Annotated in this window: 58 protein-coding genes and 1 pseudogene (1 of these 59 running past the window's edge); 27 read left to right on the top strand and 32 right to left on the bottom strand. The window is 42.1% G+C overall.

Going from position 1 to position 57671, the window contains the following annotated elements:
- Nucleotides 1-398, top strand: partial view of a YeiH family protein gene (locus QY97_RS10300; protein WP_052725939.1) — the end only. The gene continues 688 nt to the left of window position 1, outside the view; the window shows 398 of its 1086 coding nt (coding positions 689-1086); its start codon lies beyond the left edge, outside the window; it ends in the stop codon at nt 396-398.
- A gap of 167 nt (nt 399-565) precedes the next feature.
- On the top strand, nt 566-1264 hold the full coding sequence (locus tag QY97_RS10295) for a FadR/GntR family transcriptional regulator (RefSeq protein WP_039235882.1): 699 nt from the start codon (nt 566-568) through the stop codon (nt 1262-1264).
- Nucleotides 1265-1332: 68 nt separating this feature from the next.
- Here QY97_RS10295 and QY97_RS10290 read toward each other — a convergent pair whose 3' ends face one another.
- The 6 genes from QY97_RS10290 to QY97_RS19930 form a co-directional block, all read right to left on the bottom strand.
- Nucleotides 1333-2397 carry an Ldh family oxidoreductase gene (locus tag QY97_RS10290; RefSeq protein WP_039235880.1) on the bottom strand — a complete coding sequence of 355 codons (1065 nt, stop codon included), beginning with the start codon at nt 2395-2397 and terminating at the stop codon, nt 1333-1335.
- A gap of 80 nt (nt 2398-2477) precedes the next feature.
- Nucleotides 2478-3635, bottom strand: coding sequence for a UxaA family hydrolase (locus QY97_RS10285; protein ID WP_039235878.1), 1158 nt, complete (start codon nt 3633-3635; stop codon nt 2478-2480).
- Nucleotides 3636-3637: 2 nt separating this feature from the next.
- Nucleotides 3638-3976 carry a UxaA family hydrolase gene (locus QY97_RS10280; RefSeq protein WP_046128719.1) on the bottom strand — a complete coding sequence of 113 codons (339 nt, stop codon included), beginning with the start codon at nt 3974-3976 and terminating at the stop codon, nt 3638-3640.
- Nucleotides 3977-4113: 137 nt separating this feature from the next.
- Nucleotides 4114-5175, bottom strand: a complete 1062-nt coding sequence (locus QY97_RS10275; protein ID WP_315849924.1) for a hydroxyacid dehydrogenase — start codon at nt 5173-5175, stop codon at nt 4114-4116.
- A 354-nt stretch (nt 5176-5529) separates the two neighbouring features.
- A complete protein-coding gene (locus QY97_RS19935; protein ID WP_099098553.1) occupies nt 5530-5643 on the bottom strand; it encodes a YjcZ family sporulation protein in 114 nt (37 codons plus the stop codon).
- A gap of 328 nt (nt 5644-5971) precedes the next feature.
- Nucleotides 5972-6082 carry a YjcZ family sporulation protein gene (locus tag QY97_RS19930; protein ID WP_082090250.1) on the bottom strand — a complete coding sequence of 37 codons (111 nt, stop codon included), beginning with the start codon at nt 6080-6082 and terminating at the stop codon, nt 5972-5974.
- A gap of 460 nt (nt 6083-6542) precedes the next feature.
- Between QY97_RS19930 and QY97_RS10265 the strand changes: the two genes are divergently transcribed.
- Complete coding sequence (locus QY97_RS10265) at nt 6543-7340, top strand: CPBP family intramembrane glutamic endopeptidase (protein ID WP_039235873.1); 798 nt, start codon at nt 6543-6545, stop codon at nt 7338-7340.
- Between the two features lie 174 nt (nt 7341-7514).
- Here QY97_RS10265 and QY97_RS10260 read toward each other — a convergent pair whose 3' ends face one another.
- Genes QY97_RS10260 through QY97_RS10250 form a run of 3 tightly spaced genes read right to left on the bottom strand, consistent with a single transcriptional unit; the run spans nt 7515 to nt 11471 of the window.
- A complete protein-coding gene (locus QY97_RS10260; protein ID WP_039235870.1) occupies nt 7515-8615 on the bottom strand; it encodes a GerAB/ArcD/ProY family transporter in 1101 nt (366 codons plus the stop codon).
- Nucleotides 8616-8635: 20 nt separating this feature from the next.
- On the bottom strand, nt 8636-9853 hold the full coding sequence (locus QY97_RS10255) for a Ger(x)C family spore germination protein (protein ID WP_039235867.1): 1218 nt from the start codon (nt 9851-9853) through the stop codon (nt 8636-8638).
- The gene (locus QY97_RS10250) at nt 9846-11471 is read right to left on the bottom strand and encodes a spore germination protein (protein WP_039235865.1); all 1626 of its coding nucleotides are present in this window, start codon (nt 11469-11471) and stop codon (nt 9846-9848) included. The genes QY97_RS10255 and QY97_RS10250 overlap by 8 nt, the downstream gene beginning before the upstream one ends.
- 122 nt (nt 11472-11593) lie before the next feature.
- Here QY97_RS10250 and QY97_RS10245 point away from each other — a divergent pair, with 122 nt between their 5' ends.
- Nucleotides 11594-11836 carry a hypothetical protein gene (locus QY97_RS10245; RefSeq protein ID WP_039235862.1) on the top strand — a complete coding sequence of 81 codons (243 nt, stop codon included), beginning with the start codon at nt 11594-11596 and terminating at the stop codon, nt 11834-11836.
- Nucleotides 11837-11899: 63 nt separating this feature from the next.
- On the opposite strand, the gene QY97_RS10240 is transcribed toward QY97_RS10245, so the two are convergent.
- The 6 genes and pseudogenes from QY97_RS10240 to QY97_RS20830 all read right to left on the bottom strand — a co-directional run.
- A complete protein-coding gene (locus QY97_RS10240; protein ID WP_039235860.1) occupies nt 11900-12772 on the bottom strand; it encodes a YitT family protein in 873 nt (290 codons plus the stop codon).
- Nucleotides 12773-12998: 226 nt separating this feature from the next.
- Nucleotides 12999-13178: a hypothetical protein gene (locus tag QY97_RS10235; protein ID WP_039235857.1), complete on the bottom strand. Its 180-nt coding sequence runs from the start codon at nt 13176-13178 to the stop codon at nt 12999-13001.
- 51 nt (nt 13179-13229) lie between these two features.
- Nucleotides 13230-13973 (bottom strand): amidohydrolase family protein, encoded by a 744-nt coding sequence (locus QY97_RS10230; protein ID WP_039235854.1) that lies wholly within the window; start codon nt 13971-13973, stop codon nt 13230-13232.
- Nucleotides 13970-14641: an oxidoreductase gene (locus QY97_RS10225; protein ID WP_039235851.1), complete on the bottom strand. Its 672-nt coding sequence runs from the start codon at nt 14639-14641 to the stop codon at nt 13970-13972. The genes QY97_RS10230 and QY97_RS10225 overlap by 4 nt, the downstream gene beginning before the upstream one ends.
- A gap of 204 nt (nt 14642-14845) precedes the next feature.
- On the bottom strand, nt 14846-15094 hold the full coding sequence (locus QY97_RS10220; RefSeq protein ID WP_039235848.1) for a PepSY domain-containing protein: 249 nt from the start codon (nt 15092-15094) through the stop codon (nt 14846-14848).
- Between the two features lie 1033 nt (nt 15095-16127).
- Nucleotides 16128-16226: pseudogene (locus tag QY97_RS20830) on the bottom strand (YjcZ family sporulation protein); the annotation flags it as partial.
- 258 nt (nt 16227-16484) lie between these two features.
- On the opposite strand from QY97_RS20830, the gene QY97_RS10215 reads away from it, so the two are divergent.
- A complete protein-coding gene (locus QY97_RS10215) occupies nt 16485-17282 on the top strand; it encodes a ParA family protein (protein WP_039235936.1) in 798 nt (265 codons plus the stop codon).
- Complete coding sequence (locus tag QY97_RS10210) at nt 17266-17547, top strand: hypothetical protein (protein ID WP_039235845.1); 282 nt, start codon at nt 17266-17268, stop codon at nt 17545-17547. The genes QY97_RS10215 and QY97_RS10210 overlap by 17 nt, the downstream gene beginning before the upstream one ends.
- 298 nt (nt 17548-17845) lie before the next feature.
- Here the strand turns inward: QY97_RS10210 and QY97_RS10205 are convergent, their stop codons facing one another.
- Entirely contained in the window at nt 17846-19231 is a 1386-nt protein-coding gene (locus tag QY97_RS10205; RefSeq protein WP_082090248.1) for a sigma-54 interaction domain-containing protein, read from the bottom strand.
- A 202-nt stretch (nt 19232-19433) separates the two neighbouring features.
- Here QY97_RS10205 and QY97_RS10200 point away from each other — a divergent pair, with 202 nt between their 5' ends.
- Nucleotides 19434-20417, top strand: a complete 984-nt coding sequence (locus tag QY97_RS10200; protein ID WP_039235842.1) for a proline racemase family protein — start codon at nt 19434-19436, stop codon at nt 20415-20417.
- A gap of 177 nt (nt 20418-20594) precedes the next feature.
- Entirely contained in the window at nt 20595-21956 is a 1362-nt protein-coding gene (gene brnQ / locus QY97_RS10195; RefSeq protein ID WP_039235839.1) for a branched-chain amino acid transport system II carrier protein, read from the top strand.
- 616 nt (nt 21957-22572) lie between these two features.
- Here brnQ and QY97_RS10190 read toward each other — a convergent pair.
- Nucleotides 22573-24354 carry a helix-turn-helix domain-containing protein gene (locus QY97_RS10190; protein ID WP_039235836.1) on the bottom strand — a complete coding sequence of 594 codons (1782 nt, stop codon included), beginning with the start codon at nt 24352-24354 and terminating at the stop codon, nt 22573-22575.
- Between the two features lie 918 nt (nt 24355-25272).
- Here QY97_RS10190 and QY97_RS10185 point away from each other — a divergent pair.
- Both QY97_RS10185 and QY97_RS20435 read left to right on the top strand, forming a co-directional pair.
- Complete coding sequence (locus tag QY97_RS10185; protein ID WP_039235834.1) at nt 25273-26430, top strand: hypothetical protein; 1158 nt, start codon at nt 25273-25275, stop codon at nt 26428-26430.
- A gap of 681 nt (nt 26431-27111) precedes the next feature.
- On the top strand, nt 27112-27270 hold the full coding sequence (locus tag QY97_RS20435) for a hypothetical protein (RefSeq protein WP_157761891.1): 159 nt from the start codon (nt 27112-27114) through the stop codon (nt 27268-27270).
- Nucleotides 27271-27470: 200 nt separating this feature from the next.
- Here QY97_RS20435 and QY97_RS10180 read toward each other — a convergent pair whose 3' ends face one another.
- Nucleotides 27471-28640 (bottom strand): endonuclease, encoded by a 1170-nt coding sequence (locus tag QY97_RS10180; RefSeq protein WP_039235831.1) that lies wholly within the window; start codon nt 28638-28640, stop codon nt 27471-27473.
- Nucleotides 28641-28999: 359 nt separating this feature from the next.
- Here QY97_RS10180 and QY97_RS20660 point away from each other — a divergent pair, with 359 nt between their 5' ends.
- Nucleotides 29000-29137, top strand: coding sequence for a hypothetical protein (locus QY97_RS20660; protein WP_166701687.1), 138 nt, complete (start codon nt 29000-29002; stop codon nt 29135-29137).
- A gap of 246 nt (nt 29138-29383) precedes the next feature.
- Here the strand turns inward: QY97_RS20660 and QY97_RS10175 are convergent, their stop codons facing one another.
- The 5 genes from QY97_RS10175 to QY97_RS10155 all read right to left on the bottom strand — a co-directional run bounded on the left by QY97_RS10175 (nt 29384) and on the right by QY97_RS10155 (nt 33491).
- The gene (locus QY97_RS10175; RefSeq protein WP_039235829.1) at nt 29384-30568 is read right to left on the bottom strand and encodes an FAD-dependent monooxygenase; all 1185 of its coding nucleotides are present in this window, start codon (nt 30566-30568) and stop codon (nt 29384-29386) included.
- 71 nt (nt 30569-30639) lie between these two features.
- The gene (locus QY97_RS10170; RefSeq protein WP_039235828.1) at nt 30640-31752 is read right to left on the bottom strand and encodes a cupin domain-containing protein; all 1113 of its coding nucleotides are present in this window, start codon (nt 31750-31752) and stop codon (nt 30640-30642) included.
- A 21-nt stretch (nt 31753-31773) separates the two neighbouring features.
- Nucleotides 31774-32271, bottom strand: coding sequence for a DinB family protein (locus QY97_RS10165; RefSeq protein WP_039235827.1), 498 nt, complete (start codon nt 32269-32271; stop codon nt 31774-31776).
- On the bottom strand, nt 32268-33212 hold the full coding sequence (locus QY97_RS10160) for a fumarylacetoacetate hydrolase family protein (RefSeq protein ID WP_039235826.1): 945 nt from the start codon (nt 33210-33212) through the stop codon (nt 32268-32270). Before QY97_RS10160 ends, QY97_RS10165 begins: the two co-directional genes overlap by 4 nt.
- A 24-nt stretch (nt 33213-33236) precedes the next feature.
- On the bottom strand, nt 33237-33491 hold the full coding sequence (locus QY97_RS10155; RefSeq protein ID WP_039235825.1) for a YciI family protein: 255 nt from the start codon (nt 33489-33491) through the stop codon (nt 33237-33239).
- Between the two features lie 260 nt (nt 33492-33751).
- Here QY97_RS10155 and QY97_RS10150 point away from each other — a divergent pair, with 260 nt between their 5' ends.
- From QY97_RS10150 to QY97_RS10115, 10 genes are all read left to right on the top strand, one after another.
- Nucleotides 33752-34459 (top strand): response regulator transcription factor, encoded by a 708-nt coding sequence (locus QY97_RS10150; protein ID WP_039235822.1) that lies wholly within the window; start codon nt 33752-33754, stop codon nt 34457-34459.
- Nucleotides 34456-35457 (top strand): sensor histidine kinase, encoded by a 1002-nt coding sequence (locus QY97_RS10145; protein WP_039235819.1) that lies wholly within the window; start codon nt 34456-34458, stop codon nt 35455-35457. Before QY97_RS10150 ends, QY97_RS10145 begins: the two co-directional genes overlap by 4 nt.
- A 91-nt stretch (nt 35458-35548) precedes the next feature.
- The gene (locus tag QY97_RS10140) at nt 35549-36313 is read left to right on the top strand and encodes an ABC transporter ATP-binding protein (RefSeq protein WP_039235816.1); all 765 of its coding nucleotides are present in this window, start codon (nt 35549-35551) and stop codon (nt 36311-36313) included.
- Nucleotides 36288-38153 (top strand): FtsX-like permease family protein, encoded by a 1866-nt coding sequence (locus QY97_RS10135; RefSeq protein ID WP_039235813.1) that lies wholly within the window; start codon nt 36288-36290, stop codon nt 38151-38153. Before QY97_RS10140 ends, QY97_RS10135 begins: the two co-directional genes overlap by 26 nt.
- Nucleotides 38154-38271: 118 nt before the next feature.
- Nucleotides 38272-38358, top strand: a complete 87-nt coding sequence (locus QY97_RS21140; protein ID WP_408606262.1) for a hypothetical protein — start codon at nt 38272-38274, stop codon at nt 38356-38358.
- 128 nt (nt 38359-38486) lie between these two features.
- Entirely contained in the window at nt 38487-38657 is a 171-nt protein-coding gene (locus QY97_RS21135) for a hypothetical protein (protein WP_099098552.1), read from the top strand.
- A gap of 174 nt (nt 38658-38831) precedes the next feature.
- A complete protein-coding gene (locus QY97_RS10130) occupies nt 38832-39152 on the top strand; it encodes a PepSY domain-containing protein (protein ID WP_052717138.1) in 321 nt (106 codons plus the stop codon).
- 257 nt (nt 39153-39409) lie between these two features.
- Complete coding sequence (locus QY97_RS10125; RefSeq protein WP_039235810.1) at nt 39410-40507, top strand: LytTR family transcriptional regulator DNA-binding domain-containing protein; 1098 nt, start codon at nt 39410-39412, stop codon at nt 40505-40507.
- A 162-nt stretch (nt 40508-40669) separates the two neighbouring features.
- Nucleotides 40670-41515 (top strand): ABC transporter ATP-binding protein, encoded by an 846-nt coding sequence (locus QY97_RS10120; protein ID WP_039235807.1) that lies wholly within the window; start codon nt 40670-40672, stop codon nt 41513-41515.
- Complete coding sequence (locus QY97_RS10115) at nt 41515-42222, top strand: ABC transporter permease (RefSeq protein ID WP_039235805.1); 708 nt, start codon at nt 41515-41517, stop codon at nt 42220-42222. Before QY97_RS10120 ends, QY97_RS10115 begins: the two co-directional genes overlap by 1 nt.
- Nucleotides 42223-42270: 48 nt before the next feature.
- Here QY97_RS10115 and QY97_RS10110 read toward each other — a convergent pair whose 3' ends face one another.
- A complete protein-coding gene (locus QY97_RS10110) occupies nt 42271-42915 on the bottom strand; it encodes a hypothetical protein (protein WP_052728956.1) in 645 nt (214 codons plus the stop codon).
- 235 nt (nt 42916-43150) lie between these two features.
- Between QY97_RS10110 and QY97_RS10105 the strand changes: the two genes are divergently transcribed.
- The 5 genes from QY97_RS10105 (at nt 43151) to QY97_RS10085 (ending at nt 46480) form a co-directional block, all read left to right on the top strand.
- Nucleotides 43151-43564 (top strand): PH domain-containing protein, encoded by a 414-nt coding sequence (locus QY97_RS10105; protein WP_039235799.1) that lies wholly within the window; start codon nt 43151-43153, stop codon nt 43562-43564.
- Nucleotides 43565-43742: 178 nt separating this feature from the next.
- On the top strand, nt 43743-44108 hold the full coding sequence (locus QY97_RS10100; RefSeq protein ID WP_039235796.1) for a four-helix bundle copper-binding protein: 366 nt from the start codon (nt 43743-43745) through the stop codon (nt 44106-44108).
- Between the two features lie 296 nt (nt 44109-44404).
- Nucleotides 44405-44836 carry a copper resistance CopC family protein gene (locus tag QY97_RS10095; RefSeq protein WP_052725937.1) on the top strand — a complete coding sequence of 144 codons (432 nt, stop codon included), beginning with the start codon at nt 44405-44407 and terminating at the stop codon, nt 44834-44836.
- A complete protein-coding gene (locus QY97_RS10090) occupies nt 44814-45041 on the top strand; it encodes a hypothetical protein (RefSeq protein ID WP_039235793.1) in 228 nt (75 codons plus the stop codon). Before QY97_RS10095 ends, QY97_RS10090 begins: the two co-directional genes overlap by 23 nt.
- Nucleotides 45042-45739: 698 nt before the next feature.
- Complete coding sequence (locus QY97_RS10085; RefSeq protein ID WP_039235792.1) at nt 45740-46480, top strand: phosphatase PAP2 family protein; 741 nt, start codon at nt 45740-45742, stop codon at nt 46478-46480.
- A gap of 371 nt (nt 46481-46851) precedes the next feature.
- Here the strand turns inward: QY97_RS10085 and QY97_RS10080 are convergent.
- Nucleotides 46852-48002, bottom strand: a protein-coding gene (locus QY97_RS10080; protein ID WP_232506272.1) for an IS3 family transposase whose coding sequence is annotated in 2 segments (ribosomal slippage) — nt 46852-47753 and nt 47753-48002 — 1152 coding nt in all. Because the reading frame shifts where the segments join, the coding sequence is not laid out codon by codon here.
- An 826-nt stretch (nt 48003-48828) separates the two neighbouring features.
- Nucleotides 48829-49005, bottom strand: coding sequence for a hypothetical protein (locus QY97_RS20655; protein WP_166701715.1), 177 nt, complete (start codon nt 49003-49005; stop codon nt 48829-48831).
- A 197-nt stretch (nt 49006-49202) separates the two neighbouring features.
- Here QY97_RS20655 and QY97_RS20650 point away from each other — a divergent pair, with 197 nt between their 5' ends.
- Nucleotides 49203-49973 carry a hypothetical protein gene (locus QY97_RS20650; protein ID WP_198402934.1) on the top strand — a complete coding sequence of 257 codons (771 nt, stop codon included), beginning with the start codon at nt 49203-49205 and terminating at the stop codon, nt 49971-49973.
- Between the two features lie 183 nt (nt 49974-50156).
- On the opposite strand, the gene QY97_RS10065 is transcribed toward QY97_RS20650, so the two are convergent.
- The 6 genes from QY97_RS10065 to QY97_RS10040 all read right to left on the bottom strand — a co-directional run bounded on the left by QY97_RS10065 (nt 50157) and on the right by QY97_RS10040 (nt 57204).
- A complete protein-coding gene (locus QY97_RS10065) occupies nt 50157-51152 on the bottom strand; it encodes an LLM class flavin-dependent oxidoreductase (RefSeq protein WP_039231586.1) in 996 nt (331 codons plus the stop codon).
- Between the two features lie 241 nt (nt 51153-51393).
- A complete protein-coding gene (locus QY97_RS10060; RefSeq protein WP_039231588.1) occupies nt 51394-52368 on the bottom strand; it encodes a tripartite tricarboxylate transporter substrate binding protein in 975 nt (324 codons plus the stop codon).
- Nucleotides 52369-52381: 13 nt separating this feature from the next.
- Nucleotides 52382-53059, bottom strand: coding sequence for a response regulator (locus QY97_RS10055; RefSeq protein WP_039231589.1), 678 nt, complete (start codon nt 53057-53059; stop codon nt 52382-52384).
- A gap of 1 nt (nt 53060) precedes the next feature.
- Nucleotides 53061-54662 carry an ATP-binding protein gene (locus QY97_RS10050; protein WP_039231593.1) on the bottom strand — a complete coding sequence of 534 codons (1602 nt, stop codon included), beginning with the start codon at nt 54660-54662 and terminating at the stop codon, nt 53061-53063.
- 119 nt (nt 54663-54781) lie between these two features.
- Nucleotides 54782-56095: a CitMHS family transporter gene (locus tag QY97_RS10045; protein ID WP_039231596.1), complete on the bottom strand. Its 1314-nt coding sequence runs from the start codon at nt 56093-56095 to the stop codon at nt 54782-54784.
- A gap of 182 nt (nt 56096-56277) precedes the next feature.
- Nucleotides 56278-57204, bottom strand: coding sequence for an AEC family transporter (locus QY97_RS10040; protein ID WP_039231599.1), 927 nt, complete (start codon nt 57202-57204; stop codon nt 56278-56280).
- Between the last annotated feature and the right edge of the window lie 467 nt (nt 57205-57671).

Raw genomic sequence — 57671 nt, 5'->3', positions numbered from 1 at the left:
GTATTGAGAGCGGTGATACGGCACTCCTAGTAAAATTAGGGCGTGTAGCCCTTTTAATCCCTGTTGCTGTTATTCTTGGGGTTCTATACAAACCTTCCTCTCACCAAAAAAACTTCAACAATAAAAATTTTAAGAAAAGGCTAAGCGAGCTGCCAGTCCCATGGTTTATTTTCGGTTTCTTAGCGATGTGCCTCATAAACACTATAGGCTTTTTGCCAAACATGATTACCCAGATGTTTATTGCTTTGAGTGTCTTCTTATTATCTATGGCCATGGCAGGATTAGGGCTCAGTGTGAACTTCTCGGATTTCAAGAAATTGAGCAATAGAGTCATACTTACAGGTGTTACAGGGGCTCTCGCTTTAGTCTTTTTAGGCTGGCTAATAACACAGTTTTAGTAAGGGCGATAAGTAAGTTTCTAAATTTCGGCCTAATTCTGCAATATTCATTATTAATTGCTAAGCCTCATGACTCATGATTTAATTAAGCTAAGGTTGAGCCACTGAAAAGGTTACTAATCATTTTTCGCTATTTAAAGAGATTAGAAAATAGGGGGTGAACTTGTATGCAGTTTAATAGAAAAGGTGTCTCAGAACAGGTTGCAGACAATATCAAGCAAAAGATACAAGCGGGTGCATACAAAGTAGGAGAGAAAATACCTGGTGAAAGGGAAATGGCCATGGAGCTCTCTGTCAGCCGAAATACTGTCAGAGAGGCTTATAAAATACTGGAAGCTTATGGCTACTTAACCGTTAAGCACGGGACAGGTGTATTTATTGCCTCTCCGGAAGAGCAGATACAAAAGATGACAGAGGCTTTTTTTGTTTCCTCAGACCATATTAAAGACTTCTTTGCTGTTCGAAAGATTTTAGAAGAATGGACTGTTAAATGGGTGATCGAGAACTCTGACCATGCACAGTTCGATGAACTAGCCAATATTATTGAAAAATCGAAAGAAGTGGCACAAGGAAACTGCAACTTCACTCAGCTTGCAGAACTTGACCATGAATTTCATATGACTCTCGCTAATCAATCTCAAAATACGGTATTGATAAGAATTATGAATTTTTTAATTGACTTGCTTTCGGAAGTCCGCATGCAAACGGCACAAATTCCAGGAAGGGCTGCACAATCGGTTCAAGAACATGCCAAAATTTTAGAGGCTATCAAGCAAAGGGATGTTTTATTGGCTCAGCGGTACATGCGAGAACATTTAGAAAGTGTTGAAAGCTCAATCACTGAAAACAAACTAACAAATAAATAAAAGAATGAAGGCCGTCTGCTAAGAACAGTTTGCAAAACCACTCTCAACAGACGGCCTTAATTCTTGCATCATCTTTTTAATATTTGCTCCCTAGGAAATTCGACATTTAGTTCCTCTCCCATTTTGATCAATTCTTGTACCACATTTTCGGACAACTGAACGCCTTCTTCCAGCCGTGCCAGCTCATCTTTCTTCCTTCTCTCCCCAGGATAGCGTATTTCATTTACTCCGGGTACTTTAGGTACCGTCTTCATTTCCTTTAATAAGCCTTGTATGGAGTGATAAAAAACTTCTAAATTCATGAATTTCTTAATATCCATTAAAATAAAAAAGTGCCCCACATTTGCTTTTTCTGTTTCTTCCTCATTATATATATTTTTAACATGTGGGCCGAACGAAGCACCTGAAAGCACACCGGTTAATAACTCTACTGCTAACGCTAGGGCAGATCCCTTAGCACCGCCTAATGGTAAAACAGAGCCTTCTAATGCCGCATGTGGATCATTAGTTGGACGTCCTTCTCTATCAATTGCCCACCCATCTGGTATTTGCTGGCCTTGCTTGGCTGCTAAAATAATCTTTCCCCGTGCAACTACACTGGTAGATAAATCTATAATGACAGGGGTGTTATCTCCAGTCGGAAACCCAAAAGCAATCGGGTTCGTGCCAAAGAATGCACTTTTTCCTCCCCAAGGTGCAATCCCAGAAGGAGAATTCGTAAATCCTATACACACAAGGTCTTGTTCGCATGCCAGTTGGCAAAAGTAGGATGCCGCCCCAAAGTGATTACTGTTCCTAATGGCAATGGCAGCTACACCTGAGTGTTTAGCTATTTCTATTCCTTTTACAATAGAGTAATAACTAACAATGTGGCCAAGTCCATTATCCCCATCTACTATAAGTACAGAATCACTTTTTTGGTCCAATTGGATATTCGGGATAACGTTTATGCGTTTATCCATAAACCGCTTTATATAGACAGGCAACCGGCTAATCCCGTGGCTATCTGTGCCCTCCAAATTTGCTTTAATTAATGATTCAGACACTATTTTCGCATTCTCCTTAGGCATCCCTACCTTCTCTAATACTCCCCGGCAAAAGCTCTTCAAATCTGTCTCTGTATAGCTATACACTCTGCACGCTCCTTTGAATAACATTAGTTTTCCGTAGTAAAAAGATTCTCCCTACACAAGAATGAGTAGGGAGAATTCTCTTAAGCACTTCGATATAGTTTTGTCATGACAAATTCGCGGTGACCTAACGCTTCTGCGCTTGTTAAACGCCCATTTACCGTCCGTCCAATCATTTCCATCAGCTTGTCTCCCGCCTCTTCAAGAGTGATTTGGCGAGAAAGTAATCCCTGTACATCTACATCAATATGTTCACTCATCGTTCCTGCAGTGAGCGGGTTAGCCGTGATCTTCACTACTGGCTCTATCGGATTCCCAATAATGTTTCCTTGCCCTGTTGGGAATAAATGAAGCACTGCTCCGCCTGCTGCCATTAATGTAATACATTCGGCGGCTGCAGAAGAAGTGTCCATGAAATAAAGGCCATTTCCATTCTCGGGTTTTTCAGCTGGGTCCAACACACCTATGACTTCTTTCGTTCCTGTTTTGGCTATGTTACCCAGCGCTTTTTCTTCTATCGTTGATAACCCGCCTGCAATATTACCTTGCGTAGGCTGTGAGCCAAGGAGATCTACTCCTTTTGATTCGATCTCACCCACGTAGTTGTTATAAACGGCCATGAACTTTTCTTTCAACTCAGGTGTGGCCATTCTCTCACGAATGAGATGTTCCCCGCCTGTAAGCTCTGATGTCTCTCCAAAGAAGACAGTTGCCCCTGCTTCAACTAAGCGATCCACAGCTTGTGAAACAGTCGGACATGAACCTAAGCCTGTTGTTGTATCTGACTCTCCACATTTAATACTGACTGTTAACTCACTGAGCTCGATAGGTTCTCTCTGAAGCTCAGTAGCCCATTGTACATATTCTTTTGCTTTCCAAGAAGCTTTACGAATTGTTTCTAAGTCTCCATTTCCTTCAATAGAGAAATAAGAAACCGGCTTTCCAGTCTCAGCAATACCTTCAGCAATCTTCTTAGACCAGTTTTCTTCAATCCCAATGACAACAACAGCTGCCACGTTAGGGTTTGAACCGGTACCAATCATTGTTCTAAAGTGAAGGTCTAAATCTGGTCCATACTGCAGTCTCCCATAAGCGTGAGGAAGTGCTAGCGTGCCTTGCACTTGTTTTGCTACCGCTTCACAGGCTGCGTTTGAAATATCATCCACTGGTAAAATGATTACATGGTTTCTAATACCTACTTTTCCATTTTCTCTGCGGTATCCAAAAAGTTTTTGTTCCATCCTTACCACCTCGCCGTTTTAATATTGTGAGTATGAACATAATCTCCGACTTCCCATGCTTCTGTTGTTACGCCTACTTTCACTCCATATTTCAGTACTGGTGCCCCTTCTTCTAAGTTAACCAGTGAGATTTTATGTCCTAGCGGGATCTCTCCTCGTGAAACTACTTCAATTTCCGTATTATCGTCCATATAGATGCCTACAACTCGTTCTCCCTTCTCAATTGGAGAGGTTGCTACTCCGACATGGTCCCCCTTGTGGTGAATTAAAAACTTGTGTGTACTGACCTTCGTTGTTTCACCGGACTTTGTAAGGACATCAGTCTGTCTGGCATTACTCATAATAAAGCCCCCTATCATTGTATGGTTGAGTGACCCAACCAATTTGTTATATTCTTATATAACCACTAAATTAATCGACTGTCAATAACTTTTATTAAATATTCTGAATAATTCATCAATATTAATATCACTAATCTTTAAACCGTACATAAAGAAACGCCACCATTTAAAGACTTAGCGACTTCCTGCGCTACCAACAAAGAGGTCCTAACCTGCGACTCCTCTGTCAGTCCCGCTATGTGAGGCGTAAGTGTAATATTTTCGCAGCCCAATAACTGATTGTCTGGAGCTATCGGCTCTTGCTCTAAAACATCTAAAAATGCTCCAGCGATTTCACCTGCTTGCACAGCCTCTAATAAAGCTTCTTCATCAATAATCCCTCCCCTTGAAGAATTAATAATATAAGATCCAGGTTTCATCAATTGTAGTTCTACCTTTGATATTAAGTGCCGGGTATCGTTTGTTAAGGGAACATGCAAGGAGATGTAATCAGACGCCTTTAACAGGTCTTTCAAATCCGTTTTCAGGCCGACCCTTATTTCTGATACTACGTAGTCATAATCTGTTACAAACGGATCATATCCGATCACCTGCATGCCAAATGCCGAAGCTCTGCTGGCAACACGCCGGGATATTTCCCCTAAACCAACTAACCCTAGAGTCCTTCCATAAAGTTCCCCACCAGTAAATTTTGCTCTGTCCCAATTGCCATTGCGGATATCTAAGTTAGCCAAATGAAGGGGTCTTTTTGTACTTAGTAAGGCCGTCATGACATACTCAGCTACTGAAGTAGCGTTTGCATGACGTGCAAAGATTACCTTTACTCCTTTTTCTTTAGCTTCTTGAAGTGAAATATTATCCAGTCCCACCCCTAGCCTTCCAATAACTTTCAGCTTTGTACCTCTGTCTAGCAGCTCCTGATCTACTCTAGTTTGATTTCTTACAATGATAGCGTCATACTCTGCTGCTCTTTCCAATAGTTCTTCTCGCTTATTCCATAAGTTTTGATCGTAGTATACTTTAAAACCGTGGGATTGCAGTTCTTGAATACCTTCTTTCCACATAATTTCAGTGATTAATATCTTCATAAGCTCATCTCCTCCACTAATTACTTTGTAATCAGAATTGTACATTCTTTTAAAAAGCCTCTTCACATCGTTATAAACCGTTACACTTTTCTTATCTTCAAGCTTGGTCATGTGACCCAACCAATTTATACAACAATGATAAATTATTCAAATTATTCAGTCAAATTTAACATATATTCTGTTTATATTGAATTATTGAAAATGGCCGACAGTAATCTTTTTATCTTCTTTTCTTTTAATAAATATTTATTTGTAATGAGGCACAAAAAAGCACGCTTGAAAACAAGCGTGCAAGATAGGGGAGTATCACATGACTGTTATGTCTATCATTCTGTCCACCTAGAGCATGATCTATACGTAGGGATACAGAATGTTAAAATAAAAAGCTATCCAAAAAAGCTTTTTCGGATAGCTTGACCGATCATCTCTTTAGGTACAGAGGGGAGTACCAGGAGGATGATTCTATTAATATTTATCGTGACCGCCTACATAGTGGGCACCAATAATGATTAACAAAATAAACAGCACAACTAGGAGTGCAAAGCCGCTTCCGCCGCCGTAACTATATCCGCAGCCCATCCTTGTCACCTCCTTATTAAAGCTAAGGGAAGTTTGATGCTGTAGGTTATGTATGGACATACCTTTTCGACTAAACACTTGTCCCGTCTTTTTTTACCTTTTGCCGTTTGCCGTTTCGCACAAGAAATATTTTATTCTTTATTTCTTCTTTTATTTATTTATTTTTAAAAATATTTACTCACTAATCAATAGAATCAAACAGCTTGAAGATAAGGTATATCTCCCTTTTATGAAAAATAAAAAGGCTATCGAGGGAGAATCTCAATAGCCTTGGCGGATGATGATGCGCGGTATAAAGAGGAGGTTCAGAGAGGCAGCTGAGTTCCTATTAGTACTTACCGGAACCAGCATAGCAAGCACCGATGATGATCAACAAGATAAACAGCACGACAAGCAGCGCAAAGCCGCTCCCGGATCCGTATCCACAACCGTAACCCATATCATTCACCTCCTCGCGAAAACTCCAAAATAGTCCTGGCGCTATAATGTATGTATGGAGAAGCATGCTTGGCTAGACAATTGTCCCGTATTTATATTTTTTTAACTTTATTTCTTCTTTACTTTTTTTCTTTATTAATTTTAAAAAATATTTATTCTTTTTTAAGGTCAAAAAAACCACGCTTGAGACCAAGCGTGAAAGATAGGGAATTATGGGAATGTTTATGCTACTGCATGTATTATTCTTTCCAGCAGGCCGTCATTTTATGCATCAGGTTCTTACCTTTTTATAGTACGCTCTTACTATGATGGAAAAAGTGCTTTTCAATGAAGGCCAGCTTTCTATATGTTTAAGCCAATTCGTATTATAACTTAATAGTTATGATACGAATGGAAGAGAACTTGAATAAAACGCTCATTTCTAATTTAGCATTAAAGCAGTTGAGTGAAGGGGAGAATGTATGAATACCACCTTGCTTCAAAATATCATTTCTCTATGTGCATTTGCGGTCCTTATTGTTTCAATACAATTAGACAATTATTTACTTATCGGTTTATGGATGCTTATTTCTGTCTTCTTATTTGCTGCGTTTGATCGATCGGCAAAATCGTTTGTTGTTACTAACCTGTTATTCGGAGTCGGCTTCTTTGCTTATTTATATGTAACCGACCATTGGATAGCTTCTTTTCATTCGAAGGAATGGCATGTATTTCTTAACAGGCTATCACTGATTTTTATCCTCATCCCGTTACTCGTTTCTTCTTTTCTTTTCAAAGTCCCTTATAGATCATATTTCAAAAAGACGCAATGGAAGGAGCGAATCTACTTTCCATTTATTTGGTCAGGCTTTCATTGGACAACAGTTCGAACCTTTCTCTTTATAGCATTAGCAATTAACATTGTCGCCTTCTTACCAATAATGGCCCTGAATGGCTGGACATTCATTAAAGAAGTATGGGTCTTGGCACTTATCTTCTCCATCACAAATGGAATACTTGAAGAGATCATTTGGAGAGGCGCTCTTTTAGGTCAATTTTCGGCTCAGCTAGGTGAGAAATGGGGGGTGATCGTAACGAGCCTAGGATTTGGACTGCAGCATTACCACCTTGGGATGCCTTGGCTGCTGTGCATCGCTCTTTCTTTAGGAGGGGTGTTCTATGGGGGCGTTACTGTTAAATCTAAAAGCATTCTTCCTTCAACGATCTGGCACATCGCTTTAAATGTTCTTATGGTTCTTAGCGGCTTGCTGTTAAATTGATATTCAGAAGAGATAGTACAGGGCATTCGCCCATTCATCGATCTGTTATCTGAAACTCAACGGTGATTCAAACAGTCGGCGGCAAAAGCTAAGATGGCATCTCCTGTACTTAAAGATCCCGAAAAAGCTGATCCCTCCCGACAAGGAATCAGCTTTTCGTGTGTTGCCCCTCTGCTACTGTCCCTGTTTCCTTTTTGTTTTCAAGAACGCCAGGGTGAGAAGAAAAAGAGGAATAACTATCTGAAACGGAATGTGAAGAAACACCGGGACGAGCTGTAAGCCCTCCTGAAGATGCTCAGCAAAATTACTGGCGATGGTCACAGATAATATTAATATAACCAGTCCAATAGGATAAGCTAGGCGGGACGGGTTTTCGATTTGAAACAAGTTGGCCGTCCCTGTGACTACAGCGTATAACAAAATGCTGATTTTAAAAAAACCTGCAACCACTAACGTGAGCATAAAGAAAATGTCCAGCCGCTCCAAAAACTCTGCCACTTGAATCATTTGTATCGTCGTAAGGAGAGGAAATTGCGAACGGCTGGTTAGGCTGACTCCAAGAACACTGATATTTATAGCCATGACCGACGCAAGAATCACCCCGCTTAGTCCGATTGCAAGTAATCCTATCTTCCTGGCTTTAAAGGGATGATTTAAATAAGGTAGAAGCATTGCGAAGACGACCGTTTCCCCAAATGGAAAATACAAAGTTTCCGTCAGTGTCACCTTTAAGACGGAGGAGATTCTCTCTTCCAGCACAGGTTTCAAATTGCTTGGGTCGATTAAACCCGAAACCAGCACTAGAATAAATCCGGCGACGGCGACAACAACGATCAGCACAAACAACAATTCTCCTGACCTTGCCAGCACCTCCACCCCTTTATGGACCGTGTAGACAACCACGATGACCAGCAAAGCGTTAATGATAAATAAAGGCGTGTCAGGGTAGGCGAAAGTGACCAGCATCACGCCAAAATCGCGCATAATCCTTGCTGCAATATAAGCGAAATACAGTAAATAGAAAAAGGCAAGGATCCGCCCAAGCGTTTTACCAATTATTTTTTGTACATACTCTGTGGGCAGTATATCAGGATAAAAACGAAAGAGACGGTCATACATAAGAAATATTCCCCCTCCTCCTATCATTCCAAGGAGAATGGCGAGCCAGGCATCCTGTTTAGCGCCAATCGCAAGAGGGAGAATTAAAGCACTTCCTAATTCAAACAGCAGCACAAGAACAAAGAGCTGATAGGCGCTAATTTTCGCCTTCTCCATGGCCGGATCACTTCCTTTGTTTAACGATTTTCTTCTGTTTGAGAAAGGAACGATTTGTTTCGCAAGCCGGACCGCCGCACAAAGGCATCTACCTTGACCTCTACTTGTAATTCTGGAAAATGGCGATCGTCCCATTCTGCCTTCAATGTTTCCCACGCGTCTGGGTCTAAACGCCGGACTGCTTCTCCAAAACCGAAAACATCAGATTTGTATTCCTTCGCTTCTTGAACAGCCTGTTCTATCTCTTTCTTTATTTCTTCTTCCGCTCCCTTTTCGATCTCTAAAAATACATGCGGATCTGTTAAATCAATGGGTACGATCACTTCACCAATGTCCCCTTCAGCCCGCACCTCAACCGTGATGATCGGCTGGCCATCCTGCATTCTGGCGGAGATATTCGTTTTTTGACGCATCACTTGATAAGAGATTGCCCCTTTTTCTTCCTTCCAATTGATGGTTACATTGGTTCTTTTGATTCTATCCAGAATCCATACACTGCCCTTAGCAGCTTCTCCATGTATCCAGCCAATAAGCTTTCCTTCTTTAAAAACCGCAAGTCCGTTAGTCTGAATGGTTGCTGCGGGAGCCGTTTGCTGAATGCTTTCCATTTTCTTTGCCTCGTCATGATCTCCAATTAAGTGAAAACCGGTGATAAGCGGCTCTTTTCCAGAGGAAGTAAGGGCATTAATAACCTCTTTAATATTGACATTCAGGTGCTCTCCCCAGCTTTCTTCTGTAAACTTTAATGTTTTAATGATTTTGCTCGAAGGAATTTTATCAATGGGCGTCAATGCCTTCATAATATCGCCAGCCTTTACGCCATGGGCAATGATTACAGTTGTAGTGACCCGGAATTCAGGATCACGGTCCATGGCATCAAGAATTTTGGTAATCCCTTCTTCTCGCGCCAGCTGCTCATCAATGACCACTAAATTGGTATGTGCATAATACAGCCTTCTTGATACTTTAGTTGATAATTCCCTGCTGGCCTCTATAATATTATCGCCAGTGGCAGAATACACGCTGACAGGGGGGCCCTGGCCGCTGCCCCCGCCCTGCTGTCCCTCCGCCACGTTTCCCGGGTTAACAACCTGAATTGTGCCAACATACTTGCCTTCTTCATTCTTTTCAATGCCCAAGCCGGCGACAAGCGCAAGATCCGTCAGCTCTTTTTTGCTCCAGCAGCCTGAAAGCAGCACAGCTCCCAGCAGGAAAATAAAGAAGAGACGTTTATTCATTTGAATCACCTTTTTCATTCGAACGGCTGACCATTTCACGATTCATAGGCGGCCGCGGTTTCTGACGGCTCCCTTCTCGGACCGTATTTTCCCCGCTGATCAATCGAGGGCGCTGCCAGAAGGCCCACCATGGTGCTCTTATAATGGTGTCGCTATTATTGACGAGCGTGAACGGGGCAAGCGGTGACATGTAAGGAACCCCGAATGAACGCAGGCTGCAAAGGTGGACGGTAAGCATAATAATTCCCAGGATAATCCCGTAAAAGCCGAATGTAGCAGCGGCTACCATAAATAAAAAGCGAATGAGCCGGGCGGAAATCGCAACGGAATAAGAGGGAGTAGCAAAGCTGGCAATCGCTGTAATGGAAACTATAATGACCATAGCGGGCGAAACAATTCCCGCCTGGACGGCTGCTTGTCCGATGACAATGGCACCGACAATCGAAATGGCCGAGCCTACCGCCCTTGGCATTCGAATCCCCGCTTCCCTTAAAATTTCGAAGGTGATTTCCATCAGGAGCGCTTCAATGAAGGATGGAAAAGGCACTGCTTCTCTCTGGGCAGCGACCGTAATGAGCAGCTGGGTCGGAATCATCTCCTGGTGGAAGGTGGTCGCTGCAACATAGGCCGCGGGGGCGATAAGAGAGATAAAGAAGATAAGAATCCGCAAAAAGCGGAGGGCTGTCGCAAGATCAAAGCGGGTATAATAATCTTCCACCGATTGAAAAAACTGGATAAAAACAGCCGGGGCAAGCAATACAAACGGAGTCCCGTCGACAAAAATGGCCACTCTGCCCTCCATAAGGTTCCCAGCCACGGCATCTGGCCTTTCCGTGTGATAGAGGGTTGGGAAGGTCGTGAAGGTTTGATCCTCAATTAATTGTTCCACGTACCCCGACTCAAGAATGCTGTCTACATTAATCTGTTTGAGTCGTCTGCGAACCTCCTTGACAACCTTCTCATTTGCCACGTCGTTTATATACATAATGGCCACCTCTGTTTTCGTCGTTTGGCCAATCTTCATGGGCTCAACCCACAAACTCGGATTTCTAATACGTCTGCGCACAAGAGAAATATTCGTTCGGATGTCCTCTGTGAAGCCGTCTCTCGGACCGCGTACGACTACCTGGCTGCTTGGCTCTTCAATGGCCCGCTTTTCTCCGCCTCTCGTATCGATGATTAGCACTTCTGCCGTTCCATCAATGAAAATCAGCGCTTCACCTGCCATTAAGGAGGAAAATAATTGATCCCACTCACGCCCCGTTACTACGTCGCCAAAGGGCACCGCCTTTTTCTTTAAGAGGCCTAATGGTTCTTGCTGGGTGACTTTTTCCTGTAAATTCTGATTTTTCATGAGGGACTCGATTAAAAAGTCTTTAATCGATTGGTCATCTACCATCCCCTCTATGTAAACAATCGCCGTTCGAACGCTGTCATTCAATCCCATGCTTAACTCGCGGATAATGACATCCGGACTGTTCCCTGTTTTCTCTTTAATGATCTCAAGATTTATAGATAAGGAAGCATCGATTGTATTTAGCCAGTCGATTTCAGGGTGACGTTTATCATTAAGGCCATTTGCCTTTTTCTTTTGTCTTTTCTTAAAAAAGCCAAGCATTTTCCTGTACCTTCCAATGTTTTTATTATCAGTTTTATCCAATTGGAAATGTGTTCATACACGACAGATTTTCTCATACAGATGTTCTGTAAAGGGAAGGATAAGCTAAAAGGAGGGTAAGAATGAAGATCCTCGGTATTACAGCACTCATCCTATTGCCTTTAATGGCTTTTTCTTTTTGGATGGATTACCTGCAAGGATTCAACCTGCAAACCTCTATTCAGAACATCACTAGTGCGTTTCGTGTAATGGATATAATGGAAATGGTCGTTATGAGTGCTTTTCTTCTCATCTTGCTGATCCAATTATTGTACTCCTGGTACCAAGAAAAGAAAGGAAATTCGAAGGTTCGTAAAGCTCATTAGACAGGCGGCTCTTACACAAAAAAGCCGATTTCCTGTTCAAGGAAGTCGGCCTTTTCTTTTTAGTTAATGGATATTACGTTTCTTAAAGCTGCCGCCCCGAACCTCTGCGACGTCATAGACCGTCACAAAGGCGCTGTCATCAATTTCGTGGATAATTTCTTTCATTTTACTGTCTTCCAGACGATTAATCACGCAAGTAATTTCTTTAAATTGTTCATGAGAATAACTGCCCTGCACAAGATTATAAGTGGCACTGCGGCCTAAGCGATCACGGATGGTTTCTACCATGAGCTCGGGCTCACTAGTAATAATTTTAAACGTTTTCGAGCCGCTTAATCCTTCTTCTACAATATGAATTACTTTAGAAGCGATGAAATAAGCGATGGCGGACAAGATCGCCCCTTTGAGGCCAAAGACAGTGGAGACAACAATGAAGACGAATAAGTTTAAAAATAAGATCAAATCACTTGTCCCGAACGGCAATTTGCGCGAAAGCAGCACAGCCAGCATATCAATGCCATCTAGCGCCCCGCCATTCCGCAAGGCTAATCCCATCCCGAAACCGATAATAATGCCGCCAACCACCGTCACTAACAGCGTATCTCCTTCAATAATGGTGGGCACATGGTGCATAAGCATCGTACCAGCAGCCAGAGAAGCAATCCCGATTACCGAATAAATCGCAAAGCTTTTGCCAATTTGCTTGTATCCTAAGAAGACGAACGGAATATTCAATATAGCAATCAGAAGACCGAGAGGCAGGCCAACCCATTGCGAACCAACGATGCTCAGACCTGTCACACCCCCGTCTGACACGTTATTCGGGATTAATACAGATTCGAGCCCGTAGGCCGTAATAAAGCCTCCAATGATCACTAGTACTATTCGTAACAGCCTCATCAGCCGTTTAGGTTTTTGTTTATTGGTTGTGCTCATTTTTCGTTTCCTCATTTCGAACAGTTTTTCTCTTTGACGCATGTTCCGACTATGTACATCCCTATGTTTTGCCCATTCTCTCCCCCTTTTCAGCTCCCCCTATATTCATGCCACATGTTTAGGCGACATCCTGCGTGTGACAGGAGTGCAAGGTCCTAGTTTACCGCCCATTCCTAAAAGGGCAAAAAAAGCGACTCTTCGCTATCGAAGAATCGCCCTCGCCCATTCAAGAACTATTCTTTCTTAATTCTACCATATAACCAATAAATCCCGCAAAACCGCCAACAGCAAGTACGGCAGGAACGAAAGATGAATCTGCAACCGGGTTCAACAAACGATACACACCGAATGAAAACAACATAAGACTGCTGATAAGCCCGATGATGATTCGGATGTTCCTCTTCACCTCCAACGCCTCCTGTCTGTATATTGGTTTACCGCAAGCGGACAATATAGCTTATTTTATGTACCATTCGAGGGTATTTTTATATAAGACTTTCTCCGCCTGCGTCTCTTCCAGTGTGTTCATGATCATATCTACATCAGATAGTTGGAACGGCCTCTCCGCTCTTGTCGACGGCAAATCAGTCCCAAACATCAAAGCATCCGGGTTAACTGCGTAGATCGACCGGATCGCTTTGGCAGGATCAAAGTCGAGGCGTCCAAAGCCTGTCGCTTTCACCCTCACCCCTTGTGCTGCTAAGGATAGTACGTTCTTTAAGCCGGCCTTGGACAGGCCAAGGTGATCGATCGATACTGCCGGCAGCTTTTCCACTGTTGCGGTGATTTCAGGCAGCTGTTTGGAATCAATGTACAGCTCTGTGTGCCAGTTGACGAGCTCATGGACCCGTTTGGCAAAGTACTCCATTTCGTTGATGATCTCTAGTCCTCCCCGGTTAATATTAAACCGCAGGGCTCTTACTCCTGACTCATTTAGCTTAATAATGTCTTCATCTGAGGTGTCGGGGGGCAGCTGCGTCACTCCCACAAAGTTTTCACCGAGTGTCTTGATCGCGTCGATTAAATATGACTGGTCAAAGCCCTGAAAGGAACCTGACACAATGACTCCGCCTGCTACTTTTAGCTGATCTATGCTCTTTAAATAATCGGCACAGGAAAAATAATCCGGAAGATAGCCCTGATTCGGGATCAATGGAAACCGCTGATCGATAATATGCAAGTGTGCGTCAAAAATCTTCATGCCTTTTCCCTCCCACTTTTCTGAGCTATTTCGTCCGATTCATACACGTGCACACCAGAGCAATCACCCTGGGCTGTTAGACACATGGCTCGTGCAACCGCAGTTGCCTCGATAGGCCGATACTTCCGCAAGGGTCCAGAAAAAAGCGGCAATAACTTGCTGGATAGGGCACCGCCAAACCGCTCACCCAGCCGAAACTCCTCCCGGTCACCAAGAAGAAGAGACGGCCGAAAAATATGCAAGGCGGGAAGACCCAGCTCCCCAAGTGCCTCTTCGACCTCCCCCTTGACCCGTGAATAGAACATACGGGATAACGCATTCGCCCCCATTGACGAGATGATTAAAAACTGTTTTGCCCCTTGTTCCTTCGTCATCCGTCCCAGGGTGAGCGGATACACATAGTCTACCTGGCGGAACGCTTCCTGAGTGCCTGCTTTTTTAATCGTTGTACCTAGCGCACAGAACACATCCGCTCCCGCCAGGTCTAACTCGGTTTTCTCCAGCTCATCAAAATGGAGGATCTTCTCCTGCAGCTTTGAGTGTGTAAGTCCCGTAGACCGCCGTACAATCAGTATAACTTCCGTATATGCGGGTTCCTTTAACAGCAACCGGACAAGCTCTCTCCCGACCAAACCGGTCGCCCCTGCTACAACCGCCTTTCGCTTCATTGCTAACGCCCCTTTTCGCTCTTGATAACCAAAAGCATAACAGGAGCAGAGCGATCCATCCAATAATTTTTGTATAAATGTAGGGGAGCGATTCTCGTTTAACTAACTGACCTGACACTTTTAATACGATAGTTTCATGAATGAAAACAAATAAAGCGATGCCTTGTTAAAGCACCGCTCCTCTACCTCAAAGAACAGACCGTGTTAATCATAATCGTTTTCTTGTTCTACCTTTAAAATTTGCCCTGACTTTGCAAGAATCTCAACCTCGATTATTCTGTTATCTGACGTTAGAATAAAAACTTCATAAACCAATACACCGTTTTCTAAATCCATATCTATATGTTGAATTTGCCCAGGCACACGATTAAGGGCAATTTCTTGAGCCTGCTGCTTAGTAATTCTTTGTCTATACATTTGCCTTGGATTTCCGTGGTAATAATTTTCGTACATTCAAATTCCACCTCTCTAAATGCATTCACTCATTTATCAATATGTGTTAAACAAATGGAAGGTGCGAGGTGAAAACCAGCTTCTTTAAACATCGGCGGGTAATGGCCTCAAATTATTATGATAAGGTATTAAAGAAGAAGGATAGATAAAGATGAACAGTGAATAATCTATAGATGAATACAGTAAGAGAAGGACCTTGCGCTGAAATAAAAAACAATAAAATCATTAAAAATTTCTCACAAATATTCTTGTGCAGTCTTCTTTTTTCAAGATAAATGGATTCTAAAGGCAAGCTTTATTGATTGAAAATAAAAAAAGAAGCAACCAGCTTCTGATCGCTTCCTTCTTCTATTCAGCAGCTCACGAAGCCAGCTGCTTATGTATGCTTGGGATAAATCTGTGAAGTAATTTCTTTCATCTTTCTCCATACCGGCCCCGCCTACGCCAAGTATGATGATGACCACGCATGTCATCCAACCTGTCTTTATTATATATGGAAACGCTTTCAATTTTCAAATACTTTCGTCATACAAGTTTCGACAAACATATTGCTGCCGGGGTAGTGAATTAGTTGTTTTTTCGTTCTTTTCTTTTTTTCTTGTTTTATTTTTTTCCTTATAAGAATAAAGATTTTATTACTCTTTTCTTTAGTTAAAGAAATGTTCCTCTATATTCAATGACCAATAAGGCTCCGCTATTGCAGTCTTACTATTAGAACTCTCCTAATTGCTCGGGCCGGCTCTACCGCTCCGTAATTTAATTCATAACATTAGCTAAAACAATAAATTTTAAAGAAAAATTTATTAGATGAAAAAAATAAAAGAAGAAATATTGTTTTCATCATCACAAAAAGGAGGCCCGGGCTTCTCCCAGACCTCCTTCTTATAATGGACGCTCCTTGAACCTTATCCTGCGCATTCCTTGCAGAAATAGCAGAGAGTCGTTTATCTATATCACGAGTTTAGCACCAATGACCTTTGCCATGGCCGTACCCGCCGCCATAGCCGCCACCACCGAAGCCACCGCCGCACACATAAGCAGCTCCTACGATGATGAGCAGGATGAAGAGTACTACGATCAGCGCAAAGCCTGATCCGTATCCACCGCCGCATTCGTATCCTTTTTCACTCATGAGTTGCACCACCTTTATATTGTGATTTTACATTGTATAGAAATGAAGCCGAAATGGGGTGGGCATTCGTCACGACCTTTCCATTTTTTATAATCTTTTTTTAGATTCAGGAAGGAAGCAACCTTCAAAAGGCTTTTCCATCCTTCACTAAATTCTCTAAAAGAATGCAAAAAACATGCAGGTTTATCCAAGCTTGTTGTAGAATAAAGAAGCGAAGAAAAGAAGAAAACAATGTTCGAAGAAAGGAAGGCGCGAATATTGGCAATTACAATTACGATGGGCATCCAAAAAGGGGGATGCGGTAAGTCAACGACGACAGGCATTCTTTCATACTTATTGCAGGAAGATGGCTACCGTGTATTGGCGGTTGATATGGATAGCCAAGGAAACTTAACGGAGCTGTTGAGCGGTCAGCCCGCAAATGACTTCATGGGAAAATCTGTATTGGAAGCCATGCAGCACGGCAGCGTAAGAAGTTACACGGTCCCGATTAGCGAAAATTTGGACCTGCTGCCGGCTAACAACTTTCTAGCTACACTGCCGCGTTGGATTTATACGGGCAAGACATATCAAGGGGAAAGCATTCCAGCCGGGGGAAACCCTGTAGGCATACTCGACCGGGCATTGGAGGAAGTGCGGAATGATTATGATTTCATCGTCATTGATACACCGCCATCCTTATCTGAACAAACCACAAATGCCCTATGTGCCAGTGAATATGTGGTCGTGATGTTTGAATGCTCGAATTGGAGCTATTCTGCGATTCCGAATTTCATGGATTCCGTTTCAAGTGCGAATGAGTTAGGAAGCCGCGATACTCAGGTCCTTGGTATTTTAAGAACCATGAACGATGTACGGCGCAGTGATGCAAAAGCATTTAACGAGCTGATTGCAGAAGACTATCCGGAGGAAGTGTTCGATACTATCATCACACGGAAAGCTCCGATCGGCCGGCTGTCTCTCTATGGGTTTAATGAAAATGCTGAATTGAAACACGCGTTAGAGCAATACAGAAATTTTTATAAGGAGCTGATTGAACGTGTCAAAGGTCAATGACATCAAGAACAGAAAACGCCAGCAAAAGACGATCTCGCCGACACAGGCCCTGGCTCAATCTTTTGAGGAAAACAATATTACTTCTAACGAAGAAAAGAAGAAAACCACTAATGAAGAAAACAAACCAAAAAGAAGACGTGTCTCCTTCGACCTTCGGGCAGATCTGCATAAAGAGTTAAAGATGCAGGCGACTATTCAGGAGAAGAAAATTTATATGCTGATTGAAGAAGCATTGGAGAAGTATTTGGAGGAAGTAAAAAAATGAGCTTTTGCAAGAAAAGCCTTGAGGAACTCTAACAATTTTCATCATTAGTTATATAGCATGAAAGAGCCGCCCCCTTCGTCTAAACTTAAGGATCGGCTCTTTCAATTTTTAATAACAGGAGAAGAAACCTCCGCTTTGCGCAAAGAAAATTATGGAGTACTTAGAGCTAGCCAAGAGAAACTTCATCTGCCTCTCGTGGGTGATGGGGCAGCGGTAACAGCTGAAAGACTGAATAAAAACCCGGACGCTGAACCTCAAAAAGCCCAGACCCATTGCGGCCTAGGCTCATAATGCATATTTACATTTTTATATCATATGCTTTTATCTTGTTGTATAAGGTAACGCGGGAGATTCCTAGTTTTTTAGCTGCGGCGCTTTTATTCCCATAAGTTTCAGTAAGAGCCTCCTCGATTCTTTCCTTTTCTAACAGGGCTTTCTCTTGGAGAAGCCCTTCACTCTCTGCTTCGTTCGGGAGCTCCCTTTTTATGTCCGCCGGAAAAATAGGAGCGATGTCTCCAGCAGTTATAGTTGCCTTATCAGTGAATATAATCATTCTTTCAACGACATTTTTGAGTTCTCTAATATTCCCAGGCCATTGATAGTCCATGAACATTTGCAGAGCACTCTCTGAAAGAGCTGGTTCTTCTTTCTGATATTTTATAGCGTATTCTTCTATAAAGCTCTTGACTAAGATCGGAATGTCTTCAATCCGCTCTCGTAGTGAAGGGATTTTCAATGTCACTACGTTTAGCCGATAATATAAATCCTCACGAAACGTTCCTTGTTCAACCATTTCCTTTAGGTCACTGTTAGTGGCTGCAACAACCCGAATATCCACCTTTATAGATTTACTTCCACCGACTCGGTATACCTCTCTTTCTTGCAATACCCTTAGCAATTTCACTTGCATATCAAGAGGCAGCATGCCGATTTCATCTAAAAACAACGTTCCCCCGTCTGCCATCTCTACTTTTCCTGCTTTTCCATCCTTATACGCACCTGTAAAGGAACCTTTTTCGTAGCCGAAAAACTCACTTTCAAATAGCGCTTCAGGAATAGCCCCGCAGTTAATCGGGATGAAAGGTTGATCCTTTCTTAAACTAGCTTCATGAATACCTTGTGAAAACAGCTCTTTACCAACACCGCTTTCTCCCTGAATCAAAACTGTCGCATCCGTTTTAGCCACCTTCAAGGCCAATTCTTTCGTTTGCCGTATAGCTATACTATTTCCTTTAATCTCGGATAAAGGGCCGACTTGTCCTTGCAAGTTGTATTGCTGCTTTAATTTCTGCAACTGCGTTGTTGTCAGCGTCAGCTTCTCATTCAATTTCACCACATTTGTAATGTCCTGGTCTATAGAGATGGCCCCGATCAACTTCCCTTCCTCATCAAAAATAGGAGCTGAACTGATCAGTACATGTTTATCTGGACGAGGCTGATGATAAGCATTGAAAACTGGCTTTTTCGTTTCTAGTATTTCTAATACCTTTAAATCTTCTTTTTTAAAGAAGTCACTAATCCTCTTATTTTTAATTTCTTTCAGCGGGATACTATAGATTACCTCGGCCTGCTTGCTCCAATACTCCACTTCTCCGGATGAATTGACTATAGTGACCGCGTCTGGGCTCATTTCAATTAATGTTCTTAAATAATGCTTTGAATGTTCAAGTGGGATATTGCTCATTATGCAGACCTCCTGGTGTAAAGTTGTAAAGCACTTGTTCATTCTTAGTTTACAGTTTTGTAAACTTATTAAACAATTCTATTTTACTTAATAACAAAAATAATAGCAATCCACTGAATATAGGCAATTATCAAGTTGGCACGATAATTGCTTATATGACTATATAAACGTTTATACGTATTTTGTGGGAGGTTGCGAACAGATGGTAGAACTAAGAGACTTCATTGAGACAATCGATGCACACGCAATGGGAGAGGCCGCTAGAATCGTAGTTGGAGGTACTCCAAAGATTCAAGGCCGGACCATGATGGAGAAGAAACAGTACGTGCAGGCTGAGATGGATAACATCCGCAAGCTTCTTATGCATGAACCGAGAGGGCATTTAAACATGTTTGGGGCCATTTTAACTGAACCCTGCCAGCCAGAGTGCGATCTTGGCGTATTGTTTATGGACAGTGGCGGTTACCTGAATATGTGCGGTCACGGAACCATTGCTTCTATTACAGTAGCTATTAATACCGGACTTATTGCAAAAAAAGATAAAGTTTTGCTGGACACGCCTTCTGGAGTAGTTGAATGTTATGTCACATATGAGAATTCGAAGGTAAAAGAAGTTTCCTTTATAAATGTACCTGCCTTCCTATTTGAGAAGGATATTAAAATACTAGTAGAAAATGCAGGCTGGATCACAGTAGACATCGCTTTTGGAGGAAGCTTCTTTGCCATAGCTGATGCCAAGCAGTTTGGTCTTAACCTCGATATTGAGGAGCAGGACAAAATAGTCGATCTTGGCCTAGCTATTAGAGAAGCTGCGAATCAACAGTTAGTTATCCATCATCCTGAAATTCCTGAAATAAACAAAGTCGACCTTGTGGAATTTAGTTTACAATTAGGAGACAAACATTATAAAAATACTGTAGTGTTTGGAGATGGACAAGTCGATCGTTCCCCTTGCGGAACAGGAACATGCGCAAAGCTTTCAACACTGAACCTAAAGCCGGGTGAGCAAATCATACAGGAAAGTATTATTGGCTCCCAGTTTAAAGGAACAGTCATTGATTATACGAAAGTAAAAAATTATGAGGCTATCATCCCGAAAATTACTGGCTCTGCATGGATCACCGGGTTCCACAAATTTTCATTGGAAGCTACGGATCCTTATACAGAAGGGTTTTTATTGAAATAGGATGAGGCTATCAGGAAAGGGGACCACTTGCTGTTTTGACAAAGGGAGGAGGAATGGCCAAATTCGCTATTCCGCCCTCAATAATTAAAAAACGGGAAGTCAATATCTAACTGAAAGCGTTATCTTCATTAAAAAATGAAGGAGATTTCCAGCTCAACAAGGAAAGGGGAAAACATAATGGAAAACAAATTGCCATTTTCACAAATACTTGCCATCGGTTTAATGCTCTTCGCTATGTTTTTAGGTGCAGGAAACGTGATCTTTGCGCCAATGGTAGGTCAACAGGCCGGATCAAATACATGGATTGCGATGGGTGGATTTTTAATAACAGGGGTTGGACTAGTTTTACTTGCTATTATTGCACTAACCCGCGGCGGAGGAACGATTGAAAAATTGGCTGAAAGAGTTCATCCTATTTTTGCTATCGTATTCTCAATCTTACTATTTTTAACTCTTGGACCTATCTACGTGATCCCGCGGACCACATCTGTTGTATACGAAATCGCTATTAACCCATTAACAGGAGCTTCAGCGAATACAAGCCTTTATCTGCTTATTTTTTCAACCTTATTTATTGCTCTAACGATCTTGCTCTCCTGGAATACAACAAAGTTTGTGGACCGATTAGGGAAAGTGATCACACCAATTTTCGTAATATTACTAATTGCGTTAATTGGAAAATCAATCATTACACCAATGGGAAGCATTGGACAGCCTCAAACGGAATACTTAAATGGCGCTTTCTTAAAAGGATTTACCCAAGGCTACTATACGATGGATGTGCTTGCAGCTTTCGTATTTGGCGGTATTTTCATTAAATCTATTAGTTCATTAGGAATCAAATCTGAAAAAGCCGTATCAAGCTTATTTATTAAAGCTGGTATGATTACTATTATTGGATTAATCGCTCTTCAAGTTTCTATGGCTTGGATCGGCGCCTCAAGCGTAGAGTCTATTGGATTTAAAGCCAATGGAGGAGAAGTCCTAGCGCAAAGCGCCATCACATTATTCGGTGAATATGGGATCTATATGATCGGAACCGTTATCTTCTTAACAGGGATTACAACTAACGTAGCTTGTTTAGCAGCTGTATCCGAGTATTTTGAGAAAATTATTCCTTCTGTTTCTTATAAGAAATGGTTAATTGTCTTCTCTATCCTGGGACTCGTTATTACTAATTTTGGCTTGAACACCATCTTAACTCTAGCCTCTCCGGTTCTATTGCTGCTTTATCCTTTAGCTATTGCCCTAATTGGTTTAATTTTTGCAAATAACTTGTTCAATGGCCACCGGTCCGTTTATATCGGGACGATCATTGGAACTGGAATTGTAGCGATCCTCGATGCCATCAAAGAAGCGGGCATTGCACCAGAAGCCATTAATAATGTCTTTGGTTTCATCCCATTATTCGAAAATGGCGCTGGCTGGATCGCTACCGGTTTAATAGGCTTCTTTATCGGGTTAATCATCGCCAAATCAAGAAAAGAGCCTTCTACGCTGATTACTATGACTGGCCAAGAGATACGTAAAGCCCAGTAAAAGCTGGACGTTTTCTCCGTCAGTTCAATAAGAGAAGCAAACCTAACACGATAGCTTGCATAAACAGCAAAATGGGTCCGCATTCGAATAACCATGCGGGCTCCTTTTTTTGTTTCGTTCTATTTATTTTTAATTCATTCGTTTCTAGTTTGAGCTGCTATTAATGGCTAAAGTAAGACATACAAGTACACAGAGTTTGGCTTTAACAGATAAATATGTAATTCACATGTTGATCTGTTTCTGTATGAATTCGTTCTTTTAAGCTAGCTTATAAGGGCTTTGTGAGCCACTTATGGTCTCTCAGTCACTTGTAGATTACATATAACTATTCAAAAGGGAGACGGTAAAGAAGGACAGATGTGCAGCAAGTATCCACCGAAAGATTTCATTGTATACGGCACGCTCCGTTTACTTCCTTATAGAAAAACCTAATCTACTAACATGTGCTCTTTTTTTAAGTTGAATTATATTAGAAAAGCCAACCAGTTTTTCCTGGTTGGCTTTATCATTGTCTTTTCCTGAGAAGCTTTATATTTTCAGCACTTATTATGCTGAGCGATTTGCCGTCGGTTATCCCCGGTTCATGAGGCATTTGTAGGCCACAAATAAAACGGCGTCAGCCTTTTTGCTTTGATTTCTTCAGCCACTGTACTATCTTTGAGTCATTCTTTTTATTTCTTCGCTTGGTTTGCTTATTTTCGAATCGCTTCAACGTGTTATAGCCAATACCAATTTCCTTGGCAGCCTTGGCCATAGAGATACCGCGGCGTTCTCGTTCTTCAATTACCATTTCGGCCGTCAATGATTCTTCCGTTAATGAAGAAGTTGCCGGTTTTTTCGGTTCTGGCGGTATCGGGGACGGGTGTTCCACCTCAGGAGCATTCTTAAGAAGCTCCAGCTGTTCGTTACGAGGCTGCTGGGACATTTCTTGTACGATGACGGGCTGATTTAGTGATTCAATCATCTCATTGATCGTAGAGGAATCCACTTGATGCTGATCCTGCAGGATAGCCAGCTTCCGTTTGTTTTTTTCAATCATTTCAGCCGAGGGAAGGATAGAGACTTTCAAACTGTAGAAATAAGACAGCCAGCCTTTGCGGCCAAATACACTGGAATCGACCGGCTCCATGAAGCGCCAGTCCTTTACAATTCCCTTACTCACCAGCTCGTCCAATGCTTTCACAAAGCGGTCGTACATATCGAGCCCTCGCATCCGGGCTGGGAAATCCATCTCTTTTACAAGTGTTTTCACCGTAAAGGGCTGGGTCAGGGTATTTTTGGATAAGCGGATAAACCACTGCATCGCCAGGTAACGGGACAGCCGCTTCTCTGGACGCTGCCGCACAGGATGAAACTCCAGCGCGCTTAGATCAATAATCCCCAACCGTTTATTCTCATTTAGAAAAGAAGTTAATAAAGAGGTGGGCTTGATCTGACAAGCGTAGATGCCTAAAAATTGATCTTGTTCATCATATGCCGCCCGTACCTTTCCAACCTCAAACATTCTTTGAAAGTCTCTGTATTTATACTTTTTGCTTTCCTTTAAGTCATTCTCATCGACTTCAATGACTTCTCCCTCTTTGAGTGAAATCCAAATGTTTGAAAGAGCTTTAACCCTCGACATAATATTAAAACGATCTCTTTCTCTTACTTCCAAGCTGCTGTTAGGGTCTACAACGTTGCTTCTTAGTTTCAGAGCATCATTGGAGTGAAAATATAAATAACCGTCCGCGTCCTTTGGTGCAAAGAGAAACAAGAAGCAAATGATATCAAAAATGTCCGCCGTCAATTCATCCATGGCACTGAAAGCTGTCCGCAATTTATCCCAATACTCTTGTTCTTCATCTGTGAAAGGCATATCCATCCCTCCCGCTACATTCACACGTGCTAATCCATGGACGTTGCCGCGGGAATCCTTAATCTCTGCCTGGTAGATATCTTCTGCCTCATCAGCTGAAACGAAGGCCTTTGGCTGTGTTACGATGTTTCTGACTAAATGAAACTGGTAATCCATACTGGAGACAAGCTGTCTATCTTCCTTTGCCATTTGTACGGTTGCTTCATTTACGCTTAAATGGACATCGAGCGCAAAATCCTCAGAAATATGGTCCAGCACTTCCTCAAGCAGCTGTTGGGAGTGAGCCTGAAAAGCAAGCCGGATATTCTCCTGAGTAATCTTTTTATTGGCTAATAAAGAGCGTACTTGATCACAAAGCCTGTCAAAGCTTGTATACGCCGGCTGATCATCAATGGTTTGGTTAATTTGGCTGGTCACATACCGTTGCCATTCTCCGATAATATAGTCATTAGAGAAATACTTCTGCACTTCCTCCAAAACGGCAAGCTTAAAAAAGTCCTCGCTCAGTGCAAGCTTATCCGGGTTAATATATTCTGTCATGCTATCTCTCCCCAAGTCGTTCTATCTTCTATACTCCCATTATGACAGCAGCCGCAACAAAATGGCAACTTGCCGTTTTCCTGATTTTCGTGCCATTTTGCCAATTTCCCGTCCTACCCGTGCAGCTTTCTTGCCATTGTGAATGATTCCCCGTCTTATCCGTGCACTTTTTGCATGATATCCTTCCTCAGATGGCAAAAAAGAGACGTTTTATTTTATGTATCTATATGCTTTGCCACTTCTTCGTCCTACCTGTACACCTTTTTTGGTTATACTGCTCACCTTCCATTCCAAGCGTACGCCATTTCGTCCTACCCAGGCACCTTTCTTTCCACTTTCCACTTTTTCTGGTCCTACGTGTACACTTTTTTAATGGTTTTTACCATATTTTGTAATTAAATCCCCCTAATTTACAATTATATACATTTCTACCTCGTCCTACCTGTTCGTTTTTATTGTTAATTTTTTACTTATTATTAGGTATAAAGATTCATTTTTTTCGCAAAAACAGCTGTTTTCTTGCCATTTTCCGTCCTACCCGTGCATTATCCTTGCCATTTTCCGTTTTTTACTGCTTTTTTCCGTCCTACCCGTGCACTTTTTTTTGCCACTTTTTTCGGAAGTCCGTCCTACCCGTGCACTATTCTGGAAAAGGTAATTTTTAACAACGTTGATATACCAAGGCTCGTGAGCACTTTTGAGACTTTTTATTTCCAGTTCAAGTTTGCCATTTTAAGAAGGCGCTCGTCCTACCCGTGCATTAAAAAAAAATTTAGAAACTCTCTGAGCCCTTGTCCCGCTTGGGCTCAGGGGCTCTTCAAATTTGCCACTTTTTCTCTTAGAGGGAGGCCTTTTCAAAAAAGGCGTCGTGTATAATAAATATACTTATATAAAAAGGCAGGAAAGGAGGGTGTGAAAATGGCAAAATGGCGCAAACAAAGTAAACGGCAGCTCGTGAAAATGGATGGCTTTCGCTTTCCACATCTGCTGCTAGAAGATCTTCGTACTTTTCAAGAAGAAAGTAAGAAACAGGTGCCAGCGAGTGCATATGCCGTCCTGTTGGCTGTATTGAAACAAATCCATATCGAAAAGAACAGCCAAGGCAAAGTCCAGGAGTTTAATCTATCATTCTGGAGCAAAAAACTGCACGTGGCTTATTCAACGATGCATGCTGGCCGCAAGTTTTTAGAAGAGCACGGATTTCTTTACGAAGAAATCCTGCCAAACGGCTTGCCTGTGTGGGTACTAGCCAATTATCAGGCATATACGACTCCTGAGTTGAGCAAGGGCCATGAATTGAATTATTTCATCGTTCCGCACACCCTCCTGGATACAACGATTGTGGCAGAATTTGTGCGTACATCCAACCCAGAGGCGTTTGAACTGGTATTTTCCCTATTCAATCAGTTCCGCCATGGGGTCGCGAAGCTTGATCATAAAAAGGAAGTATCTGCACTCGAGCAATCACGGACAATGAAGACATTGAAAGAAAAGCTGAAGAAGCGCTCTAAAAGCGTAAGAGAGGTGCTGGCTATTCTCCAGCCGCTCTTTGATATTGAATACACAGGTGTGCAAGTGCGCGGCCGCCAACTATGGATACGGAAGGTGGTTTTTCGCTTAAAGCCGGAATGTGTAAAGGAAAATACGGATGAGTTCCACGTTGAGCCGCTTCTGGCAAAATTCCAGGAGAACACGCTGTACATACTTGATGGCTTGAAGTTACGCTACAAGCCTAGAGACTTGTTTGACATTATGCTGTCATTCAAGCAAGAAGTGCTAGACGTTGTAAAGCACTTGACTGACGACGATCAAGCTGAAGGCGGCTATACATACCGTGATGCCTGGGCGGAAACGCTCTTTTTCCGCTGTCTAGACCAATTCGAGCAGCACATCCGGACTCAACTCAGCCGGAAAGGAACCTTTTCCTTCCATACATCGATCGGTGCCTATTTCCGCACGATTTACCGGCGGGAGCTTCCTCGTGCGCTTAAAAGCATTCCATATGACAAGATGCATCAGGCGAAATACCAGGAATATCTCCAGACAGGGCAAGTCCCTGCCTTGCATCTCATTTAAGCCTTGTTTTTAAAAATTTAACGAAACAAGGCTCTTTCCTGTGCATACAAATAAAAGGGGAATGACAAATGCTTCCGTATTCGCCCTGTCATGCCCTTACCCCTTTGAGAAACGGCTCCTTTCGGGAGCCGTTTCTCTTTTTTTCTTATATCGAATATCAGCAGATTGCTTCTCTTCGTTCCTTTGTATCAAATAATTGCCTCTTTAAATCAATAAATATCAATAAATTGCTTCTGAAGTGTGGAAAGCTCAATAGATTGCCTGTTTATTAATGAATCTATCAAATACAGGCATCTTGCAATGCTTCACAAAACCAGCGACTGCAAGGGTTGAGAATATATATGACTAAAACGCTTATTATATTTGATATTTTATTTTGATTTATATTTTATAGAATTGACTATTTACTATATTTGATATTTTTTACTTCAACATGAACATCTAAAATCTATTCAATACTTATCTGTATAAAAGAATCATAGACTGGACATTCTTAAATATAAAGAAACTAATCACAACCAGTTTAACTTGAGGTTTGCTTTTAATACTTTTAAATATCTTCTCGAAAAACAAGCTATAAGATTTGTATTAAATAACTCGGGAATATATTTAAGTATAGGCAGGGATTTAACCGTTATTTTGGTCATGCATACTATTAAGCTTCTTAGTGAGGTATAGGAAATGGAAAATAATTGGGAATACCAATTGTTTAGAGAAGAAATCAAGCGGTTGGAAGAAGAACGCAAGCGCCTAGGTCCCGAGTATGAAAGGATGATAGAGGAAGAAATTGAGCTTTTGAAGCAAGCTTTAATGATGCTAGATGCCGATTCCAGCACATAATCATTAGGTACTGAGCAATTGATGTACAGCAGAGGAATAAAGGAGTCCCTTTATTAAAAAACAAGTATTGAAGCTGTGTAGAAGATAGAAAGGTACAAGGTTACTCACCTTTAGTCCAGGAATTACAATGAAGTTCATCTATTTCTAATTAGTGAAAAAGGAACAGAATCCATCTATAATGGACTCTGTTCCTTTTTGCATCATTCCCAAATGGCAGATGCCCACTCAGGGTGGTCAATAAATGGGTTGCGGTTTTTTTGATAGTTTATGTAAATCCTTTCATTCCTTTCTCGTTCAAATTGATCAACCGGATCTTCCTTATGCCATTGAAGCAAGACTGACAGATTCCCATGGTAAGGGTTGGAACCATTATTAACGAGATTATTTAACTCCAAATCAGGCTCCCCGCTGTCTCCTTCATAGCGTACGGCCATATAGAATAGCATTCGGGCGACATCTCCCTTTACACTGTCTCTTGGTTCCCAGGAGTCAGAGTCATAATAGTTTCCGTCAGCTTCTGAATGCTCTCTTCCCCCGTTATCAAAATCCAGATTGCTTCTTGAACTGTTAACACTGGCATCTGTTGGACGAAGATGATGCAGATCCGTACCCGGTCCCATGGATGTCCCAAAATCTCCGTGAGATTTGGCCCAGACGTGTTCCCGGTTCCAATCGTCAGCGTTGCCGCCATTGGTGTGCTTTCCTTGTGACCTTCCTGTATAAAGCAGGATCACATTGTTTGGATTATTAGGGTCTTCATCCGTTACACGAAGAGCTTCCCATACATTGGAATAAGACAGCTCTGTATGATCATCAATGATATGATGCAAAGCGGTTTTTAACTCTTCACCTGTCTTTCCGTAGGCAGCTTCATAGTAAGCATCAGGTGATGGCTGAGGTTCAGGCTCAGGAACTGGTGCACTGCCTCCTTGTATTTCAAAGGCCGTACCGCTTTTTAGTCCGGCATGAGCAAAGTAATCGGTAAGTGTCCCGGTTACTTTCAGCTTTTCGCCCATTAAAGAAGGATTCGAGTGTAAACCGTAAGCAGAGCGGAAGGAGGAAGGAATCTGGACATAAATCATTTCTGCTGTATTGCTCTCTGATGGATCGTCAGCTAGGGCTAGAGCATAATCATTAGGGAAATGACTTGTAATGACTGTACTTGTTGAGGTAGGCTGTCCCACGATATAACCTTCAACGGTCTTAATTGAGCCGTTTTGACTGCTGATTGCCTGTGAAACAGAATAAGGCGAAGACCATGTACCATACCCCCCAGCTGCATTGGTTATAACAAGTTGTAGCGGCTGAAGTACAAGAAAAGCAACGAGTATGAAAAAAAACAATAGCCTTTTCTTTCGATTGTAAAGCATGTACTCTCCTCCCAGCATAATTGTAGTGGTCCATTGGTTCATCAAAAATTATCCAATTTACTGCCATGTTACCTTATTATTGTTAACGTTCAGTGTTTTATTGATGGAAATAATGTAAATTTATCTAAATACCTATCTTCAATGAGAAAAGATAGATAATTAAAAACTTGTCGAAATTTTTGGTTCATTACTTGTTTGTTTTGTAAGCGTTTTCCATTATAGTAGTAATAAGTCTCGGGTCGTTGTGTTTGAAAGAACACGCTGTATACAAAAGCGAAAATAGATAGTTTTGTTGTATGAAAGGATGTCAGTTTGGTAATCCTAGTACATAAGAGAATAACTTAAAGGGGGAAGGAACGATGAAGGGAGAAAGCCAATTAACATTATCTAGTTTTGTAACTAAGGATCAATTTGATTTGCATTCGTATCTCGATCATTTATTTCATAAAGTGTACAGCCATGCTTCGGAACACTTGGAAAGCAAAGCAGTGAAATAACAGACAGAAAATGAGTGAAGAGGTTATCCTCGTACTTTTGCTTGAGCCTGAAATATTCCAGGCTCTTTTTGTAGTTCATGGGATGGCCATTTTAGGAGATTAAAAGGGAGAAAGCATATGGTGGTTTTAGCGTTTATAGCGCTGAGTATAGCCCACATGTAGAGGCCAAAGCACATGTAGACTACATAAAGATAGACACAAAAACAGACAGCAGAGAAGAGAGTCTCTGCTGCCCGGGAAATAAGGCTAGTTTTTGGAAGTAACTTTGTAGTAAGCGTATAAGGGGTCCACAAATGTGAAATCGTTAGATGTTCTGCTTTCCATAATGGTATTTCTTAATAGAGTCGTAACTGGATTTTCAGAGTGGATAATTTCTCCCCACGTACGGGCATTCGTTTGAACCTTAGCTGTTCGCGGAATTCGTTCTTCTTGATAAGCGAGAAAAGCTTTATTGTAGTTGCCATTGTGCTCTTTCAGCATATCAGCAAGGTAAGACGCATCTTCAAGCGCTTGGCAGCCGCCTTGTGCCAAATACTGAAGCATAGAATGAGCCGCGTCTCCTAAAAGCGTGATGTTTCCTTGTGTCCAGTTGTCAATCGGCAGGCGGTCAAACATGGGCCAGCGAATCTGGCGGTTAATGAAGGAAATAGCTGTTTGAACAAGTGGATGGCTTCCTGCAAAGCGTCTGTCCAGTTCTTCAGGTGTACCCCAGTCATCTGAATCTGCTTTGTAATCATAGCTTTTAAATACGACTACTTGATTATACAGCTCCCCGCGTCGCACCGGATACTGTACAAGGTGCAGATTCGGGCCGATCCACATAATCACATCCTCCATATTGGCATGAGAAATCTCTTCGATTGGAATTGTGCCGCGATAAGCTACGTACTCCGAGCAAATCGGTTCATCATCTGTGAATAGCTTGCGGATATTCGATTTTAAACCATCTGCTCCGATAAGGGCTTCTCCTTCAAATGTTTCTCCTCGTTGGTTAGTCACTATGACACCGTCTGCTGTTTCGGCCGCTGTTTGAATGATTTGATCATTCATAAGTGTAATATTGCTATTTGCAGTACAAGCATTTAACAGTGCGCGGTGCAAGTCCGAACGGTGAAGAACCGCATATGGATAACCGTATCTTTCTTTAAATTGTTCTCCAAGGTCTAAAGTGGATAGCTCTTTTCCAGTATATACATCCTTCAATACAAGACGTTTTGGAAATACGGCAACCTTCTCAATTTCCCCAAGCAGGCCAAAACGATCTAGAACAGCCATCGCATTAGGTGCAATTTGAATGCCAGCCCCAATCTCTCCAAACTGTGGTGCCTGCTCTAAAACGGTTGAAGAAATGCCGGATTCGGCTGCGGCTAAAGCTGCAGCCAGTCCGCCGATGCCGCCGCCTGAAATTAGTAGCCCGTTGTTTTCGCTCATTGTAAACACTCCTTTTAGATTTTTGAATGGGTGCAGGATTTTCTTGTGGCCGTCATCTATACGTGATTGGTTTACGGCAAAGCTGGCTTGAATTCTTCTGTCACCTCTTGGTGGCCGTTATGGCTTTCATATTCTTGCTTGCGCTCTAGGCCAAATTTCTCTAAAATCGGCAAGTCATTTGTCTGGAACAGGTAGCTGTCCTCTAAAGCTGCATGCTCATGCCATGCCCAGTTCGGTACGACGAAGAAATCACCTTTTGCCCAATCGAAACGGACACCATTGATGATTGTGTAGCCAGACCCTTCATGCACATGGTAAATAGATGCATGCGTATGACGGTGAGCTTTCCCCTGGAATCCGGCCGGAAGCTTCTGCATCCAAGCAGCGATGGTTGGACAAGCTGTTTCACCGTTGGATGGATTTATGTACTCAACTGCATAGCCATCAAACTGGTCGGATTCAAAGCGGCTTAAGCCGGCGATCGCTGCCTCTGTGCCCGCCCACTTATAGGACCCAAGGGGCGCTTTCTTTGCATAGCGGTCAGATATCGGCCGCACCATTCCGCCTTGATAGCGCTGGGCTGTATAATTATCGGGTATCTTCGGCTCCTCGATTCTATCGGGATATGGCTCGAAGAAGGTTCCGCCAAGATAGTAAATCGTCGGAATATCAAGGCAGTCCATCCAGATCATTGGCTTATCGCCAGTATGGCCGTGTCCATGCCACAGTCCATTTGGCGTTGTTAAGAAGTCGCCACGTTCCATGAAAATACGTTCACCTTGAACAATGGAGTAAGCACCTTCTCCTTCCATAACGAAACGCAGAGCATTTTGGACATGCCGGTGTGAAGGGGCGGTTTCCCCCGGCTGAATTAACTGGACGGCTGCATAGAGCGTTTGTGTCGTTGAGGCCCATCCCCAAGGCTGGCGGTAATTTAAACCAGGGTTTTGCAGATAGATAGCCCGGCGTTCTCCCCCGCGATCTGGTGTGAAAATTTGCGTCGCTTCTGTCAGCTTCTTGCTTAGCAGCTCCGCTTTCCAAAGATACGCTCGAGCATGAGGCTCAGGTGTATGTTTCATTAAGTCAGGAATCGCATTCCACAATGGACCGAGATGATACTGCTCAATGTCACGGTTGAAATCTTGAACGAGCGTGCTTTCAAAAAAAGCATTTTTTTCTGCCATGTTCTCTCCCCCCTGTTCTTCTCACTGATTATATTTAGATAAGTTTCGTTGAATTTGGTTATAATGTTTTTCCGCATGCTCTACGATTAAATGATTCACAATAAATTCAACTGGCTTGCCATCAAAACGAGGATTACGGCTTGGCGCTTTGATCGCCAGCTCGCTGTCTGTCAGTGAATGAAGCGTTTCTTCAACGACTGCTGGGATGGAAGGAAGCTGATTAAGCACTTCATCCACAGATAGGCTTTTCACATTTTCTTCCGATACGGTGCGCAGGCGTACTTCATCTTTCAAACCGCGGCCCCAAGACTGCTCAGGTCTTGACTGAATATTCTTAATTTCTTGCACCCAATAAGGGATCGCTTCTGCAACATGCGTAATAATCTGCATGATGGACCACTCGTCTTCAGACGGCTTCCACCTGATCGTCTCTTCAGGAAGCGTCTTGACTAAATTAACGATTTGATCAATGGATACACGGACAGATTCGATGGCATTCGTTTGTAATGTGTTGCTCACGATACCGGCACCTCCGCTGTGCGTTTTACTTTGTTTTCAAGTACTCCTACTCGGTCCACTTCAATTCGCACGACGTCTCCATCCTTCAAGAAGGTTTGCGGCTCGCGGGCAACTCCTACACCACCTGGCGTGCCTGTTAAAATCACATCACCCGGTTCTAGCGTCATCAAATTAGACAAGAATTCTACAAGGTATTGGACAGAGAATACGAGGTTTCCAGTGTTGGAGCGTTGGCGTTCTTCTCCGTTGACCGTTAATACAATGTCTAAGCCGGCTGGATCTGTCAGTTCGTCCGATGTCACTAACCAAGGACCCATTGGTGCACTTCCATCTACAGCTTTCCCTTGAAGCCATTGCAGCGTACGGCGCTGGAGATCACGGTACGTCACATCGTTGACAATTGTATATCCCGCTACATAGTCGAGAGCCTCCGCTTGTGACACATTGCGTGCGCGTGTTCCAATAACAAAGGCGAATTCAGCTTCGTAATCAAGCTGTTCAGAGATTGGGTGGAATGGGATATCATCTTGAGGACCAACTACAGCATTAGCAAATTTCGCAAAGATGACTGGATGAGGAGGCAGTTCCCGCTTCATCTCCAAAATATGCTCACGATAGTTGTGGCCAACGCAGATGATTTTTCCAGGAGCAGGAACAGGTGCTTCAATTTTTACTTCTTCTTCTTTAAAAACGAGCCGAACCGCGCTTTCATTTTCCAGTGCATAGGCTACAGCTTCCTTAGCTAAGCTCAGGCTTTCTGCTCCGCCTTGAAGGAAGCCGTTCATGTCTTGTGGTATGTAGGCTTCAGCAATTTGAGCGGCACGAAGTTTTCCTTCCGACACAAGCTTTGCTTCAAATGCAGCATGCAGATCAATAACTTTTCCGTCCTTTAAAGCTGCAATTCTAGATTTTCCATTATGGGTAAACGTTACAAGTTTCATCCTATCTCTCCCCTTTATAAATGATTAGTTGGCATTCCATTCTTTTAATTGGTAAATCGCTTCCTTTGGCTGATTCATTGGGTCTTTGGCTATCAATGACTGGGCTTTTTCTGCTGATTGGCATTGAAGGATGTAAGCTCCCCCCGTTTGGTCAGGAAATCCTCCCGCTAAGGTAAGGAGTTGAGAGTCTCTCAGCTCTTGAAGGTATTGACGGTGGGCAGGAATACTCTCTCCTGTAAAATCGGGTGTCCGGGTGATAAAAACAAGAAACTGTTTCATATTCGCCTTCCTCTCTAGTAACTATCTTCGTTTGTTCACTCATAGTTTAATGTGTTCACTATTTATATAAAATTTAATATATATAAAAATTTTTGTCAATATTCAGAATAAAATTTATTCTTCAGAACTTTTATTGTTAGTTAAAAACTTCTAATATATGAGAAGTGAGGCAGGGAGTAATTTTCCGTACAATTGAGATGAGCTCATCAGATTGGTGAATCTTTCAACACGTAACAAAATGATAGAAGGGGAGTGAGGGTGTGCAAAAGATTATGATTGTTGAAGACGATTCAAAAATCACAGAACTCCTAGCATCTCAGCTAACGAAATATGGTTATGAAGTAACGGGCGTGACGAACTTTCATCGTGTTATGGATGATTTTCATATCCATCAGCCAAACCTTGTGCTTTTAGATATTAATCTTCCGAGCTACGATGGTTATTATTGGTGCCGGCAGATTCGCAAGGAGTCGATTTGTCCAGTAATTTTTATTTCGGCAAGGGTTGGAGAGATGGATCAGGTGATGGCACTTGAAAATGGTGGAGATGACTTTATTACGAAGCCCTTTCATACAGAGGTCGTGATGGCTAAGATCCGAAGCCAGCTTCGTCGCGCGTACGGAGAGTACGCTAGTAAGGCGGAGGAACGAATGCTGGAAAGAGCCGGATTAAAGCTATTTCCGGAGAGGCTGGAGATGGCCTTTGAATCGAAAGTGGTCTCCTTATCGAAAAAAGAAGCGGATATTATTGAAAACCTGATGGACCGGTATCCTCGTGTCGCTGGACGCGAGGACTTACTGGAGAAGCTGTGGGATGATCAAATATACGTCGATGAAAACACACTCAACGTGAACATTACAAGAGTTAGAAAGAAGTTTCAGGAGTTGGGCATTAAAGAAGCAGTGGAAACCGTCAGAGGTGTGGGGTATCGGTTGAAGGTGTCCTGGTCAGAGGCGGAGGAAGCATGAAGCTGTTTTTAAGGGAACATATGCTGTTAATTATCATGCAGGTGCTGCAACTTGCGGTAATTTTGTCTATTTATTGGCTGGACGGCTACCATTCCATGCGTCTTGCTTTCTATGCTTTTTTCCTTGGCTTATTTTTTCTGGGCTGCTATCTGGCGTACCAGTATTACAGCCGCCGCAGGTTTTACAACCGGCTGAGCAATCCGCTGGCGTCACTGGATGAGTCTTTCCAGCGAACGGAACAGGCTCCTGTATCCGAAGCGCTTGACCGCTTGCTCATAGAGCAATACCGGCTGTACCAGAAGCAAATCCATACATTGACGTACCAGCAGGAACAGCACTTGACCTTCATGGATCAGTGGGTGCATCAGATGAAAACACCGCTATCTGTCATTGAGCTGACTGCTCAAAGCCTTGACGAGCCGGATTCCTCTAACATCCGGGAGGAGACGGAGCGAATGAAAACTGGACTTCATACGATTCTATATATGGCCCGGCTCCGCTCCATTGAACAGGACTTTCATATTAAACCAGTCGCTTTGTCAAAGATCATTCATGACGTCAATGGAGAAAATAAACGTTTTTATATTCGGAATCAAGTGTATCCACAGCTCCGGGAAGAGAGGGAAGGTATTACCGTAGAATCCGACGAAAAGTGGCTGTTTTTCATGCTTTCACAGCTCATTCACAATGCCGTCAAGTATTCGAAAGGAAAGAGCGGTCATATCGTTCTCTCTGTCTATGAACAAGATGGCGAAGCAGTGCTGGGGATAACGGACTTTGGTGTTGGTATTCCCGTATCTGATCAAAAGCGTATTTTTGATGCGTTTTATACCGGGGAAAATGGACGAGTATTTAGGGAGTCGACTGGCATGGGCCTTTACTTAACGAAGGAAGCAGCCGAACATCTTGGTCACCGGATTGAAGTGGAGTCAGCAGTCGGGGAAGGGACAACATTTCGGATCATTTTTTCTGCTGCTCAAAACCTTACATCTATGTAAGGAAAGTGAAAGAAGAATCGATCGTTCCCGTCAGGCTGCCGAGTTATACTAGTCACAGATCAAATGAATCAAGCAGAAAGGGGATCTTGTGATGTTGGATGTCAAACGGGTCAGTAAGATTTACGAGGGGAAGGTCGCTTACCGGGCGTTAACGGATATCAACTTAACGATTGAGGACGGTGAATTCGTTGGCATTATGGGGCCGTCGGGGAGCGGAAAAACAACGTTGCTGAATTTAATTGCAACGATCGACGAACCGACGACAGGGGAAGTTTTTATCAATGGCCGTAATCCCCACGAACTGAAGAAGGATGACTTAGCGAAGTTCCGCCGCCGCGAGCTCGGCTTCGTTTTTCAGGAATTCAACCTGCTTCATACATTGACAGTTGAGGAAAATATAGTCCTCCCATTAACGCTGGATGGTACGAAAGTGAAGGAAATGAAAGCAAAGGCCGAAATTATTGCTGAAAAACTGGGAATTACAGCGATTATGAAAAAACGGACATACGAGATTTCCGGCGGGCAGGCACAGCGGGCAGCCGTGGCAAGAGCGATGATCCACACGCCGAAGCTGTTGTTGGCAGATGAGCCGACGGGGAACTTGGATTCCAAGTCCTCTCAGGATGTAATGAAAATGCTGGAAACGATTAACCAGCAGGAGCGTACCACAATGATGCTTGTTACCCATGACCCTTTAGCGGCCAGCTACTGCCACCGGGTTGTCTTTATCCGTGATGGAAGGTTCTACTCAGAAATTCACCGTGGTGATAACCGCCAAGCCTTTTTCCAAAAGATCATTGATACGCTGTCTTTACTAGGAGGGGATGCATATGACCTTTCGTCAGTTCGCGCTTAAAAATGTAACACGCAATAAAAGGTTATATGCTGCCTACTTTCTCAGCAGCATGTTTACGGTAATGGTCTTCTTCACTTTTTCCATTTTCGCTTTTCACCCTGAATTGCGAGGAGAGAGCATGAATGGCTACGTAAGCCAGGGGATGTACATTTCGGCGGGCATTATTTATATCTTTTCTTTTTTCTTTATTTTGTACTCAATGAGCTCCTTCCTGCAGTCACGGAAGAAAGAGTTTGGTTTGTTGATGATACAGGGGATGTCAATGAAGCAAATTCGCTGGCTTGTGTTTCTAGAAAATATGTTTCTTGGATTTCTCGCCACCGTCGGCGGTATCCTGATGGGTCTTGTGTTCGCAAAGGTCATTTTGCTTTTAGCGGAAAATGTGCTGATTATCGAAGAACGGCTGAACTTTTATTTGCCGGTTGAGGCGGCCCTCTTAACCTTTTTGTCGTTCATTTTGCTCTTTTTTGTTATTTCTTTGTTTATTTCTTATATTCTCCGCAGCCGGAAACTGATTGATTTAATCAAGGGAGATAAAAAATCCAAAGGGGAGCCGAAGGCGAATGTCCCTCTCACCATTACAGCTTTGATCCTGCTCGGAGCGGGTTATGCGGTTGCTTTATTGGTGGAGGGACTGATGGTTGTGGCCGTGATGGCGCCGGTCATTTTAGTTGTAACGATTGGAACGTATTTGCTGTTTACACAGCTGAGCGTGTTTATCATCCGGCGCTTAAAAAGCAAAGAAGGCTTTTTCTGGTTTAAAACGAATATGCTTCTTTTCTCTGATTTGTCCTTCCGCATGAAGGATAATGCGCGGACATTCTTTATGGTTGCAATGGTATCCACGGTGGCCTTCAGCGCTATCGGAACGCTCTTTGGCTTTCAAACATACCTTACAGCGGGCACCAAAATTACAAACCCCAATACGTTCACTTATTGGGGATATGAGTATGATGAGAAAGACATTGTGCTCATTAATAACGTGCTGCAAGATGAAGGGATAGAGACGAAGCAGGAACAAGTCACGCTTCAGTATTTTACCATCGGTGAAGATTGGATATTAATTGCGAAGGAATCAGATTTCAACCGCTTTGCCGGGCTGATCGGAGAAGAAAAGATCAACGTTCCAGACGGCCAGCTGTTCGTCGCTGAATTTGAAGGAGTGGAGTTCGGCCAGACCGAGCAATTAATGGAACAGACGATTCGGCTAGATTCGGATAAAGTCCTAAAGCCGAATGAGCTCATTTATTCACGGGCATTGCCGGCAACGGATTCGTACTATATTGTTTCCGATCATGATCACGAGCAGCTTCCTGATCCAATTGATGAAACAATCTTCCATGCTTGGCAGGCGACGGATGGGGAGGAGTCGGTTTTTGCAGCTGCTGAAAGAATCAACAATGAGCTGTCGCCGCCTCATGCTTTTACTTCAAGCGAATATGAAATGTATGAAATCAATAAAGCATATGGACCTGTCCTGTTTGTCGGACTGTTTATCGGCATCGTCTTTTTTGTCTCGGCGGGCAGTTTCCTTTACTTCCGCCTCTACAGCGATCTGGACGATGATAAACAGAAATTCCGATCCATTTCAAAAATGGGGCTTACAGACAAAGAGCTGAAGAAAGTGCTGAACAGGCAAACCATGCTGCTGTTCTTCGCGCCGATTGCTGTAGCGCTCATTCATGGAGCAGTGGCACTGACTGCCTTGTCTCATATGTTCCACTACAATTTATTTAAGGAATCGGTCATGGTTCTGAGTGTATTCTTAGCCATTCAAGTCATTTACTTTTTCATTGTACGTTTTTATTATACGAAACAGATTCAGGCGGCCATTCAATAGGGAACCGAAAGGAAGTTTCCAAAGTCGTGAATACGCTCATGCGTAAGAAAAAGGAAGCGGAAAACGAGCAAAAAAGCTTGGCGAAGCAGAACGGAAAGTTTTAGCATCCACTCAAAAAATATTGTTCACGGAATTAGCTATCTCCTTGAATACGACATATGAGGCAATTGATAAAGAGGTGAACAGATATCTTTCTAAGTCTTGATCCTCTAGGCACCTGATAAATATATTTATTAGGTGCTTTTTTCATGCTTGTCTCTCTATAGGTGCTAAAGTGCGGAAGCTCCATGATACAATAATTAGGAAGCAAGAAGAGGAGAGTGATCGATCGGTATGGAAGAGAGAAAGGAATATGATCTAACGAAGGTATATGATTACAAAGAGTATCCGGATACAGTCGCAGGTCGATGCGATAATTGTGGCCACAGCTCTTTTAAAAGCTCGATGAAGGACAATATTTTTCTCCGGGAGTGCCGAAATTGCGGAATGAAGAAGATCATTTAGTGATTTTTTCGTGAAGCCACATGAACAAGCTTGGAAAGCACTATCATCAATATTGATTAACAGTTATCATATTTGTAATGTTTTTTAATAGAATCATAACCCCTTCTTTAAATCAGCTTTACTCCTATGAAGTAAGCTGTACGTGTAGTGCTACTATATTTGGGAGGGATTCGAATGATGAAGAAGTGGAAAAAGTATATGATTCCTACAGTGGCTGCAACAGTGATTAGCGCAATATCGGCAACTCCTATGGCATCGGCCGATTCAAATGATGACTACATGGAGGAACGAAACATTCGCATTACGGCAGAAGAAAGCAAAAACATCGCACTCGAAAAAATCCCTGGAACAGTTGAAGAGGTAGAACTTGATGAGGAAGACGGCTTCTTTGTATACGAAGTGGAAGTAGAAACAAAAGATGGCAAGGAATACGAGTTCATGATTGATGCCCAAACAGGTGAAATCCTGGACTTTGAATCAGATGGTGATGATTAATTAAAAAAGAATAAAAGGTATTAAGTAGGGAAAACGCAGAGACGGAAAATCTCTGCGTTTTTTTAGCTAGGAAACTAATCCGTCTTTCTACGTTTCTGTGGTCTACATGTTGAGTAACTCAAGTTTTATTTTTAGGGGTTATGGTTTTGTGAAGCATTTGTAGTTTTAATTGAATGAAAGAAAAATTGCCAAAAATAATTAATTTTTTAATGGTAAGATATATGAAAAAAGTGAATAAATGAGAGGGAACTGAATACATGGCAATTTTGAGCATAAGACACGTAGAGAAAAGCATAGGCAACACCATCATCTTTCCAACGTTTGATTTAGATATTCGAGCTGGAGAGGTCGTAGCTGTTCAATGTAACGCAGAAGCAGGGGCGCAGCTTATCAGCATGATAATGGGAAAAGTCCCTTTATCAAACGGAGAAATCTTTTTTGGAGACCTTGCGCTTAACCAAAACTATAAAAAGCTGTCTAGTCGCTTAGGAATCTTTCTGCTAAATGATCCTCCTTACGACCGGTTGACACCTAGAGAATATCTTCGTTTTTTCAAGCAGCTATACGGCAGTAATATAGACGTGGACGGGCTTCTTCAAAGAGTCGGTTTAGCAGAGAAAAGACTGACGAAGATTAGCAAGCTGACATTTTCTGAGAAGAAACGTTTGCAGCTGGCGAAAGTGGTTCTGCACCAGCCGGATCTTGTTATTATGGAAGAACCTGACCAGAATATCGATATCGAAAGCAGGATGATCCTTCAGAAGGTATTGGAAGAAGCATCTAGAGAGGGAAAGGCCGTACTCATTACTACAAGCAATTATGAGAGCGCCCTTTCTATGACTAATCATGTCTATCGATTAAATGAAGAAGGATTAAAGAAGATAGAAGTGACAGATGAGACGGAAAAACCTGAAGGACAATATACTGACCAGGAAGCAAACGAGGAAGCAGGGGCTCCTCAAGCTGTACATAGCAAGGAGGAGACAGAGAGGTCGCCCCTCCTATCCAATAAACAGATTCGCTTTGAAAAAATACCGGCTAAAATCAATGATAAAATGATTCTTTTTGATCCCCCTGAAATTGACTTTATTGAAAGCAATGAGGGTATCTCCCACTTACATGTTAAAGGGGAAGTCTTCCCGTGTTCCATTACGTTAAATGAACTGACCGATCGGCTGCGCCCATTCGGATTTTTCCGCTGCCACCGCTCTTATATTGTGAATCTGCAAAAAGTGCGGGAAGTCATTACTTGGTCTAAGAACAGCTACAGCTTAATTCTTGAAGATGCGAAGAAAAGCTCTGTTCCTTTGTCTAAAGGAAAGTTGAACGAGCTGAAGGAAACTCTGGGCATTTGACCTTCTCTTAGCGTCCGTTGGCTGAAATTGGTCTCCATTCACCGGATAAATGTCTCCATTCATCCTTTTTCTCCCTCTTTTCATCCAGATTTAGCGGCGATGGGCTCAAAATTTAGCTACATTTGAGTCAACAAAGCAAACAAGCAAAAAGGAGACGGACGAATGGAACATGTGATTGAAGTAAGAGAACTGGCCAAGTCATTTGGAAACAAAGTCGCACTGAAAAGTATCAGTTTTGATGTGAAGAAAGGGGAAACGATTGGTTTCCTGGGACCGAGCGGATCAGGCAAGACTACTACTATTAAAATATTAACCGCTCAGCTGCATCCGACTGCTGGGGAAGCCTCCGTATTCGGAGAACCACTCGAAAAGCTGAAAGACCCTTCTTATATGAGGCGCATCGGTATTCTAACCGATAACAGTGGATTGTACGAACGGTTAACTATCTTTGATAACTTGGCGCTCTACTGTGATTTATACGGAATCAGCAAGAAGTCAAGCGATGAGGTACTGGAAGTGGTCAACTTGCAACATGATAAGAACACTCCAGTTCAGAAGCTTTCTAAAGGGATGAAACAGAGAGTAACGCTGGCACGGGCGATTGTACATAAACCTGATCTGCTTTTCCTCGATGAACCAACTTCTGCGTTAGATCCAGTGAACACTAAGCATATTCATGAAGGACTCAAACAATTAAACCGGGAGGGAACCACTATTTTTCTAACCACGCATGATATGCATGAAGCAGAAGAAATGTGTGACCGCGTCGCTTTCCTTCATAATGGTGAGATCAAGCTGTTCGATACACCGCAGAAGCTGCGAACCAGGTACGGCAGTTCATCTGTTACCGTCACGCTGAAGGGAGATCAAGTCGTGACAGTGCCAAAAGATGAGCAGGGTGCAGAAGAAATTTATCGCTACATGAAGGATGGGCAATTAGCAGCCATTCATTCTAATGAGCCAACTTTAGGGGACATATTCGTTCAATTAACGGGGAGGAATTTATGATGCAATTTTCGATAAGAAGAGTAAACGCAATCTTTAGAAAAGACTGGAAGGACCTGATGAAGAACTCTTATATTATTTTTACATTGGCGTTTCCACTTATTTTTGCGGCATGGATAGGAAGAATGGGCTCTGAAGATCCAGCCTTTCAAACGTTTCCCATTCACTTTGCTCTTGTGATCGCCGGGGCGTTTGTACAGGCTGCTATGGTTGCGGAAGAAAAGGAAAAGAACACGCTGAGAGGACTGATGCTGTCTCCGGCTAGCACGGCTGAAATCCTGGTCGGAAAGAGTGCATTAACCGCTGTATCGACGCTTGTTGTGGTTATTGGTTCAATTTTGCTTGCTGAGTATAAGGTGCCTTCCCCCCCTTTATTTATTCTAAGTATCTTGCTGGGATTAGTATTGTTTGTTACGATCGGAACCATTCTTGGGCTTCTTTCACGCACTGTGATGGAAACGACGATTGTTGGAATGCCGGTACTGGTCATCTTCGGAATGGGATCCATGTTCAAGGCCATGACGGATAACGAAATGATTATAAAAGCGGTTGATTATTTGCCGAGTGAACAATTAAATATGATCTGGATGGAATTAGACAGAGAAATGAATATAAGTGGAACCATTGATAATATATTAATCCTTTTGGCTTGGGTGGTGGTAAGCTTCGTCATTGCCGTCTTTGTATACGGTAAGCGCCGGTTTGACTAAAGAAAAAAACAGGGAACTTACGCAAATAAGTTTCCTGTTTCTATAACGTTAAATCAAATTAAATTCTTCCTTCAGCCGTTCCTCTAAATGCTCATCAATATACTCCCTGATGAACTGATCACGCTTGTCGCGATCCTCTTCTCTTCGAAAAAAACTTGCCCGTTTCATTCGTTCTTCCTCTGGCTTTTCGGCCCACAGCTTGCGGGCTTCTTCTCTTAGCAGGGTTTCGATCCGGCTGCGTGTAATCATTTCTTCAATGCGCTCTCGCCGTTCTTCCTGTGGGGATCTAGGCTCAGGCAGCCGCTTTAAAAGCTCTTCGTACTGTTCCTTTACTTCCCTATTTTGTTCTTCCACAACATCCTTAGCGATCTTTTCAAATTCCTGCTTTAAAGCGTCTGTATCGATCACTTGTGGAGTATTTGCCGTTTCTTCGCTTCGGTCAATCGCCGGTTGCCGAAGCTCAAAATGGTTAGGAAGTTCATGGAAGATCGCCTCAAGTGCCCATTTTTGATCCCGCTTGTCCTTTATGTATAAAGCCACCTTTAAGTCCAGCGAGTCGTATACTTTCTCTCCATACTCCGTCCGGCTTACAGAGTGGATATTCTTTTCCTCTAACTGTTTGAACCAGCCATCAACCGTATTTGGGTGTTTGCCTACATTTTTAGCAAAATCACTTATTTTCCAGTATTGCACAGTTATTCACCTCTCGTATGTGAATCATTAATGAAGAAGTTTATAGTTCACTTATAGAGAACATAACACATATAGACTACAATTATATTCTATCTATAGTACACATTCTGCACAAGGATGGTATTTTCCTTCAATTTTTAGTCTTTCAAATAGTGGAAGAGGAAGTTTAATATGAATCTGTGAAACCTGCCAGTTATTAAAGGCGTATTTATAAGGCGGAAAGGAGGAAAGCCCTGTGTTCTTTTCATCGAAGAGGGATATATGGCTAATGTTTATTTTTTGGCTCCTGATTTTTCTTTTTATCATTCCGCCTCTTTTTATAATGGATGCTTCTTGGATAGGAGTGCTGATTCCATTTTCAGGTGCGATCGTCATGCTGTGGATCTGGTTTAATACAGGCTATACAATCGAAGAATCGGTGATCAAAATAAATTACGGTCCAATTAAGAAATCTATCGACATTCATGAAATCAACAGCATTAGAAGCGCGAGAAATCCATTTATTGATCCAGCTTTATCTATGGACAAGATCGAAATCAATTATGCTGCATTTAAAACCATTGCTATATCCCCGAAAAATCAGGAAGAATTCGTTCACCAATTATTAAGGAAGAATCCTCATATTAGAATAGAGAGGAATAACCGATAGAGAAGTTAAGGCTGATTTTGTAGGGCACTTGTGGATAACATGTTCCATGTGGAACACATTTGTATGAGGGTGAGAGACATATTGCTCCTTAGGATAGGCTGCTGCCTAAAGCATAAGCAAGCATTTGTACATAGGCTGACATTGTGTGACTGGATTAGGAACCGAGGGAGGAAATCATATGTATGACAACATGCCTCATCCGGGAATTCAAAGCCAGCCGTCTTATGAGGAGACGGTAGAAGCTGTTCAACATTGTGAGGCCACCTGTGAATCAGTGGAGTTTTTCGTGATGCAGATGAAGGATATCCGCTGCAGGGGAGAGCAATTAAGACTGCTTAGAGATTGTGCGGATATTTGCGCGCTGACTGCTAAGTGCATGGCTCGCTGCAGCGGCTTCGCTAAGACCCTGGCTTTGGTATGTGCAGAGGTTTGCGAAGTTTGCGGACATCATTGCTTGCACCATTCGGATGATGTATCGCAAAGATGCGCTCAAATTTGCTTGCACTGTGCGCGAGAATGCCAAGCGTTCGCGGTAGGGGCATGATCTGAAAACAAAGGGGGCGAAATGAGCTGCCCTCTTTTGGTTTAGTTGTCTTGCTCGGCTGTCCTTCGGTTATCTTAATTGATGCTTAGGGCAAGCCTTCATTTTATCCAACTTTTCAATAAGATTAGAAGGGTCCAATCTGTTATAAGTTGATTAATACTCGTCTGAAAACCAGGTATTGATTTCTTTAAGGGAGTTATTCCCCTTTTCGTAAGCAAAATACTTAAAAATATTAGCGGGAATTGTATAATGGTCTTGATTGAATATTAAACGTTATATTAAGGAGGTCAAGTGTCTTGAAGAAATCACTATACATCTTATTTTTATTAACACTTACCTTCGCATCTTCTGTCTCGGCACATACTTACTTGGAAAGTTCTTCTCCTAGCGATGGAGAAACAGTAACAGAAGATCGGCAAGAAATTGTATTGAAATTTGAAACGCCTATAGAGAAGAGCAGCTCCTTCACATTGCTGTCAGAAGGTGGTGAGGAACTGCCGGTTCAGGATATTCAAGTAAATGGAGACACGTTATCAGGGAAGGCGGCTGAACCGTTAGGGAATGGGAATTACACGGTCAAATGGAGCATTATCGGAGAAGATGGGCACCTGATTAACGGAGAGTACGTATTTACCGTAGCCAAAGAGAGTGCAGCTGAAGAGAATGCCGAACCATCAAATGAGCCTGAGGAAGAAGGGCGGGAAAGTGGTAGCGGTGGCCCTTTATGAACAAGAGGTTTCGTTGTTCTTAACCGACTTAGTTAGGAATGAATGGCCACTAATAACCAGTTATGGGTGTGATCCCGAAGACTATCTTGAAGCGAGCAATCTTTTAACCGAATATAAAGAGAAACTTAGAGAGTTAGTTTCATTTTTCCCTTTAATTGAAGCGGAAAGAGCGTTTCAGGAGAGTAAAGCATTGATTTATAATTAAAAGTATATAAGAAAAGAAGGGATAGCTGATTTGGATGGCTATCCCTTCTTTTGGGTCTTATCAAACAATGGATTTGTTAACACATTTTAAATTATTAAAGTCACTAAATAACTCTGTTCGTAAAAGTACAACTACTAGTTTGTTCTTTTGAGTAGATGAAATTACTCCAAAAAAATGGTATTCAAAAATTGGAGGATTCCAAAGTAACAGTACGATGCTGGATAAGAATCCACTTTGATGGATACTTTTTAAAGTGGATTCTTTGTTATTAATCGAAAAATACAGCTTCCTAACTTGGATAATAATCTCCATAATCTGGTTAAATAGAATGGATAATTAAATTTATCGATGTTTTTTACCCATGCTTATTACCTAGGTTTTTATTTTTGCAACATATGTTCTTAGTTAGTTTCCCTTCGATTCATCAAGACAATAAAATCAAAAAATGCAGATTTCCCACATTGCAATTAAAAAATTGGACTTCTATCATTAGTTGGTTAAATAATACTTTTATGGAATAATAATATTAGATCACTAATAGAATGGCGTTAGAAGTGACTGAAGGGCTTAATGGTAATGTGTCTGTATACCAACTAGCATATACCTCGCATATTACTTTTCATGAAGTAGTCATCATAACAATACATATCTCGTTTGTAGTGGCAATGATAGCCATGTTAATAGATCGGGGGATGATTATGAGAAAAGAGAATGAAAAGAAACAAGAACAGGTAAGTAACGGAGGAATGGGGTGGGTAAATAAACATCCTGTTACCCCAGATGCAGGTGCATGGAAATCCATCAATTTCAAAGGAGGCGGTTCTTACAAAGTAGAACCGCCTCCGGACAATAATTCTGAGAAAACAAAAAAAGAATTAGAAGAGTTAAAAAAACTTACTGCTAACCTTACTGAGAACGAAATTACTTATATTAAAAAATGGGCGATCACAACAAGTGCAAATACACTTTGGCTGGAAAAGGCAGAGGAGTTAATTGGAAAGTACGGGTTGATGGGTGCAGAAGGGGCGCGTGTTCACGCGGTTCTTAATGGAGCCATTTATACAGGCTCAACCGCAACATTTCAAGCAAAATATCAATATTTACGGCCGAGACCAACAGATTTAGATCCAACGATTCAACTACCCGAAGGAATGAGTGTGCCAGTCCATCCTTCTTATCCATCAGGCCATTCAACGACGGCCTGGGTCTCCGCTTATATTTTGTCTTATTTCTTCCCGAACGAGAGAAACGAATTAGAGGAGTTAGCTGCCAGCGTAGCCCTTACAAGAGAGCAAATGGGCATTCATTTTAAAAGCGACAATGAAGCTTCCAAGAAATTAGCACAAGATATTGCAAATGATATTATCGAGCAATTGAAAAATGATCGTGCTCCAGCGAATTACACCAAAGTCAATGCAAGCGGTAATGTTGGGCATTAAAATAAATGATTAAGAAACTAATCTTACATGGTTAATTTCGGTTTATCGACAACAGGGGATCAGAATGGTTTTATTCTGATCCCCTGTTGATTTTTTCTGAAAAATTATGCATGTTAAATTTTTTAGGATGTGCTTTTTTCATTCGGAGAAGTACGCTTTTAGAAAAACAAAAGAGAAAGGGGAGATTTTTAATTTCATATGATATTTAGATAGTTTCTAAGGACCCATTCTTTATATCAAAATAGCTGTCTGCCGAGTAGACGGCTTAAAAAGTTAACTTATGATTTACTTCTTTTTGAGATACTCATTATTAGCCCCAAGAAGATTATAATGGATTTGAGTCAATAATTTGGACACAAAAAAGTTAAGTCTTAGGCTGTTCTTCTAATTTGATCCTCAATGGCTTGAGGTGTTTGATAGCCAATACTGCTGTGAATTCTCTTTCGGTTATACCAGCCTTCTATAAACTGAAATATGGCCAGCTTTGCAGCTAGGTAGTCCGTGTATTGCGTATGATAAACTTCTTCTTTCTTTAATATAGCGTGAAATGACTCTATACAGGCATTATCATAAGGACAGCCTTTCTGGCTGAAAGATTGCTTGATTCCTTGTTTTTGAACATGCTGAGTAAACTCACTGCTGGTATATTGTGAGCCAAGATCGGTATGAAGAATTAAGCCCTTTCGGGGCTTTTGAGAAAAACAGGCATTTTGAAGTGCTTCGATCACCAATTCGGATGTCATAGAACGAGAAAAAGAATAGCCAACGATTTTTTTCGAGTGCAGATCCAATACAGAGGCCAAATAGCACCAGCCATCTCTTACCGTAGGGATATAGGTAATATCCGCCACCCATTTTTCATTGATTGTGCAGGTAGAGAAGTCTCGCTTTAAAAGATTGCCCAGCTGCACAACCTTTTCCTTTGAGGGATAGGGACGATACTTCTTCTTGGTAATCGAACGGATGTCGGCCTTTTTCATTAGGCGCTGGACGCGCTTTAGGCTTAGGAAAAACCCTCTGTTTAATAAGGTTTTATGAATTTTTGGAGCGCCATAACGAGCCTTACTTTCCAGGTGAATCCGTTGGATTTCCTTCGTGAGTTCCAGGTTTTCTATTTCACGCTTTGAGGTCGTTTTTTCAAGGGAATCATAGTAGCTGCTTCTTGGCACGGCCAGTACTTCGCACATTTTCTGGATAGGGTATTGATCTTTGTGTTCCTCGATAAAATCGTTAAGCTCTGCTTCGGTTACTTTTTCGCGAATATGGCCATAGCCTTTTTTAAGATTTCTACTTCCTGTTTTAACCGAAGGTTTTCTTTCTGAATCTCAGCTAACTCTTTCGGTGTCGGGGCCCCTTTCTCCGAACTGATGGGGGTAAAGTCTTTCACCCATTTATAAATTGTTACTTCTGATACGCCATATTCGCTGCTTAACTCTTTAACTGAGCTGCCGGAATGATATAAATCCACAATTGTTTTCTTAAAGTCATCATTATATTTTTTGCCTGCAGGCTTACGTTTCAATTCGGACACATCCTCTCAAAATAATTGTAAGGACTTAATTAAACTGTGTCCATGAAACTATACTAACTCCAATAACTACAAACAGAATAATATATAATTGGGTTAATATTTTGTGGTGGTAAAAAGAGTTAAAATATAGCCTGTATAATATTTATCCAAGCATTTTTATTCATTTTTCGCTCAGTTGTATCTCTTTCCGCTTGCTGTAATATTTCATAAGAGATAGATTAAACTTTTTCTAATTAGGCAAATGCTCCTTGGTATCTTTATTCTCCTATCGCAGAGACGGTATTTATTTTCTTAATCTTTTGGCTATTATAAAACCATATCAGAGATTTCGGTTTTTAGAGCTAATTAAAACAATTTATTTTGATTCGAGGAATTGATTAAGAAATCTCAAGAGCTAAATACCGATCCGATTAGAATTGGCGACAAGGCGATGAATAAGTACCGAAATTTTAATAAAAGAAACTAAGAGCGCCTTTATCCGACAATTCCTGTGGCCGTGAAGATGGATGCAGCGGTCAAGGATACAGGTCCCTATGAATAAAAGGAGACTAACCTTATAGGATGAGACAAATAAAAAACACCTTTAAGTTAAAAAACGGGTATGGCATACCTGCGCGACAACTTAGAGGTGTTTTCTCGCGTTCTCTCAGAAAAAGACTGAATTATAAAAAAACTTCAGCGGAGCTGGTGGGCCTGAACACTTTGGTGGGATAGTGGGAAAGATAGGCACAACTGCTGTGCGAGAGGTTATAAACCTAGCTTACAAAAAAGATTAGCCACTTGATCAAGTGGCTAATCTATCCTATCAATGGGCTAACTAAGCCTCTTCTTTTTTAGCTTTTGCAGCAAAATAAGCAGCTAATAATAAAGATACTAATCCTCCAATCCATCCAATGGAAGGGAAGTACTCATATGTATTTTTTAGTAACGTGCCACACACAATAAGGATAGCTGCTAGAATACCTAACAAAATGGAATAATGGCGATAATTCATAACTTATAAAAGCCTCCTTCCTTCCGAGTGTAACATATCATTTACTATGAAACTATTGGAAAAAATACATTCAATTACATATGAACCAAAATTACCATTAATAGTTAAAATGGTACAATTATTACATATTTTGTTTACCGGTCGATTTGTTCATGATAGCATATTCGTTGACTAAATTTGTAAAAGGGGAGTTTTTAGTGATTAATCTCGGAAAGAAAGTACTATCTATCATGATGATCATGATGTTATTAGGGTTTAGCTCATTTAGCTCTAATACTAGTTATGCCCAAGAATCAGAGTTAGACCAAAAGGTAATGCAAAGCATTGAAAAGACTAAAGAGCTATCAGAGGATTTAGAGCCAGTTGAGGGGAGCCAGTCAAAAGTATACATAAAGAAATTTAAAAAGCTATTAGACAACGGTTCTATTAGTTTTCATTCGGATAACATTAACTTTGAAGATATTATGGTAGTTCAAAATAAAAAGAATAAAGAAGTTATCTTACATATCCCTCTCTTCTTTGATGAGGACCAAAATGAATTAGCTACAGTATATATTGAAAAGAATGGAAAATTAAAGTCATATATGGAGAACCATTACTCAGCCGATCAAGAGTCTCACGAAGTCAGAGTGGAGGTTTGGTCTGATAATCAAAAAGTAATGGATGATACTGTACAGCTCACAGCAGAATATTTTGAAACTGAACAAAAAACAGAAAGTAAAACAATAGCTAGTTCGTTAAATATTTTCGGTGTTGAAACAGCTAGTGCTAACTCTTTCACTGACTTTCTTAAAGGATTTAATAATTGTTTGTCGGCTCAAGGAATTGCTGCATGGGCTATTGCCGCAGCTAGCATCGCGTGTTCTGGGTTAGGGCCTGCTGGAGCATCAGCTTGTTATTATGGCTTGTCATTCCTTACTGGTGGAGTAGTAGGGTATTGCTGGACAAGCGCGAAGTATTATCTGTAATACAATTAATTTGTGAAGGCTGCCGTAAAGGCAGTCTTCTTGTTTTTCCAATCGCCTAACCATCTTAGGAATTCATGGTTTCTGATCTGTTGCAGCTTTGCAGAATAAAAAGCAGATTAAAAAGTCCTTGCCTGCTAATCAAACCGGGCAAGGACTTTTTAATTAATAAATTGACTTCAGTGCTTACATCAGTTCACGTGCCAGCAAGCGGTAGACGTTCAAGCGCTTTTCCTGAGAATGCGGAATGCTGCAGATCATGGCCTCATCAAATCCATAATGATCTTTCTCTTCCTGCAGCCGCTCTGCAATTTCCTTGGCTGATCCAACTAGGTGAAGGTTTTTCCGGTGTTCCTCGATTCTCATGCGTTCAATTTCTGTTAATGGATAATCTTGCGCTTCTTCTGGTGTTAATACTTGTCCGAGTTTCCCTCTCATTAGCCAAAGGCGGGCAATGTCATGGGGGAGGGCTTCAAATTCGGCCTCTTCCTTCGTTTCCGCTGTCGTTACCATATAAGAGACCGAAATAGTCGGCTTTTCCATAAAGGAAGACGGTTGAAACTCTTCTTTATATAGATCCAAAATGTCTTTTGTCATGTCCCCGTTGAAAAACTGAGCAAATGAGTAACCGACGCCCATGCGTCCTGCCTTCACGGCGCTGTTCCCTGTAGAGCCAAGCAGCCAGGCCTCCGGCAGGACCACCTGGGATGGCGTAGCAATCGTTTTCCTATACAAATCGTGATCCGGTACTTCATCCTTAATAAGCTGCAAGGCAAACTCAAATTTTTCGTACATGTTATTCAGCATAGGCTGGCGGCCTTCCGACAAAGCGTAAATTGCATCGGTATCTCCGCCGGGAGCGCGGCCTACGCCAAAATCAATCCGGCCGGGCGAGTAGGCGCTAAGCGTCTTGAATACCTCCGCCAGCTTTAATGGTGAATAATGCATCATCATGACACCGCCTGTGCCAATTCGAATGTTTTTAGTTTTGGCTGCGAGATGGGCAGCTGATACCTCAGGGGCCGAACTGGCGTAAGCTCCTGTACTATGATGCTCGGCCATCCACATGCGCCGATAGCCTAATTCATCCGCTAATATGGCAAGTTCCTCCGCTTTTTTTAAAGCCTCTGCAGGAGAATTACCTTTAGTGATTGGTGCTTGGTCTAGTACGCTTAACTTCATAAATATCTTTCTCCTTTCTTGCTGTAAAGACGATCTCTCGCTATACTGTCCTGCTCTTTTGTTTATTTTCCCTCAAGGAAGCATACAAACAATGCCGTTATACCTTAAATCTTTTTCTTTCTTGTTATTCTACACTTAAGTTCGCTTTTTTTGATTGCTGGCGCTTTTGCGCTATTAAAGAAAGGGAAGACAAAGAACCCGTCATCTTTTTGAATGCATAGAGATGACGGGTTCTTTCCAGTTAATTGGTCTGATTCCTCATTAATTCTTCGTAAAGCTGACTTTGTTCCTCTAGAAAGGCCGCTGTTTCATCACTGTTTTTATAGAGTGATGTCCAGTGATGGCCTCGTAGGAATCGTCGCCACTGCTCCGTTTGGGTCATTTTTTGAAAAGCCTGGTCCCAATACTTGATTTCCGCTTTCGTCATGTTCGGGGGTCCCATCACACCGCGCCAATGCTGGAATACTAAGTCGATGCCTTGCTCGGTCCAAGTGGGTACGTCAGGCATCTCCTTCGAACGTTCAGGGGAGGAGACAGCGAGCACTTTCACGTTCCCTGATTCATAAAAGGCTTTCGCCTCAGATAACGGCATCGTCGCTGCATCGACCTCTTTCGCCAGCAGCGCATCCACCACCAAGCTGCTGTTTTCATAAACAAAAAAGTTCAGTTCCTGCGGGGGAATGCCTGAATTCTGGCTTGCTAAAACAAAAGAGAGTTGGTCATCGTTGCCGAGTTTTGGTGATACACCAATTTTGTACTGGTGAACATTTTTCTTCAGCGCCTCCATTAACTCTTTTGCACTGTTGATCGCTGAATCCTCTGGAACAATGGTGACGATCCATTCGGTTGAGAGTGTTGCAAGCGGGGTGAAGTCCTGATAGGTAAGCTGGCTTTCTCCTAATAAATAACTCGTTAAAATCAAGCTTGAATTCATCGCAAGCACATTTTCCTGCTGCTCTTTAACATGCTTCCAGCCACGCTCTCCGCCTGCGCCAATAATATTGATCACTTGAACAGGCTCTTCAATGATTCCTTGTTTATTCAGCGTTTTTTGCATTGCTCTGGCGGTTAAGTCCCAGCTGCCACCTGGGGAACTCGGGGCCACGAAAGTAATTTCACCTTCTACCGCCTTGCTGTCTGTAGCCGGTTTGTTTGCTGAGCAGCCCATCAGCGCAGCGAAAAGGAGGAGAGCCAGCAGAAATATCCTTTTACACATAGCTGAACTCCTTTTACTTAATGAGAAAGTATTTTCTTTCAGGTCTTCCGATAATTCCGTAATCGTAATCTGCTTTACAGAAGTTAATCGAGACTAAATATTCAAGGTATCGGCGGGCGGTCGTCCGGGAAGCTCCCATTTTCTCTGCCATCCCGACGATTGAAATGCCGCCTTTCTGGTCGGCCATGATCTCTTTTACTTTTGACAAGGTGAAGCGATCGACTCCAGGCGGCAAGTCATTTTGGCGGGCATCTTCTTCTTTTTCATTACCGAAGTACTGGTCAATCAATGACTGATTGACTTCACTGTGCTCGCTCAGCATTTGTTTCTTCTTTTTATAACGAGCGATGGATTCAATAAACTTTTCCATCGTAACAGGTTTTAGCAAATAATCTTTGACGCCGTATTGCAGCGCTGTCTCCAGCATGTGTTTTTCGTTAGCGGCGGTAATCATAATGACGTCAATGGCAGGGTACAGCCTTTTGACTTTTGCTAATAAATCTGTCCCGAGCTCGTCAGGTATATAGATATCCAATAGAAGCAAGTCGACTTGTTCTCTCGCTAATATGTCGAGTGCTTCCTTTGCGTTCAGCGCTTTTCCCGCTAATTCCACACCTTCGATTTTCTGCAGGAATTGCTCCTGCACCTGTGCAATGCGAAAGTCATCTTCTACAATGACCACCTTCAACATGTTAATCTACCCCCTGGTTGTTTTTTACCTCTTTAGGAAGATAAATAGTAAAAATGGTTCCTCCCTGTGGATTCGGGCTGATTTCCATCGTTCCTTCCAAGCTGTCCACCATTTCTTTAACATTAAAGAGCCCGTAGCCTCTGTTCGTGCCTTTAGAAGAGTATCCTTTAATAAATAAGGAGTCGATCTCCTCATCGGGGATGCCTGTCCCGCTGTCCATGACCTCGATAATAATATCGTTGCCAATATCCGTTATATAAAAGGTCACATGCTTTACCGCCTGGTGCTGCACAGCTTCAAAGGCATTATCAAGAATGTTTCCAATAATCGTCACCATGTGGGAAACCGTTATGCGGGAAGGCAATGGGCCGACAGAGCTTTCGGGGTCAATATCAAAAGTGATTTTCTTTTCTGATGCTTTGCTGATCTTTCCGAGTAAAATCGCTTGTACGTTGGCATCCTGAACCTGCGTAAATAATATGTGGTTTTGTGTGTGGTGAACCTTGGACTCCTGCTGGATATATTCATACGCTTCTTTATACTGGCCCAGCTGAAGTAATCCTGATAACAGATAGAGCTTATTCGTGAATTCATGGGTTTGAGCCCGCAGGCCCTCTGAATAATCTTTGACCTCTGACAAGGTGTCCATCAGGTTTTTTAATTCCGTCTTATCTTTAAAGCTGGCAACTGCTCCGGCTACCTTACCATTCTCGAAAATCGGAATAATACTAAAGATGAAGACTTTCTCCTTGATCCCAATTTCAATATCCGTAATCGGCTGGCCTGATTTCAGCACATCCATCATATTAAGATCAGGAATAACCTGCTGGATCGGCTGCCCGGTGATTGCTGCCGTCAGTCCCAGCATATCTCTCGCTGAATGGTTAATGAGGGTCAGCATGCCGCGGTCATCAAAGGCGATAATTCCTTCTTTGATGGATAAAAGAATGGCGTTCCTTTCTCGGTAAAGGGAAGCGATTTCGTGCGGCTCAAGACCGAGCGTATCTTTCCGGATGCTCTTTGTCAGGAAAATACCCCCGATGATTCCCAGTGCTAATACAGCTAAGGAGAAGAAAATGATTCTCTGTATCTGCTTGTAAATACTGCTGAAAATGTCCTTTTCTAAAAACTTGACCATGACGGTTCCAATGACCTGGCTGTAATCTCCATTGTCTGTGACGATAGGGACGACTCCGATAAGTGCAGGCCCGTCATGGCTATCTATTTCAATCGCATAGGAACCGCCAAACACAAGCGCCCGGAAACTCGCTCGCTCAAAATTCTTCTGGCCGATTAATTCGGGTGCTGAATAGGAGTAAACGATCTCCTTTCGGTTAGTAATGATAATGTCCGCCGCCTCAATTTGGTCGATGAGCTGAACGGCGATTGAATGAACCTTGTCGGTTGAATTACTCGTTTCTACTATATTAATGATTTCTGGCATAAGGGAAATCGAACTGGCTGACTGCCGGGCAATTTCCCCTACATGCCGTTTCGTTTCTGTTGCTTGCAGGTATGAAAAAATACCGGCAAGAAGAATGATAATAAGAAGAATTAAGGTACTGATTAAGCCTAATATTTTTGTTTTTAATGAGGTTTTCATAGAAATTCCTGATCAACACCCTTATTTACCATCATACTGTTCTTGCCTTGACAAATAAAGCTAGTCTGAGCATGGAAAAATAGCTAGAGCAGGTACTCTAGCTATTTTAAGTATGGTCATTAAATTGTTATAACCCCGAGAATTAAAGCCACAATTAGCATGGCTATACATACTCCTGCCGCGGGCAGCATTGTGAAGCGTTGGAACTTCCCGAAGTCCACCTTCGACATACCGACAAGCAGGTAGGTAGAAGCGACAAGCGGGCTTAATAAGTGTACAGGTTGTCCGATCAAGGACGCGCGGGCGATCACTTCTGGCGCAATACCGTAGTTCGCAGCAGTTTCAGCAATGATCGGGATCATACCAAAGTAGAATGCATCATTAGACATAAAGAAGGTAAACGGCATGCTGATAATAGCAGTAATGATTGGCAGGTAAGGCCCCAGGGCATCTGGGATAACCGCTACCAGGCTGTTAGCCATTGCATCGACCATACCTGTGCCGGATAGGATGCCTGTGAATGTTCCAGCGGCAAAAACAAGTGAAACAACAGCCAGAACGTTTCCAGCATGTGCTTGAAGGCGCTGCTTCTGCTGGTCTAAATTCGGATAATTAATAACGACCGCTATCGCAAATCCGATCATGAATAAAGCAGGAAGCGGCAGAACTCCGATGATTAGAGCTGCCATCAAAGCAACCGTTAAGGCAAAGTTCACCCATAGTAAATGCGGACGTTTAATGTCTTCTGAGTACTCTGCAGCAGCAGCCATTTCTCTTTCAGCCAGCGTTTGCTGGTTTGACAGGTCACTTAGTTTAAGAACACCGACGCGCTTGCGCTCTCTCTTTCCGAACACGTAAGCAACAAAGAGAACAAATATTGCACCGCCGATCATGGCAGGAATCATTGGAACGAACACATCATGCATATCTAAACTGAGGGCGCTTACAACCCGCGCTGTCGGGCCGCCCCATGGAGTCAGATTGGTAACTCCTACGGACATAATGGCGATCGCTGGCAACATGAGCGGATTCATCTTTAACCGCTTATAGAGCGGGTACATAGCTGAAATCGTAATCATGTAAGTCGTTGTTCCATCTCCGTCAAGAGAAACCATTAAAGCTAATACCGCTGTACCGATAGCGATTTTTACGGGATCTCCTTTGACAAACTTTAATACTTTATCGACAATCGGATCAAACAGCCCGGCATCGATCATAATTCCAAAATACAAAATAGCGAACATCAGCATGACGCCGGTTGGAGCCAACTGCCCGACTCCGTCAATTATCATAGTTCCTAGCTCGGAGGAAAACCCTCCAATTATAGCAAACACCACTGGTACTATAATTAAAGCGATCAGAGCCGATAGTCGGCCTGTCATGATCAAGAACATAAATACAAATACCATTAAATAACCTAATATCGCTAACATATTTACCACCTCTTTTTTTGGATACGCTTTCATTACTGATGAATGGATTAATTGATATTCATCCTAATCAAAATTTTGAACGTGGTAAATATTTTGAATTTTTAATTTCTATAAAACTTTTCGTGCGTTTTCATCCATATATAACATTGTGTTCATTTTGTTCATGAAATGAATTAGCAGGCTTAAAAGATGACTTTAGCTAAATAGACGACTAGCGTAACGGTTAGACTGCTTAGCAAAGTCGAGACGATCACCGCTTGGGCGGCGTATTCAGGATGGTTATCGTACTCCAAGGCGAATTGAGCACTGTTTCTTGAGGACGGAAATGAACTTGCGATAAAAAGTGCCTGGGCTACTGTTCCCTCCAAATCGAATGTGAAAATAATGAGCAGGGCGAGTGTAGGTGACAGCAATAAACGGCCAATAAGACTTAATACAAGCGGTAAGGAAAGCTCTGTCAGCTTAAGAAACGCGCTTTGGGCGCCCAATGTAATCAGGGCAACAGCAAGAAAGGCATTGTCGATGCTTTCTATCGGATTCAACAGGAAGAAGGGCAGCTCCACATTCAGCCAGTTTAGAAGAAGTCCTAAAAGCAAAGCGTAAATCACTGGAATCTTAAAGAAAGTTTTTAAAACGTCCTTCAAGCTGGTGGAGTGGCCGGACACTGAATTCATCAGTCCGTATGTATATGTCAGCAGGTTTTGCAGCGTCATAATGATAATGTGTACGGAAAGGCCGATTGGCTGGTTGTGAAAGACAAGCTGGCTGACGGGCAAGCCGAAGTTCCCGGAGTTATTGAGGACAACACTGTTTTTAAAAGTGGCTGAAAGTCCTGTATCAAATTTGGCGATCTTCGACACGATATGGACGATTCCGATTAACAACAAGCTTTGGATGATCCAAAAGCCTACAATAGATCCCAATACATCACTGCTAATATGGCTTTCGTATAGATTAGTAAATGCTACAGCGGGAAGCAGTAAATACGTGAGCAATTTTGACAAGGTGCCCAGATTGAACGTAAAGGTACGGTGCAAAAAGGCGCCTGCAGCAATCAAGATGAATACAGGAAGTATGACATCCAAAATAATCGATAGTAAAAGCTCCATGGTGATTCCCTCCAAATGGTAAATGTAAAGTTGAGTAAATAGTAAACACAATTTATTAAAAAAAAGCTAGACTTTTTTGAGAGGTAATCTTTCTTCTGGGACACTTTTTATCTTGTATTCTACTTTTTTCTTAAAGGTTGTTGACTTTGTATCTTACAAAATGTTATATTAGTATTCGTCGCCGAGAGAAATGGCGCTGAAATAAAAGTAAGAAAGAAAATCACATAAAAGTGATTGACTTTGTTTTCTAGACGTGATATGATTATTTAGCTGTCAGAGAAAACAGCGTTTTGAAAAAGAAACAAAAAAAGATGTTGACTTCGATCTTTGAAATGTGATAAGATATGAAAGTTGACTCTTGAAAAAGAAAAGCAACATTGATCTTTGAAAACTGAACAAAATACATGCCAGTTAATTCTTGATTTATTTATTTTATGAGCAATCAAACATCTTTTTGGAGAGTTTGA

Source organism: Bacillus thermotolerans, from assembly GCF_000812025.2.
Classification (GTDB): domain Bacteria; phylum Bacillota; class Bacilli; order Bacillales; family Domibacillaceae; genus Quasibacillus; species Quasibacillus thermotolerans.
The sequence above is the reverse complement of the archived record's forward strand: the minus strand, read 5'-3'. Positions and strand labels throughout refer to the sequence as shown.

What these genes read in the sequence shown, in the direction of transcription:
- QY97_RS10045 (WP_039231596.1), bottom strand. Translation starts at nt 56,095, where the DNA reads ATGTTAGCGATATTAGGTTATTTAATGGTATTTGTATTTATGTTCTTG.
- QY97_RS10050 (WP_039231593.1), bottom strand. Translation starts at nt 54,662, where the DNA reads ATGAAAACCTCATTAAAAACAAAAATATTAGGCTTAATCAGTACCTTA.
- QY97_RS10285 (WP_039235878.1), bottom strand. Translation starts at nt 3,635, where the DNA reads ATGGAACAAAAACTTTTTGGATACCGCAGAGAAAATGGAAAAGTAGGT.
- QY97_RS10240 (WP_039235860.1), bottom strand. Translation starts at nt 12,772, where the DNA reads ATGAGCACAACCAATAAACAAAAACCTAAACGGCTGATGAGGCTGTTA.
- QY97_RS10190 (WP_039235836.1), bottom strand. Translation starts at nt 24,354, where the DNA reads ATGACAGAATATATTAACCCGGATAAGCTTGCACTGAGCGAGGACTTT.
- brnQ (WP_039235839.1), top strand. Translation starts at nt 20,595, where the DNA reads ATGGAAAACAAATTGCCATTTTCACAAATACTTGCCATCGGTTTAATG.
- QY97_RS10250 (WP_039235865.1), bottom strand. Translation starts at nt 11,471, where the DNA reads ATGCTTGGCTTTTTTAAGAAAAGACAAAAGAAAAAGGCAAATGGCCTT.
- QY97_RS10040 (WP_039231599.1), bottom strand. Translation starts at nt 57,204, where the DNA reads ATGGAGCTTTTACTATCGATTATTTTGGATGTCATACTTCCTGTATTC.
- QY97_RS19935 (WP_099098553.1), bottom strand. Translation starts at nt 5,643, where the DNA reads ATGGGCTGCGGATATAGTTACGGCGGCGGAAGCGGCTTTGCACTCCTA.
- QY97_RS10180 (WP_039235831.1), bottom strand. Translation starts at nt 28,640, where the DNA reads ATGCTTTACAATCGAAAGAAAAGGCTATTGTTTTTTTTCATACTCGTT.
- QY97_RS10245 (WP_039235862.1), top strand. Translation starts at nt 11,594, where the DNA reads ATGAAGATCCTCGGTATTACAGCACTCATCCTATTGCCTTTAATGGCT.
- QY97_RS10260 (WP_039235870.1), bottom strand. Translation starts at nt 8,615, where the DNA reads ATGGAGAAGGCGAAAATTAGCGCCTATCAGCTCTTTGTTCTTGTGCTG.
- QY97_RS10220 (WP_039235848.1), bottom strand. Translation starts at nt 15,094, where the DNA reads ATGTACGAAAATTATTACCACGGAAATCCAAGGCAAATGTATAGACAA.
- QY97_RS10125 (WP_039235810.1), top strand. Translation starts at nt 39,410, where the DNA reads ATGGCAATTTTGAGCATAAGACACGTAGAGAAAAGCATAGGCAACACC.
- QY97_RS10120 (WP_039235807.1), top strand. Translation starts at nt 40,670, where the DNA reads ATGGAACATGTGATTGAAGTAAGAGAACTGGCCAAGTCATTTGGAAAC.
- QY97_RS10280 (WP_046128719.1), bottom strand. Translation starts at nt 3,976, where the DNA reads ATGAGTAATGCCAGACAGACTGATGTCCTTACAAAGTCCGGTGAAACA.
- QY97_RS10185 (WP_039235834.1), top strand. Translation starts at nt 25,273, where the DNA reads ATGGCAAAATGGCGCAAACAAAGTAAACGGCAGCTCGTGAAAATGGAT.
- QY97_RS10065 (WP_039231586.1), bottom strand. Translation starts at nt 51,152, where the DNA reads ATGAAGTTAAGCGTACTAGACCAAGCACCAATCACTAAAGGTAATTCT.
- QY97_RS10230 (WP_039235854.1), bottom strand. Translation starts at nt 13,973, where the DNA reads ATGAAGATTTTTGACGCACACTTGCATATTATCGATCAGCGGTTTCCA.
- QY97_RS10265 (WP_039235873.1), top strand. Translation starts at nt 6,543, where the DNA reads ATGAATACCACCTTGCTTCAAAATATCATTTCTCTATGTGCATTTGCG.
- QY97_RS10135 (WP_039235813.1), top strand. Translation starts at nt 36,288, where the DNA reads ATGACCTTTCGTCAGTTCGCGCTTAAAAATGTAACACGCAATAAAAGG.
- QY97_RS21135 (WP_099098552.1), top strand. Translation starts at nt 38,487, where the DNA reads ATGGAAGAGAGAAAGGAATATGATCTAACGAAGGTATATGATTACAAA.
- QY97_RS10100 (WP_039235796.1), top strand. Translation starts at nt 43,743, where the DNA reads ATGTATGACAACATGCCTCATCCGGGAATTCAAAGCCAGCCGTCTTAT.
- QY97_RS10295 (WP_039235882.1), top strand. Translation starts at nt 566, where the DNA reads ATGCAGTTTAATAGAAAAGGTGTCTCAGAACAGGTTGCAGACAATATC.
- QY97_RS10085 (WP_039235792.1), top strand. Translation starts at nt 45,740, where the DNA reads ATGAGAAAAGAGAATGAAAAGAAACAAGAACAGGTAAGTAACGGAGGA.
- QY97_RS10275 (WP_315849924.1), bottom strand. Translation starts at nt 5,175, where the DNA reads ATGACCAAGCTTGAAGATAAGAAAAGTGTAACGGTTTATAACGATGTG.
- QY97_RS10175 (WP_039235829.1), bottom strand. Translation starts at nt 30,568, where the DNA reads ATGAGCGAAAACAACGGGCTACTAATTTCAGGCGGCGGCATCGGCGGA.
- QY97_RS10140 (WP_039235816.1), top strand. Translation starts at nt 35,549, where the DNA reads ATGTTGGATGTCAAACGGGTCAGTAAGATTTACGAGGGGAAGGTCGCT.
- QY97_RS10255 (WP_039235867.1), bottom strand. Translation starts at nt 9,853, where the DNA reads ATGAATAAACGTCTCTTCTTTATTTTCCTGCTGGGAGCTGTGCTGCTT.
- QY97_RS10130 (WP_052717138.1), top strand. Translation starts at nt 38,832, where the DNA reads ATGATGAAGAAGTGGAAAAAGTATATGATTCCTACAGTGGCTGCAACA.
- QY97_RS10145 (WP_039235819.1), top strand. Translation starts at nt 34,456, where the DNA reads ATGAAGCTGTTTTTAAGGGAACATATGCTGTTAATTATCATGCAGGTG.
- QY97_RS20655 (WP_166701715.1), bottom strand. Translation starts at nt 49,005, where the DNA reads ATGAATTATCGCCATTATTCCATTTTGTTAGGTATTCTAGCAGCTATC.
- QY97_RS10060 (WP_039231588.1), bottom strand. Translation starts at nt 52,368, where the DNA reads ATGTGTAAAAGGATATTTCTGCTGGCTCTCCTCCTTTTCGCTGCGCTG.
- QY97_RS10055 (WP_039231589.1), bottom strand. Translation starts at nt 53,059, where the DNA reads ATGTTGAAGGTGGTCATTGTAGAAGATGACTTTCGCATTGCACAGGTG.
- QY97_RS10155 (WP_039235825.1), bottom strand. Translation starts at nt 33,491, where the DNA reads ATGAAACAGTTTCTTGTTTTTATCACCCGGACACCCGATTTTACAGGA.
- QY97_RS19930 (WP_082090250.1), bottom strand. Translation starts at nt 6,082, where the DNA reads ATGGGTTACGGTTGTGGATACGGATCCGGGAGCGGCTTTGCGCTGCTT.
- QY97_RS10200 (WP_039235842.1), top strand. Translation starts at nt 19,434, where the DNA reads ATGGTAGAACTAAGAGACTTCATTGAGACAATCGATGCACACGCAATG.
- QY97_RS20660 (WP_166701687.1), top strand. Translation starts at nt 29,000, where the DNA reads ATGAAGGGAGAAAGCCAATTAACATTATCTAGTTTTGTAACTAAGGAT.
- QY97_RS10115 (WP_039235805.1), top strand. Translation starts at nt 41,515, where the DNA reads ATGCAATTTTCGATAAGAAGAGTAAACGCAATCTTTAGAAAAGACTGG.
- QY97_RS10170 (WP_039235828.1), bottom strand. Translation starts at nt 31,752, where the DNA reads ATGGCAGAAAAAAATGCTTTTTTTGAAAGCACGCTCGTTCAAGATTTC.
- QY97_RS10225 (WP_039235851.1), bottom strand. Translation starts at nt 14,641, where the DNA reads ATGAAGCGAAAGGCGGTTGTAGCAGGGGCGACCGGTTTGGTCGGGAGA.
- QY97_RS10205 (WP_082090248.1), bottom strand. Translation starts at nt 19,231, where the DNA reads ATGAGCAATATCCCACTTGAACATTCAAAGCATTATTTAAGAACATTA.
- QY97_RS20435 (WP_157761891.1), top strand. Translation starts at nt 27,112, where the DNA reads ATGGAAAATAATTGGGAATACCAATTGTTTAGAGAAGAAATCAAGCGG.
- QY97_RS10160 (WP_039235826.1), bottom strand. Translation starts at nt 33,212, where the DNA reads ATGAAACTTGTAACGTTTACCCATAATGGAAAATCTAGAATTGCAGCT.